General features: G+C 61.2%; 60 protein-coding genes, 2 tRNA genes and 2 riboswitches (1 of these 64 cut by a window edge). Of the genes, 36 read left to right on the top strand and 26 right to left on the bottom strand.

The window, feature by feature from the left end:
- A protein-coding gene (gene gcvT, locus G471_RS0113220) for a glycine cleavage system aminomethyltransferase GcvT (RefSeq protein ID WP_028995761.1) crosses the window boundary here: on the bottom strand, nt 1-339 show its 5' portion. It extends 753 nt beyond the left edge of the window; 339 of the gene's 1092 nt are visible here — the first part of the coding sequence; it begins with the start codon at nt 337-339; its stop codon lies off the left edge, out of view.
- A 77-nt stretch (nt 340-416) separates the two neighbouring features.
- Nucleotides 417-496, bottom strand: a riboswitch (glycine riboswitch).
- 108 nt (nt 497-604) lie between these two features.
- Nucleotides 605-693, bottom strand: a riboswitch (glycine riboswitch).
- A 74-nt stretch (nt 694-767) separates the two neighbouring features.
- Here gcvT and G471_RS0113215 point away from each other — a divergent pair.
- The 14 genes from G471_RS0113215 (at nt 768) to pnp (ending at nt 15356) form a co-directional block, all read left to right on the top strand.
- Nucleotides 768-1643, top strand: coding sequence for a 3',5'-nucleoside bisphosphate phosphatase (locus tag G471_RS0113215; RefSeq protein ID WP_342664011.1), 876 nt, complete (start codon nt 768-770; stop codon nt 1641-1643).
- A 4-nt stretch (nt 1644-1647) separates the two neighbouring features.
- On the top strand, nt 1648-2274 hold the full coding sequence (locus tag G471_RS0113210; protein WP_028995759.1) for an L-threonylcarbamoyladenylate synthase: 627 nt from the start codon (nt 1648-1650) through the stop codon (nt 2272-2274).
- 11 nt (nt 2275-2285) lie between these two features.
- Nucleotides 2286-2936, top strand: coding sequence for a site-2 protease family protein (locus G471_RS0113205; protein WP_028995758.1), 651 nt, complete (start codon nt 2286-2288; stop codon nt 2934-2936).
- Nucleotides 2937-2949: 13 nt separating this feature from the next.
- Nucleotides 2950-4152 carry a tryptophan--tRNA ligase gene (locus tag G471_RS0113200; protein ID WP_028995757.1) on the top strand — a complete coding sequence of 401 codons (1203 nt, stop codon included), beginning with the start codon at nt 2950-2952 and terminating at the stop codon, nt 4150-4152.
- A 43-nt stretch (nt 4153-4195) separates the two neighbouring features.
- Nucleotides 4196-5062 (top strand): segregation and condensation protein A, encoded by an 867-nt coding sequence (locus G471_RS17680; RefSeq protein WP_051295483.1) that lies wholly within the window; start codon nt 4196-4198, stop codon nt 5060-5062.
- A complete protein-coding gene (gene scpB / locus G471_RS0113190; RefSeq protein ID WP_028995756.1) occupies nt 5031-5576 on the top strand; it encodes an SMC-Scp complex subunit ScpB in 546 nt (181 codons plus the stop codon). Before G471_RS17680 ends, scpB begins: the two co-directional genes overlap by 32 nt.
- Nucleotides 5563-6573: a 23S rRNA pseudouridine(2605) synthase RluB gene (rluB, locus tag G471_RS17675; RefSeq protein ID WP_043421619.1), complete on the top strand. Its 1011-nt coding sequence runs from the start codon at nt 5563-5565 to the stop codon at nt 6571-6573. Before scpB ends, rluB begins: the two co-directional genes overlap by 14 nt.
- Before the next feature lie 139 nt (nt 6574-6712).
- Nucleotides 6713-7153 (top strand): ribosome maturation factor RimP, encoded by a 441-nt coding sequence (rimP, locus tag G471_RS0113180; RefSeq protein WP_028995755.1) that lies wholly within the window; start codon nt 6713-6715, stop codon nt 7151-7153.
- Between the two features lie 21 nt (nt 7154-7174).
- On the top strand, nt 7175-8647 hold the full coding sequence (gene nusA / locus G471_RS0113175; protein ID WP_028995754.1) for a transcription termination factor NusA: 1473 nt from the start codon (nt 7175-7177) through the stop codon (nt 8645-8647).
- A gap of 17 nt (nt 8648-8664) precedes the next feature.
- Nucleotides 8665-11424: a translation initiation factor IF-2 gene (gene infB, locus G471_RS0113170; protein WP_028995753.1), complete on the top strand. Its 2760-nt coding sequence runs from the start codon at nt 8665-8667 to the stop codon at nt 11422-11424.
- Nucleotides 11424-11801, top strand: a complete 378-nt coding sequence (gene rbfA, locus G471_RS0113165) for a 30S ribosome-binding factor RbfA (RefSeq protein WP_028995752.1) — start codon at nt 11424-11426, stop codon at nt 11799-11801. Before infB ends, rbfA begins: the two co-directional genes overlap by 1 nt.
- Before the next feature lie 7 nt (nt 11802-11808).
- The gene (truB, locus tag G471_RS0113160) at nt 11809-12714 is read left to right on the top strand and encodes a tRNA pseudouridine(55) synthase TruB (protein ID WP_028995751.1); all 906 of its coding nucleotides are present in this window, start codon (nt 11809-11811) and stop codon (nt 12712-12714) included.
- Between the two features lie 105 nt (nt 12715-12819).
- On the top strand, nt 12820-13089 hold the full coding sequence (gene rpsO / locus G471_RS0113155; protein ID WP_028995750.1) for a 30S ribosomal protein S15: 270 nt from the start codon (nt 12820-12822) through the stop codon (nt 13087-13089).
- Nucleotides 13090-13229: 140 nt separating this feature from the next.
- Nucleotides 13230-15356, top strand: a complete 2127-nt coding sequence (pnp, locus tag G471_RS0113150) for a polyribonucleotide nucleotidyltransferase (RefSeq protein WP_028995749.1) — start codon at nt 13230-13232, stop codon at nt 15354-15356.
- A gap of 136 nt (nt 15357-15492) precedes the next feature.
- Here the strand turns inward: pnp and dksA are convergent, their stop codons facing one another.
- Entirely contained in the window at nt 15493-15918 is a 426-nt protein-coding gene (gene dksA, locus G471_RS0113145) for an RNA polymerase-binding protein DksA (protein WP_028995748.1), read from the bottom strand.
- A 165-nt stretch (nt 15919-16083) separates the two neighbouring features.
- Here dksA and G471_RS0113140 point away from each other — a divergent pair.
- The 5 genes from G471_RS0113140 to G471_RS0113120 all read left to right on the top strand — a co-directional run bounded on the left by G471_RS0113140 (nt 16084) and on the right by G471_RS0113120 (nt 19479).
- Nucleotides 16084-16160: transfer RNA gene (locus G471_RS0113140), tRNA-Pro, on the top strand.
- Nucleotides 16161-16181: 21 nt separating this feature from the next.
- Nucleotides 16182-16258: transfer RNA gene (locus G471_RS0113135), tRNA-Arg, on the top strand.
- A 12-nt stretch (nt 16259-16270) separates the two neighbouring features.
- The gene (locus G471_RS0113130; RefSeq protein WP_028995747.1) at nt 16271-17452 is read left to right on the top strand and encodes a nucleotide sugar dehydrogenase; all 1182 of its coding nucleotides are present in this window, start codon (nt 16271-16273) and stop codon (nt 17450-17452) included.
- A 3-nt stretch (nt 17453-17455) separates the two neighbouring features.
- Nucleotides 17456-18463 carry an NAD-dependent epimerase gene (locus G471_RS0113125; protein WP_028995746.1) on the top strand — a complete coding sequence of 336 codons (1008 nt, stop codon included), beginning with the start codon at nt 17456-17458 and terminating at the stop codon, nt 18461-18463.
- A gap of 77 nt (nt 18464-18540) precedes the next feature.
- On the top strand, nt 18541-19479 hold the full coding sequence (locus tag G471_RS0113120) for a GGDEF domain-containing response regulator (protein ID WP_028995745.1): 939 nt from the start codon (nt 18541-18543) through the stop codon (nt 19477-19479).
- A gap of 9 nt (nt 19480-19488) precedes the next feature.
- On the opposite strand, the gene G471_RS0113115 is transcribed toward G471_RS0113120, so the two are convergent.
- Nucleotides 19489-20451: a hypothetical protein gene (locus G471_RS0113115; RefSeq protein WP_028995744.1), complete on the bottom strand. Its 963-nt coding sequence runs from the start codon at nt 20449-20451 to the stop codon at nt 19489-19491.
- Between the two features lie 151 nt (nt 20452-20602).
- Here G471_RS0113115 and G471_RS0113110 point away from each other — a divergent pair, with 151 nt between their 5' ends.
- Nucleotides 20603-21274: an SIMPL domain-containing protein gene (locus G471_RS0113110; RefSeq protein ID WP_043421618.1), complete on the top strand. Its 672-nt coding sequence runs from the start codon at nt 20603-20605 to the stop codon at nt 21272-21274.
- A 3-nt stretch (nt 21275-21277) separates the two neighbouring features.
- On the opposite strand, the gene G471_RS0113105 is transcribed toward G471_RS0113110, so the two are convergent.
- Nucleotides 21278-21670 (bottom strand): NifB/NifX family molybdenum-iron cluster-binding protein, encoded by a 393-nt coding sequence (locus G471_RS0113105; protein WP_028995742.1) that lies wholly within the window; start codon nt 21668-21670, stop codon nt 21278-21280.
- Nucleotides 21671-21732: 62 nt separating this feature from the next.
- Nucleotides 21733-22590 (bottom strand): SDR family oxidoreductase, encoded by an 858-nt coding sequence (locus G471_RS0113100; protein WP_028995741.1) that lies wholly within the window; start codon nt 22588-22590, stop codon nt 21733-21735.
- Nucleotides 22591-22680: 90 nt separating this feature from the next.
- On the opposite strand from G471_RS0113100, the gene G471_RS0113095 reads away from it, so the two are divergent.
- On the top strand, nt 22681-23091 hold the full coding sequence (locus tag G471_RS0113095; RefSeq protein WP_028995740.1) for a winged helix-turn-helix transcriptional regulator: 411 nt from the start codon (nt 22681-22683) through the stop codon (nt 23089-23091).
- Here the strand turns inward: G471_RS0113095 and modD are convergent.
- From modD to G471_RS0113065, 6 genes are read right to left on the bottom strand one after another with little or no spacing between them, the layout of a single operon-like run.
- Complete coding sequence (modD, locus tag G471_RS0113090) at nt 23088-23918, bottom strand: ModD protein (protein ID WP_028995739.1); 831 nt, start codon at nt 23916-23918, stop codon at nt 23088-23090. The two genes, G471_RS0113095 and modD, sit on opposite strands and share 4 nt — an antisense overlap.
- A 2-nt stretch (nt 23919-23920) precedes the next feature.
- On the bottom strand, nt 23921-24991 hold the full coding sequence (gene modC, locus G471_RS0113085; protein WP_028995738.1) for a molybdenum ABC transporter ATP-binding protein: 1071 nt from the start codon (nt 24989-24991) through the stop codon (nt 23921-23923).
- A gap of 1 nt (nt 24992) precedes the next feature.
- Nucleotides 24993-25670: a molybdate ABC transporter permease subunit gene (gene modB / locus G471_RS0113080; protein ID WP_028995737.1), complete on the bottom strand. Its 678-nt coding sequence runs from the start codon at nt 25668-25670 to the stop codon at nt 24993-24995.
- Nucleotides 25664-26479: a sulfite exporter TauE/SafE family protein gene (locus G471_RS0113075; protein ID WP_028995736.1), complete on the bottom strand. Its 816-nt coding sequence runs from the start codon at nt 26477-26479 to the stop codon at nt 25664-25666. The genes modB (G471_RS0113080) and G471_RS0113075 overlap by 7 nt, the downstream gene beginning before the upstream one ends.
- Before the next feature lie 17 nt (nt 26480-26496).
- Complete coding sequence (gene modA, locus G471_RS0113070) at nt 26497-27243, bottom strand: molybdate ABC transporter substrate-binding protein (protein WP_028995735.1); 747 nt, start codon at nt 27241-27243, stop codon at nt 26497-26499.
- 35 nt (nt 27244-27278) lie between these two features.
- Nucleotides 27279-28097, bottom strand: a complete 819-nt coding sequence (locus G471_RS0113065) for a TOBE domain-containing protein (protein ID WP_028995734.1) — start codon at nt 28095-28097, stop codon at nt 27279-27281.
- Between the two features lie 177 nt (nt 28098-28274).
- Here G471_RS0113065 and G471_RS0113060 point away from each other — a divergent pair, with 177 nt between their 5' ends.
- A complete protein-coding gene (locus G471_RS0113060) occupies nt 28275-28703 on the top strand; it encodes a TOBE domain-containing protein (RefSeq protein WP_028995733.1) in 429 nt (142 codons plus the stop codon).
- A gap of 21 nt (nt 28704-28724) precedes the next feature.
- On the opposite strand, the gene G471_RS0113055 is transcribed toward G471_RS0113060, so the two are convergent.
- The 12 genes from G471_RS0113055 to G471_RS17655 all read right to left on the bottom strand — a co-directional run bounded on the left by G471_RS0113055 (nt 28725) and on the right by G471_RS17655 (nt 37708).
- Nucleotides 28725-29060, bottom strand: coding sequence for a HepT-like ribonuclease domain-containing protein (locus G471_RS0113055; RefSeq protein WP_028995732.1), 336 nt, complete (start codon nt 29058-29060; stop codon nt 28725-28727).
- Nucleotides 29057-29347, bottom strand: a complete 291-nt coding sequence (locus tag G471_RS0113050; protein WP_028995731.1) for a nucleotidyltransferase family protein — start codon at nt 29345-29347, stop codon at nt 29057-29059. The genes G471_RS0113055 and G471_RS0113050 overlap by 4 nt, the downstream gene beginning before the upstream one ends.
- 76 nt (nt 29348-29423) lie before the next feature.
- Nucleotides 29424-30119, bottom strand: coding sequence for a molybdate ABC transporter permease subunit (gene modB, locus G471_RS0113045; RefSeq protein WP_043421616.1), 696 nt, complete (start codon nt 30117-30119; stop codon nt 29424-29426).
- 3 nt (nt 30120-30122) lie between these two features.
- Complete coding sequence (modA, locus tag G471_RS0113040; RefSeq protein WP_028995729.1) at nt 30123-30848, bottom strand: molybdate ABC transporter substrate-binding protein; 726 nt, start codon at nt 30846-30848, stop codon at nt 30123-30125.
- Nucleotides 30821-31582 (bottom strand): ATP-binding cassette domain-containing protein, encoded by a 762-nt coding sequence (locus G471_RS17670; RefSeq protein ID WP_051295482.1) that lies wholly within the window; start codon nt 31580-31582, stop codon nt 30821-30823. The genes modA (G471_RS0113040) and G471_RS17670 overlap by 28 nt, the downstream gene beginning before the upstream one ends.
- Nucleotides 31563-31754 (bottom strand): hypothetical protein, encoded by a 192-nt coding sequence (locus tag G471_RS0113030; protein ID WP_028995728.1) that lies wholly within the window; start codon nt 31752-31754, stop codon nt 31563-31565. The genes G471_RS17670 and G471_RS0113030 overlap by 20 nt, the downstream gene beginning before the upstream one ends.
- A 20-nt stretch (nt 31755-31774) precedes the next feature.
- Entirely contained in the window at nt 31775-33064 is a 1290-nt protein-coding gene (locus G471_RS0113025) for a di-heme oxidoreductase family protein (protein WP_028995727.1), read from the bottom strand.
- Nucleotides 33061-34356 carry an ABC transporter substrate-binding protein gene (locus tag G471_RS0113020; protein WP_081700269.1) on the bottom strand — a complete coding sequence of 432 codons (1296 nt, stop codon included), beginning with the start codon at nt 34354-34356 and terminating at the stop codon, nt 33061-33063. Before G471_RS0113020 ends, G471_RS0113025 begins: the two co-directional genes overlap by 4 nt.
- Before the next feature lie 11 nt (nt 34357-34367).
- Nucleotides 34368-36359, bottom strand: a complete 1992-nt coding sequence (locus G471_RS0113015) for a TonB-dependent receptor plug domain-containing protein (RefSeq protein WP_028995725.1) — start codon at nt 36357-36359, stop codon at nt 34368-34370.
- Entirely contained in the window at nt 36326-36661 is a 336-nt protein-coding gene (locus G471_RS18880) for a helix-turn-helix domain-containing protein (protein WP_043421613.1), read from the bottom strand. The genes G471_RS0113015 and G471_RS18880 overlap by 34 nt, the downstream gene beginning before the upstream one ends.
- Nucleotides 36633-36944 carry a hypothetical protein gene (locus tag G471_RS19185; protein ID WP_051295480.1) on the bottom strand — a complete coding sequence of 104 codons (312 nt, stop codon included), beginning with the start codon at nt 36942-36944 and terminating at the stop codon, nt 36633-36635. The genes G471_RS18880 and G471_RS19185 overlap by 29 nt, the downstream gene beginning before the upstream one ends.
- Before the next feature lie 245 nt (nt 36945-37189).
- Nucleotides 37190-37708: a DUF2478 domain-containing protein gene (locus G471_RS17655; protein WP_043421611.1), complete on the bottom strand. Its 519-nt coding sequence runs from the start codon at nt 37706-37708 to the stop codon at nt 37190-37192.
- A gap of 137 nt (nt 37709-37845) precedes the next feature.
- On the opposite strand from G471_RS17655, the gene rimO reads away from it, so the two are divergent.
- Together rimO and G471_RS0112990 are read left to right on the top strand one after the other, a co-directional pair.
- Nucleotides 37846-39168 (top strand): 30S ribosomal protein S12 methylthiotransferase RimO, encoded by a 1323-nt coding sequence (gene rimO / locus G471_RS0112995; RefSeq protein ID WP_028995724.1) that lies wholly within the window; start codon nt 37846-37848, stop codon nt 39166-39168.
- Nucleotides 39143-40558, top strand: coding sequence for an FAD-binding oxidoreductase (locus G471_RS0112990; protein ID WP_425387157.1), 1416 nt, complete (start codon nt 39143-39145; stop codon nt 40556-40558). The genes rimO and G471_RS0112990 overlap by 26 nt, the downstream gene beginning before the upstream one ends.
- On the opposite strand, the gene G471_RS17650 is transcribed toward G471_RS0112990, so the two are convergent.
- Nucleotides 40497-41297: a 4-hydroxy-tetrahydrodipicolinate reductase gene (locus tag G471_RS17650; protein ID WP_081700267.1), complete on the bottom strand. Its 801-nt coding sequence runs from the start codon at nt 41295-41297 to the stop codon at nt 40497-40499. The two genes, G471_RS0112990 and G471_RS17650, sit on opposite strands and share 62 nt — an antisense overlap.
- Nucleotides 41298-41597: 300 nt before the next feature.
- Between G471_RS17650 and G471_RS0112980 the strand changes: the two genes are divergently transcribed.
- Complete coding sequence (locus G471_RS0112980; protein ID WP_028995722.1) at nt 41598-42104, top strand: MarR family winged helix-turn-helix transcriptional regulator; 507 nt, start codon at nt 41598-41600, stop codon at nt 42102-42104.
- A 1-nt stretch (nt 42105) separates the two neighbouring features.
- The gene (locus G471_RS18420; RefSeq protein ID WP_051295479.1) at nt 42106-42603 is read left to right on the top strand and encodes an OmpA family protein; all 498 of its coding nucleotides are present in this window, start codon (nt 42106-42108) and stop codon (nt 42601-42603) included.
- Nucleotides 42604-42609: 6 nt separating this feature from the next.
- On the opposite strand, the gene hslO is transcribed toward G471_RS18420, so the two are convergent.
- Together hslO and G471_RS0112965 are read right to left on the bottom strand one after the other, a co-directional pair.
- Complete coding sequence (gene hslO / locus G471_RS0112970) at nt 42610-43482, bottom strand: Hsp33 family molecular chaperone HslO (protein ID WP_028995721.1); 873 nt, start codon at nt 43480-43482, stop codon at nt 42610-42612.
- The gene (locus G471_RS0112965) at nt 43479-43877 is read right to left on the bottom strand and encodes an arsenate reductase (protein WP_081700265.1); all 399 of its coding nucleotides are present in this window, start codon (nt 43875-43877) and stop codon (nt 43479-43481) included. Before G471_RS0112965 ends, hslO begins: the two co-directional genes overlap by 4 nt.
- A 712-nt stretch (nt 43878-44589) precedes the next feature.
- On the opposite strand from G471_RS0112965, the gene G471_RS0112960 reads away from it, so the two are divergent.
- Genes G471_RS0112960 through cas2e form a run of 10 tightly spaced genes read left to right on the top strand, consistent with a single transcriptional unit; the run spans nt 44590 to nt 54874 of the window.
- Complete coding sequence (locus G471_RS0112960; protein WP_028995719.1) at nt 44590-45198, top strand: M15 family metallopeptidase; 609 nt, start codon at nt 44590-44592, stop codon at nt 45196-45198.
- Between the two features lie 22 nt (nt 45199-45220).
- Nucleotides 45221-46216: a helix-turn-helix transcriptional regulator gene (locus G471_RS0112955; protein ID WP_028995718.1), complete on the top strand. Its 996-nt coding sequence runs from the start codon at nt 45221-45223 to the stop codon at nt 46214-46216.
- Between the two features lie 36 nt (nt 46217-46252).
- Nucleotides 46253-48850: a CRISPR-associated helicase/endonuclease Cas3 gene (locus tag G471_RS0112950; protein WP_028995717.1), complete on the top strand. Its 2598-nt coding sequence runs from the start codon at nt 46253-46255 to the stop codon at nt 48848-48850.
- 20 nt (nt 48851-48870) lie between these two features.
- The gene (locus G471_RS17640; protein WP_043421762.1) at nt 48871-50469 is read left to right on the top strand and encodes a CRISPR-associated protein Cse1; all 1599 of its coding nucleotides are present in this window, start codon (nt 48871-48873) and stop codon (nt 50467-50469) included.
- Nucleotides 50456-51040 (top strand): type I-E CRISPR-associated protein Cse2/CasB, encoded by a 585-nt coding sequence (casB, locus tag G471_RS0112935; RefSeq protein WP_028995715.1) that lies wholly within the window; start codon nt 50456-50458, stop codon nt 51038-51040. The genes G471_RS17640 and casB overlap by 14 nt, the downstream gene beginning before the upstream one ends.
- Nucleotides 51041-51061: 21 nt before the next feature.
- Entirely contained in the window at nt 51062-52270 is a 1209-nt protein-coding gene (gene cas7e / locus G471_RS0112930) for a type I-E CRISPR-associated protein Cas7/Cse4/CasC (protein ID WP_028995714.1), read from the top strand.
- A gap of 1 nt (nt 52271) precedes the next feature.
- Nucleotides 52272-52985 carry a type I-E CRISPR-associated protein Cas5/CasD gene (gene cas5e / locus G471_RS18875; protein WP_081700264.1) on the top strand — a complete coding sequence of 238 codons (714 nt, stop codon included), beginning with the start codon at nt 52272-52274 and terminating at the stop codon, nt 52983-52985.
- Nucleotides 52982-53719, top strand: coding sequence for a type I-E CRISPR-associated protein Cas6/Cse3/CasE (cas6e, locus tag G471_RS0112920; RefSeq protein ID WP_028995713.1), 738 nt, complete (start codon nt 52982-52984; stop codon nt 53717-53719). Before cas5e ends, cas6e begins: the two co-directional genes overlap by 4 nt.
- The gene (gene cas1e, locus G471_RS0112915; RefSeq protein WP_028995712.1) at nt 53713-54606 is read left to right on the top strand and encodes a type I-E CRISPR-associated endonuclease Cas1e; all 894 of its coding nucleotides are present in this window, start codon (nt 53713-53715) and stop codon (nt 54604-54606) included. Before cas6e ends, cas1e begins: the two co-directional genes overlap by 7 nt.
- Nucleotides 54578-54874: a type I-E CRISPR-associated endoribonuclease Cas2e gene (gene cas2e, locus G471_RS0112910; RefSeq protein WP_028995711.1), complete on the top strand. Its 297-nt coding sequence runs from the start codon at nt 54578-54580 to the stop codon at nt 54872-54874. The genes cas1e and cas2e overlap by 29 nt, the downstream gene beginning before the upstream one ends.
- Nucleotides 54875-54981: the final 107 nt, after the last annotated feature.

The following is a 54981-nucleotide window of genomic DNA, read 5'->3' as shown; positions in this document are numbered from 1 at the left end:
GACCACCAGGCGGAACTTGGTGTCGGTGAGGAAATAGATGATCAGGTCATCGATGACGCCGCCGGCCTCGTTGAGCATGGCGGCGTAGAGCGCCTTGCCGGAAACGGTCAGCTTGGCGACGTCGTTGGCGACCAGGCGCGAGAGGAAGGGGCGGCAATCGGCGCCGACCAGATCGACCGGGCACATGTGCGAGACGTCGAACATGCCGCAATCCTTGCGCACCGCGTGGTGCTCCTCGATCTGCGAACCGTAGTTGACCGGCATGTCCCAGCCGCCGAAATCGACCATTCGGGCGCCAAGTGCGCGATGGGCGGCATTCAAGACCGTTTGCTTCAGCATATCAATCCTTTACTGACGTTTGTTAACGTCGATTCTGGAAACAGAAAAGGGGTGAAACGTAAAACTCGCGTTTTGCGTTTCACCCCTCTGTCCTCGATACCTGAGAGATTTGCCCCATCGGTGGGCGCTGTCTACGCCGCTCTCCAGAGTTTCAGGGGGCGACATGCGCATTGCCAGCGATACGGTGTCGACTGCGCCTCGTCGTGCTATTCGCACTGTCTTCGGCTTGTCTTCGTGTCTCGCAGCCAATGCGCATGCCGCCTGGCCTCATCTTGTGGTCCTTTTGCCTGAGCGTTTTCGGGTGAAATTGCGCCTTCGGCGGCAGACGGATCTGCGCTCTCCCACAGGATGGCTCGCACTATATCCGGTCGTGGCTGTCCAATCAATATGTTGCGCCGCACAAGGCGTCTCGGTGAGGGGCGGCCTTCGTGCTAAACTCCGCGTTTGCCCGTGTCTTGCCATCCGTGAACCCAGCCAATTTCGATTTTCATTGCCATTCGTCCGTGTCCGACGGTTTGTTGCCGCCGGCGGTGGTGGCGCGCCGGGCGGCGGATAACGGTGTCGATTTCTGGGCCTTGACCGATCACGACGATATCGGCGGCTTGGCGCCAGCGGCGGAAGCCGCGGCAGAAGCAGGGATGCGCTTCGTTCCCGGGGTGGAGATTTCCATCGAGTGGCGGGAAACGCCGATCCATATCGTCGGTCTCGGCTTCGATCCGGCCAATCCGGTGCTGGTCGGCGGCCTCGAAGCGCTGCGCAGCGGTCGTCTCGAGCGCGCCCGGCGGATGGGCGAGGCGCTTGACGCCATCGGCATTCATGGCGTCTTCGAAGGGGCCATGGGCTACGTGACCAATCCGAACCTGATTTCGCGCGCCCATTTTGCCCGCTATCTCGTCTCCATCGGCATCGCCCGGGATATTTCCGGGGTGTTCCAGTATTACCTGGCACCCGGCAAGCCTGGCTATGTCGACCACCGTTGGGCTTCCCTGGCCGATGCGCTGGGCTGGATTCACGCGGCCGGCGGTGTCGCCGTGGTGGCCCATCCCGGGCGCTACAGAATGTCCGGTGGTGACATGCGCAAGTTCCTCGACGAGTTCAAGGATCTGGGCGGGCAGGCGATCGAGGTGGCCAGTGGCAGCCATTCGCCCGACCACCTGCTGCATTTTGCCCGGCTGGCACGCCATTACGCTTTTCATGCCTCGCGCGGCTCGGATTTTCACGGGCCGGACGAGAGTTACGTCGACCTCGGTCGGGCGGCACCGCTGCCGCCGGACCTCAAGCCGGTCTGGCGCCTGATCGATTGAAACCATGGCCCGCGTCGTCAATATCCATCCCGATTCCCCGCAGCAGCGCCTGCTTGCCCAGGCGGCCGACTTCATCCGCAAGGGCGCCATCGTCGCCTTGCCGACGGACTCCTGTTACGCACTGGCTTGTCATCTGGGTGACAAGGAAGCGCTCGACCGCATCCGCCTGATCCGCCAGATGGACGAGCGTCACCACCTCACGCTGATGGTTCGCGACCTCTCCGAGATCGCCCATTTCGCGCGTGTCGACAACGCCCAGTACCGCTTGCTCAAGGCGGCAACGCCGGGCAGCTACACCTTCATCCTCGAAGGCAGCAAGGAGTTGCCGCGCCGGGTCATGCACCCCAAGCGCAAGACCATCGGTGTGCGCGTGCCGGATCACCCGGTCGCCCTGGCCTTGCTGGAAGAGTTGCAGGAACCCCTGCTGACGACGACGCTGCAGTTGCCGGGTGAGGACAGTCCGCTGACCGAGGGCTGGGAAATTCTCGACCGTCTCGACGACCAGCTTGAACTAATCCTCGATGCCGGCACCTGCGGTATCGAACCGACCACCGTCATCGACCTGACCGGTTCGGCGCCCGAACTGGTTCGCGCCGGTCGCGGCCCGCTCGCCCCGTTCGGATTCGACTGAACATGCTCGACATCAACGCCCTGATCCAGACCATCGCCATCGCTGCATTGCCGGTGATCTTCGCGATCACCCTGCACGAAGCGGCGCACGGTTACGCGGCCCGCCATTTCGGCGATCCGACCGCCTGGCAGCTGGGGCGGATCAGCCTGAATCCGCTGCGCCACATCGATCCGATCGGTACCATCCTGATTCCGGTCGCCATTCTCGTCTTCTCGGCGGGCAGCTTCCTGTTCGGTTACGCCAAGCCGGTACCGGTCGATTTCACCCGCCTGCGCAATCCCAAGCGCGACATGCTCTGGGTAGCTGCCGCCGGGCCGGCTGCCAACCTGTTCATGGCATTGTGCTGGGCCTTCATGCTCAAGCTGGCCTGGGAAATGCCCAGCACCGATTTCACCGTGCCGCTGTCCGAGATGAGCAAGATCGGCATCGTCATCAATTGCGTGCTCATGGTGCTCAACCTTTTACCCTTGCCGCCGCTTGACGGCGGGCGCATCGCCGTCAGCCTGTTGCCGCACCGCCTGGCCTGGCAGTTCTCGCGCATCGAGCCGTGGGGCTTCCCGATTTTGCTGGTCCTGCTGTTCACCGGTATCCTCAGCGACATCATGAGCCCGCTGGTGCTTTTCTCGGCGCGCGCCATCGAAACAATTTTCGGTCTTTACTAAACGACAAACAGCTATGTACGCAGAACGTGTCCTTTCCGGCATGCGTCCCACCGGGGCGCTGCATCTCGGCCATTACCACGGCGTCCTCAAGAACTGGGTTGAACTGCAGCAGGAATATCCCTGTCTGTTCTTCGTTGCCGACTGGCACGCCCTGACGACCCAGTACGACAATCCCCAGAACATCGAGAAGGCAACCTGGGACATGGTTATCGACTGGCTGGCGGCCGGTGTGGACCCGAACCAGGCGACCCTGTTCATCCAGTCGCGCGTGCCCGAGCATGCCGAACTGCACCTGTTGCTGTCGATGATGACGCCGCTCGGCTGGCTGGAGCGCGTGCCGACCTACAAGGATCAACAGGAAAAGCTGTCGAACAAGGATCTGTCGACCTACGGCTTCCTCGGTTACCCGCTGCTGCAGGCGGCCGATATCCTCATCTACCGCGCCGACAAGGTGCCGGTCGGCGAGGACCAGGTGCCGCACATCGAGTTCTCGCGCGAAATTGCCCGCCGCTTCAACCACCTCTACGGCCGCGAACCCGGATTCGAGGACAAGGCCCGCGAGGCGGTCAAGAAGCTCGGCAGCAAGCGCGCCCGCCTGTATGAAGAACTGCGCACCCGCTACCAGCAGGAAGGTCAGCGCGAAGCGCTCGAACAGGCGCATGCCGTGCTCGACGAAATCCAGCACCTGTCGGTGGCCGACCGCGAACGCCTGTTCGGCTACCTCGAAGGGACCGGTAAAATGATCCTCGCCGAGCCCGGGGCATTGCTCACCGAAGCTTCGCGCATGCCGGGCCTGGACGGGCAGAAAATGTCCAAGTCCTACGCCAACACCATCACCATGCGCGAATCGGAAGACTCGGTCGCCAAGAAGGTTAAGAGCATGCCGACCGACACCAATCGTGTGCGCCGCACCGATCCGGGCGATCCGGCACGCTGCCCGGTGTGGCAACTGCACCAGGTGTATACCGACGAAGCCACGCGGGCGACGCTGGAGCAGGGTTGCCGCACTGCCGGTATCGGCTGCATCGACTGCAAGCAGCCGGTGATCGAAGGCATCCTCAAGGAACAGGCGCCGATGCGCGAGCGTGCCCAGCTGTATCTCGACGATCCGGTGCTGGTCAAGAACATCATTGCCGACGGTTGCGAGAAGGCGCGCGAACTGGCACGCGAGACGATGCGCGACGTGCGCGAGTCGATGGGTCTGGAATACCACTGATGTCCGCTGCGTCGTTCCGCTTCCGCCGTCCGGCGGTCGACGCATGAATCTTGCGGTCGATCTGCCGCCGCCGCTGTTCGAGCCGGTGGCGCGCATCTACGGCGAGCCGATGGAGGCCATGCCGCAGGATCTGTACATCCCGCCGGATGCGCTGGCGATCATGCTCGACGCCTTCGAAGGCCCGCTCGACCTGCTGCTCTACCTGATCCGCAAGGCCAACGTCGATATCCTCGATATTCCGATGGCGCCGCTGACCCGCCAGTATCTCGACTACATCGAGAACATGCGGGCGCAGAACCTGGAGCTGGCGGCCGAGTACCTGGTGATGGCGGCGATGCTGATCGAGATCAAGTCGCGCATGCTGCTGCCGCGGCCGAAGATTGGCGACGATGGCGAGGTCGAGGATCCGCGCGCCGAACTGGTTCGTCGGCTGATGGAATACGAGCAGATGAAGCTTGCCGGCCAGAAGCTCAACGAAATGCCGCAGGCCGAGCGCGAGTTCTTCTGGGTCGAGACTCTGGTCGAGAAGTCACTGCTCATCCGGCAGCCGGAAGTTTCGGTCGAGGACATCAAGGAAGCCTGGATGAACGTGGTGCGCCAGGCGGTGCTGAAACGCAACCACAAGATCAGCCGCGAAGAGTTGTCGGTGCGCGAACACATGGGCATCATTCTTCGCCATCTGCAGGAAAAGGGCGGTTTCGTCCAGTTCGAGACCCTGTTCGATCCGGCCATGGGGCCGCCCGGACTGGTCGTGCATTTCATTGCCATGCTCGAACTGGGCCGCGAAAAGCTGATCCGCATCACGCAGACCGAAGCCTTTGCGCCGATTTACGTCAATCTGCGCGACGGCGAGCCGGAACCGGTCATGGAAGAGGAAGATGGAACCGAGTCAGGTCAAGAAGATTCTTGAGGCGGCATTGCTCGCGACGCACGAGCCGATGTCCACGCACGACATGAAGAAGATGTTCGACGAAGAACTGTCTTCCGATACGCTGCGCAAGTTGCTCGACCAGATCCGTGAAGACTGGGCCGAGCGGCCGGCCGAACTGATCCAGCTCGCCTCGGGCTGGCGTTTCCGTACGCGGGCCGAATATCTGCCTTACCTGGAGCGGCTGAATCCGGAAAAGCCGCCCCGTTATTCCCGTGCGGTGCTGGAAACCCTGGCCATCATCGCCTATCGTCAACCGGTAACCCGTGGCGACATCGAAGAAATCCGCGGCGTCGCGGTCAATTCGAATGTCGTCAAAACCCTTGAAGAACGTGGCTGGATCGACGTCGTCGGCCACCGCGACACCCCCGGTCGGCCGGCGCTGTTTGCCACGACCAAGCAATTTCTCGATGATCTGGGCCTGCGCAGCGTCAGCGAACTGCCGCCGCTTGAACAAATCAGCCAGACACTGGAGCTGAATCATGAAAACCAATAAACGCACGCCTTTCCGTGCCCCGGTCGAGGCCGCCGCCGTTGGCCAGCGCCCGCGTCGCGGCGCCGGTCGCAGCACGCCACCACCCCGGGAATTCGTCGAAGCGCCGCCTGGCGAAGTCGATCAACAGCAGGAGGTGTCAGCCAAACCGGCACCGCGGCGCAAGCCGGCACCGAACACCGGTGGGCGGGCCAACCGTGGCGCCATCGCGCGTGACGGGCGGCCGCTTGCGGCGGCCAAGCCCGAGCGTCTGCAGAAGATCCTGGCCCAGGCCGGCGTCGGTTCGCGGCGTGAGATGGAAGAGTGGATCGCCGCCGGCAAGGTCAGCGTCAATGGCGTCGTCGCCACCATTGGCCAGTCGGTGATTCCGACCGACAAGGTCAAGATCGGCGGGCGCCTGATCAACATCCGTTTCACCGGCAGCAGTTCGCGTCCGCCGCGCGTGCTGATGTACCACAAGCCGGAAGGCGAGATCGTCTCGCGCGACGATCCCGATGGCCGCCCGTCGGTCTTCGCCGCACTGCCGCGCATGCGCGGCGGTCGCTGGATCAACGTCGGCCGTCTCGATTTCAATACCTCGGGCCTGTTGCTGTTCACCACTTCCGGCGAACTGGCCAACAAGCTGATGCACCCGAGTTCGGAGCTGGTTCGTGAATACGCCGTCCGCGTGCTCGGCGAACTGACCATGGAAGCCCAGCAGCAATTGCTCGACGGCGTCCAGCTTGAGGACGGGCCGGCCAGTTTCTCCAGTCTGGTCGATGCCGGCGGCGAGGGCGCCAACAAGTGGTACCGGGTCAGCCTGTTCGAAGGGCGCAACCGTGAAGTCCGGCGCATGTTCGAAGCTGTCGGCTGTACCGTCAGCCGCCTGATCCGTGTTCGCTACGGTCCGTTCACGCTGCCGCCGCAACTCAAGCGCGGTCGCTGTCGCGAACTCGACGAGACCGAAGTCAAGTTGCTGATGCGTGAGCTGGCGCGCTCGGAAAAGCCGAAACAGGCCTGATCGAGCGTCTTGCCAACGTGCTGGCGATTGTGAGGAAGGAATAAACTCGTTATAATTCACGGGTTTGTTCCTCCCGCTGTTTTTGGCGGGCATCTTATTTTTCTGAGGTGGGCGTTTCGCCCATTTTTTATTTGTGCCTATGGATTTGAATTCGCTGCTTGAAACGACGGTAACCGGTCTGGGTTATGAACTTGTCGACATCGAAATGTCGCCGCGCGGCAGGACCATCCGCGTCTTCATCGATGCCCCGGAAAAAGAAAAGGGCGTCGACGTCGAGGATTGCGCCAAGGTTTCCAACCAGTTGACGCGCCTGTTCGAAGTCGAAAACATCGATTTCGACCGCCTCGAAATCTCGTCGCCCGGTATGGATCGTGTCGTCAAGAAGGAAGCTGATTTCGCGCGTTTCGCCGGTCAGGACATCCAGATCAAGCTGCGCATTCCGCACAACAACCGCCGCAACTTCCAGGGGCAACTGCTCGGCTGTGAAGCCGGCAAGGTCGGTCTTCGCCTGGACAAGGAAGACGTGGAACTCGAATTCAACAATATCGAAAAGGCACGTCTGGTGCCGAAATTCGACTGAAGTACCTGGAGGTTTTAGCCCATGAGCCGTGAACTGTTGCTGCTGGTCGATGCATTGGCCCGCGAAAAGAACGTCAACAAGGAAATCGTCTTCGGTGCCCTTGAACTGGCGCTCGCATCTGCGACCAAGAAGCGTATCCACGACGAAGCCGAGGTCCGTGTCGTCATCGACCGTGCCACCGGTAGTTACGATACCTTCCGTCGCTGGCTGGTCGTTGCCGACAGCGAGTACGTCAACGAATACCACCAGATTCCGATGTCGGAAGCCTGCAAGGACGATCCGGAAATCGAACCCGGCGATTACCTCGAAGAACCGCTGGAGCCGATCGACTTCGGCCGCATCGGCGCCCAGGCTGCCAAGCAGGTCATTCTGCAGAAGATCCGCGACGCCGAGCGCGAGCAGATCCTGTCCGACTTCCTGGATCGCAAGGAACACGTCGTTTTCGGTACGATCAAGCGCATGGAACGTGGCAACGCGATCATCGAAGCCGGCAAGATCGAAGCCGTGCTGCCGCGCGACCAGATGATCCCCAAGGAGAACCTGCGCATCGGCGACCGCGTTCGCGCCTACCTGCTGCGTATCGATCGCGGTGCCCGTGGCCCGCAGATCATCCTGTCGCGTACCGCACCCGAATTCGTGATCAAGCTGTTCGAACTCGAAGTCCCGGAAATCGAAGACGGCCTGATGGAGTTGAAGGCCTGTGCCCGTGACCCCGGTATGCGTGCCAAGATTGCCGTCAAGTCGAACGATCCGCGTATCGATCCGATCGGTACCTGCGTCGGTTTGCGCGGCTCGCGCGTTACCGCCGTGCGCAACGAGATCGGCGGCGAGAACATCGACATCGTCCTGTGGTCGGCCGATCCGGCGCAGTTCGTGATCGGCGCGCTGTCGCCGGCCGAAGTGACCTCGATCGTCGTCGACGAGGAAAAGCATGCCATGGACGTCGTCGTCGACGAGGACAACCTGGCCATCGCCATCGGCCGTAGCGGTCAGAACGTCCGTCTGGCCTCCGAGCTGACCGGCTGGACCATCAACCTGATGACCCAGGACGAGTCGGCCAAGAAGGCTGAAGCCGAATACGCCGTTACCCGCGTCATGTTCATGGAAAAGCTGGACATCGACGAGGAACTGGCCGACCTGCTGATCGAGGAAGGTTTCTCGACGCTGGAAGAAGTCGCCTACGTACCGCTCGCCGAAATGCTGGAAATCGACGGGCTGGATGAAGATATCGTCAACGAGCTGCGCAATCGTGCGCGCAATGTGCTCCTGACGGAAGCCATCGCCACCGAGGAAAAGTTGGAAAACGTTGCCGAAGACCTGATCGGTCTGGAAGGCATGACCAAGGAACTGGCGGCAAAACTCGCCGAACATGACGTCAGGACGCGCGATGATCTCGCCGAACTGGCAGTTGATGAACTGACGGAAATGACCGGCATTGAAGAAGAGCGTGCCAAGGAAATCATTCTCAAGGCACGCGCTCACTGGTTCGAGTGAGCAGGGAGGTAGTAAGTATGTCCGCAACAACCGTTTCACAATTTGCCGTTGAACTCAAAATGCCGGTCGAGTCGCTGCTCGAGCAGCTTGGCCGCGCCGGTGTCGGCAAGTCCGGGGGCAGCGATACGCTGACCGACCAGGACAAAACCAGCCTGCTCGACTATCTGCGCCGTTCGCACGGCGAGGCCGAGCCCAAGAACAAGATCACCCTGACGCGCAAACAGACCTCGGAGATCAAGGCCACCGATTCCCATGGTCGCGCCCGTACCGTTCAGGTCGAAGTGCGCAAGAAGCGCGTGCTGGTCAAGCGCGATGTCCATGAGCTGCATCCGGATGCAGCCGAAGCTTCGGAAGAGGCAGAAGTGATCGAGGCACTGGCGGAAGTCCAGCCAGAAGCCATTCCCGAGCCGGTGGTCGAGGCCATTCCGGAGCCGGTCGTTGAAGTTCAGCCCGAACCGGAACCCGAGCCGATGCCGGAACCAGAGCCCGAGCCGGAACCTGAAGTCGCCGAAACGCCTGCGGTTGTCGAAGCCGCCCCCGTCGAAACGACCGAAGCCGCACCGGTTCGCCGCACCATCGACCGCGCCAGCATCATTGGCGAGAAGGAACTCAAGGCCCGCGAAGAGGAAGCACGGCGCTTCAATCGCCTGCGCGAAATCCAGGAGCGCGAGCTCAAGGAGAAACAGGCTCGCGAAGCCAATCTGGTTGCGATGCGCCAGCAGGCCGAAGCGGCCGCTGCTGCCGCCAAGGCTGCCGAGCAGGCCAAGCAGCAGGCTGCTGCCCAGGCGCGCAGCGGTGAAGGCGAGAAGGGTACGCTGCACAAGAAGCCGGATGCCCCGGGCGCTGCCAAGAAGGGCGAGAAGGGCGGCCGTGCTGCCGATGATGGCAAGAAGAAGGGCGGTCTCAAGACCCGCGGCGCCGATGTCGGTAGCGGCTGGAAAGATGGTCGCCACGGTCACAAGAAATCGCACGGCAAGTCCGACGACGGTCAGGGTAGCTTCCAGGCGCCGACCGAGCCGATTTCCCGTGAAGTACATATCCCCGAAACCATTTCCGTTTCCGACCTGGCCCACAAGATGGCCGTGAAGGCCACCGAAGTCATCAAGACGATGATGAAGATGGGTTCCATGGTCACCATCAACCAGGTGCTCGACCAGGAGACGGCGATGATCGTCGTCGAGGAAATGGGCCACAAGGCGGTTGCCGCCAAGCTCGACGATCCCGATGCCTTCCTCGAGGAAAGCGCGGAGCACAAGGACGTGCCGCTGGTGCCGCGCGCCCCGGTGGTAACCGTCATGGGCCACGTCGACCACGGCAAGACCTCGCTGCTCGACTACATCCGTCGCGCCAAGGTGGCGGCTGGTGAAGCGGGTGGCATTACCCAGCACATCGGTGCCTACCACGTCGAAACCGATCGCGGCATGATCACCTTCCTCGACACCCCGGGTCACGAAGCCTTCACGGCGATGCGTGCGCGTGGTGCCAAGGCGACCGACATCGTCGTTCTGGTCGTCGCTGCCGACGATGGCGTGATGCCGCAGACCAAGGAAGCGATCCACCACGCCAAGGCGGCTGGTGTGCCGCTGGTGGTCGCGGTGAACAAGATCGACAAGCCGGATTCCAATCCGGATCGCGTCAAGCAGGAACTGGTTGCCGAAGGCGTCATTCCGGAAGAGTACGGTGGCGATTCGCCGTTCTGTCCGGTGTCGGCCAAGAAGGGTATCGGTATCGACGAACTGCTCGAACAGATCCTGCTGCAGGCTGAAGTGCTTGAACTGACCGCACAGAAGGAAGCGCCGGCCAAGGGCCTGATCATCGAAGCCCGTCTCGACAAGGGGCGCGGCGCGGTGGCCACCATGCTGGTTCAGTCCGGCACCCTCAAGCGCGGCGACATCGTGCTCGCCGGTCAGGTCTTCGGTCGTGTCCGTGCCATGCTCGACGAGAACGGCAAGCCGATCAACGAAGCCGGTCCGTCGATTCCGGTCGAAATCCTCGGTCTGTCGGACGTCCCGGCCGCTGGCGAAGAAGCCATCGTGCTGGCCGACGAAAAGAAGGCACGCGAAATCGCCCTGTTCCGTCAAGGCAAGTTCCGCGACGTCAAGCTGGCCAAGCAACAGGCGGCCAAGCTGGAGAACATGTTCCAGCAGATGGAAGAAGGCCAGGTCAAGACCCTGCCGTTGATCGTCAAGGCCGACGTGCAAGGTTCCCAGGAAGCCCTGGTGCAGACCCTGTCCAAGCTGTCCAACGAGGAAGTCCGCGTCCAGATCATCCACGGCGCGGTCGGTGCGATCAGCGAATCCGACGTCAACCTGGCGCAAGCCTCGGGTGCCGTCATCATCGGCTTCAACATCCGTGCCGATGCCGGTTCGCGCAAGCTGGCCGAGAACTTCGGCGTCGATATCCGTTACTACAACGTGATCTACGACGCGGTCGACGAGGTCAAGGCGGCACTGTCCGGCATGCTGTCGCCGGAGAAGCGCGAGCAGATCACCGGCATGGTCGAAATCCGCCAGGTCTTCCACGTCTCCAAGGTCGGCGCCATTGCCGGTTGTTACGTGCTCGAAGGCATCGTCAAGCGCAATTCGCGCGTCCGCCTGCTGCGCAACCATGTGGTTCAGTGGGACGGCGAGCTGGATTCGCTCAAGCGCTTCAAGGATGACGTCAAGGAAGTGCGTTCCAACTTCGAATGCGGTCTGTCGCTGCGTGGTAACAACGACATTCAGGAAGGCGATCAGCTCGAAGTGTACGAAATCCAGGAAGTGGCGCGCTCGCTGTAATGAAGAAGCAGGCAAGAGGCTTTCAACGGGGAGACCGGGTCGCGGAGCAGGTGCGCCGCGATCTGGCCGACCTGATCCGCAGCGAACTGAAGGATCCGCGCGTCGGCATGATCAGTCTGACCGCCGTCGAACTGACGCCGGATTATGCGCACGCCAAGGTGTTCTTTACCACGCTCAACGCCGAGCACCTGCCCGAGATCGAGCAGGGCTTGAAACGTGCCGCCGGTTTCCTGCGGCGTGAGCTGGGGCGGCGTATCCATATTCACACTTTGCCGGAACTGCATTTCATCTACGACAGTTCCCTGGAATACGGTGCCAGCATGACGGCACTGATCCAGCAGGCCAACGCGCTCAGCGACCAGACGCCGGAAGACTAGGCCCAGCATGGAGCCGAGGGTCAAGAAAACCTGGAAGCAGGTCGATGGCGTATTGCTGCTCGACAAGGCGCAGGGCATGAGTTCCAACGACGCCCTGCAAAAGGCCCGGCGCCTGTTCTCCGCCGCCAAAGGCGGGCACACCGGTACGCTCGACCCGCTGGCCACCGGCCTGTTGCCCTTGTGCTTTGGCGAGGCGACCAAGTTTTCCGCCGATCTGCTCGATGCCGACAAGACTTACGAAGCCGAGCTCCAACTCGGAGTCAGTACCGATTCCGGTGACGCCGAAGGCGTGGTCACGGCGACTGCCGAGGTCAATGTCACGCCCGCCGATATCGCCCGCGTGCTGCCGCAATTCACCGGCGACATCCTGCAGGTGCCGCCCATGCATTCGGCCCTGAAGCGCGACGGCCGGCCGCTTTACGAACTTGCCCGGCAGGGCATCACCGTCGACCGCGAGGCCCGGCCGGTGACCATTCACGCCATCGAACTGCTGGAATTTACCGGTACCCGCCTGCGCCTGTCGGTTAGTTGCAGCAAGGGGACCTATATCCGCGTACTCGCTCAGGACATTGGCGCCGCGCTGGGTTGCGGCGCGCATCTGACCGCCTTGCGGCGGACCCGGGTTGGTGACTTGGTACTCGATGGTGCCATGACGCTGGCGCAGATCGACAGCATCGAGGAGGGCGCACGCGTCGCTTGTCTGCGTCCGGTCGATGCGCTGCTGCAGAGCCTGCCCCGCGTCGATCTCAGCGGTGAAGCCGAACAGCGCTTCAGCCACGGTAATCCGGTCGATCTGCCGGACGGCTTGAGTGGCAAGATCCGGGTCTATGCCGAGGACCGGCTGATCGGCGTCGGCGAGCCCGGGCCGGGTCAGCGCCTGTGGCCGAAAAGACTGGTGCAACTGGCGCTGTAAGCTGGTACAATCCGCCGCTTTCCGAAACCGTCGGGAAAAATTTTCCAATTGGCGTTCGCTCTATCAAACCGGGGCTGCGTCGTTTTAATGAAAGAGGGTTTTGAAATGGCCGTTACCACCGAACAAAAGGCGAGCATCGTCGCCGAATACGCACAGTCCAAGGGCGACACCGGTTCTCCGGAAGTCCAGGTCGCTCTGCTGACCGCCCGCATCAACGACCTGCAGCCGCACTTCAAGGAGCACAGCAAGGATCACCACTCGCGTCGTGGCCTGCTGCACCTCGTCTCGCAGCGCCGCAAGCTGCTGGACTACCTGAAGGGCAAGGATGTCGAGCGTTATCGCACGCTGATCACCAAGCTGGGCCTGCGCAAGTAAGCAGCACGGCGTAGCCACGAAAAGCGGCCCGGAAAATTCCCGGCCGCTTTTTTGTTTTTAGTTGTCTCATTGTTCTTTGTTGTTAGTTAAGTCGTTGTTATTGTTGCGTTGTTTAATGTGATGAGAGTGAAAGGAAGTCAATGTTTAATGTCGTGAAAAAGACCTTCGCCTACGGCGAACACCAGGTCACCCTGGAAACCGGCGAAATCGCCCGTCAGGCTGGCGGCGCTGTTGTCGTCTCGATGGAAGAGACCGTCGTCCTGGTGACCGTTGTCGGTGCCAAGAATGCCAAGCCCGGTCAGGATTTCTTCCCGCTGACCGTCGATTATCAGGAAAAAGTTTACGCTGCCGGCCGTATCCCCGGTGGCTTCTTCAAGCGCGAAGGCCGTCCTTCGGAAAAGGAAACCCTGACCTGCCGCCTGATCGACCGTCCGATCCGTCCGCTGTTCCCGGAAGGTTTCTACAATGAAGTCCAGGTGGTCGCCACCGTCATCTCGCTGAATCCGGAAGTCGATTCCGACATCCCGGCGATGATCGGTGCTTCCGCCGCCCTGGCCATCTCCGGTATCCCGTTCGCCGGCCCGATCGGCGCTGCCCGCGTCGGTTACATCAACGGCCAGTACGTGCTTTGCCCGACGCTGTCCCAGCTCAAGGACAGCCAGCTTGACCTGGTCGTTGCCGGTACCGAATCCGCCGTGCTGATGGTCGAATCCGAAGCCGATCAGCTGTCGGAAGAAGTCATGCTCGGCGCCGTCGTGTTCGGCCACAACGAAATGCAGAAGGCGATCAACGCCATCAACGAACTGGTCGAGGAAGCCGGCAAGCCGGAATGGGACTGGCAAGCGCCGGCCAAGGACGAAGCCCTGGTTGCCCGCCTGAAGGATCTGGTCGGTGCCAAGCTGGAAGAAGCCTACAGCATCACCTCCAAGCAGGCCCGCAGCCAGCGTGTCAAGGAAATCTCCGCCGAAGCCGTTGCCACCTTGTGCACCGGCGAAGAAGGTGCACCGGATGCCAACACCGTCGGCAACCTGTTCTTCGAACTCGAAGCCGGCATCGTCCGTGGTCGCATCCTCTCCGGTCAACCGCGTATCGACGGTCGCAATACCCGTACCGTGCGCCCGATCACCATGCGTTCCGGCGTCCTGCCGCGCACCCACGGTTCGGCCCTGTTCACCCGTGGTGAAACCCAGGCGCTGGCTGTGGCCACGCTCGGTACCAACCGCGACGAGCAGATCATCGACGCGCTGTCCGGCGAATACCGCGACCGCTTCATGCTGCACTACAACATGCCTCCGTACGCCACCGGCGAATGCGGTCGCGTCGGTACGCCGAAGCGTCGTGAAATCGGTCACGGCCGTCTGGCCAAGCGCGCTCTGCTGGCCGTGCTGCCGAAGCCGGAAGACTTCTCGTACTCGATGCGCGTGGTTTCCGAAATCACTGAATCGAACGGCTCCTCGTCGATGGCTTCGGTCTGCGGCGGCTGCCTGGCACTGATGGACGCCGGCGTGCCCCTGAAGGCGCACGTCGCCGGTATCGCCATGGGCCTGATCAAGGAAGGCAACCGCTTTGCCGTCCTCACCGACATCCTCGGCGACGAAGATCACCTCGGCGACATGGACTTCAAGGTGGCCGGTACCACCGCTGGCATCACCGCGCTGCAGATGGACATCAAGATCCAGGGCATCACCAAGGAAATCATGCAGGTTGCCTTGGCGCAAGCCCAGGAAGCCCGTCTGCACATCCTCAACCTGATGCAGGAAGCCGCTGCCGGCCCGCGTGAAGAGATGTCGGCCTACGCCCCGCGTCTGTACACCTTCAAGATCAATCCGGAAAAGATCCGTGACGTGATCGGCAAGGGCGGCGCCGTCATCCGTGCGCTGACCGAAGAAACCGGCACCACCATCGACATCCAGGACGACGGCACGATCACCATCGCCGCCACCTCGGGCGAAGCTGCTGCCCTGGCGCGTGCCAAGATCGATGCGATCACCGCCGAAGTCGAAATCGGCAAGATCTACGAAGGCACCGTGCTCAAGATCCTCGACTTCGGTGCGATCGTTTCGGTCCTGCCGGGCAAGGACGGCCTGCTGCACATCTCGCAGATCGCCAAGGAGCGCGTCAACAAGGTCGAAGACTACGTCAAGGAAGGCCAGGTTGTACGCGTCAAGGTTCTCGAAACCGACGACCGCGGCCGCGTCAAGCTGTCGATGAAGGCAGTTGCTGAGGAAGAGGGCGCTGCCCAGCAGGAACAGCAGCAACAGCAGTAATTCGGCGATTACGCAAAAGCAGAAAGGGCACCGTGAGGTGCCCTTTTTTTTATCAGCCTGCGCTGGCGATTACTTCGCCATTTGCTTTTAGCTGCGACTAACCTGAAGGTAAGTCTGCGCTGAAAGCAATGGGCGATTACTTCGCCATTTGCTTTTCCTTGAGTTCGTCCAGCGTCTTGCAGTCGATGCACAGTGTCGCCGTCGGGCGGGCTTCCAGGCGCTTGATGCCGATTTCCACGCCGCACTTGTCGCAGAAGCCATAGTCGCCGGCTTCGATGCGGCCCAGAGTTTCGTCGATCTTCTTGATCAGCTTGCGTTCGCGGTCACGGTTGCGCAGTTCGATGGCGATGTCCGTTTCCTGGCTGGCCCGGTCGTTCGGGTCGGCAAACACGGTCGCCTCGTCCTGCATGGTATGCACCGTGCGGTCGATATCCTCACTCAGTTCCTGCTTGAGCGTTTCCAGAATCTTCCGGAAATGGGCGAGCTGCTTGTTGCTCATGTACTCCTCGTCAGCCTTCGGCTGGTAAGGAGCGAAATGTTTGTGGAGCAAGTCTTCTGCCATTTTGTGGACGCTTCCATAGACCAAAAAAGCGATTAAATATCAGAAAGCCAGCACCCAGGCAAGGAAAAGACATGCTGCAGCGCAATGTGACAATGTTCTAAACCGCCGTAATGCGCCATGGTGCTGGCGTGCCGCGATTGGCACTGATACAATGCGCACCTTCGTCGGGGCGTAGCGCAGTCTGGTAGCGCATCTGCTTTGGGAGCAGAGGGTCGTGAGTTCGAATCCCACCGCCCCGACCATTTTCCTTTGCGCCACATCCAGCGCCCGTAGCTCAACTGGATAGAGCAGCCGCCTTCTAAGCGGCAGGTCGGGGGTTCGAGTCCCTCCGGGCGCGCCACTGACTTGACCTATGAAAATCGCCATTGCCGGAACCGGCTACGTCGGACTCTCCAACGCCATCCTCCTGGCGCAGCATAACGAAGTGATTGCGCTCGACATCCTTCCCGAGAAGGTCGAGATGCTCAATCGCCGGCAATCGCCGATTGTCGATGTCGAGATCGAGGACTACCTGGCGAACAAGTCGCTGAATCTGAAAGCCACGCTGGACAAGAACGAAGCCTTTGCCGGTGCCGACTTCGTCATCATCGCCACGCCGACGGACTACGACCCGGAAACCAACTACTTCAACACCGCTTCGGTTGAAGCCGTCATCCGCGATGTGCTGGCGATCAATCCGGAAGCGACGATGGTCATCAAATCGACGGTTCCGGTGGGCTACACCGCCAAGGTGCGCGAAGCCTTCGGGATTGCCACCGGCAAGCCGGTGAATCTGATCTTCTCGCCGGAATTCCTGCGCGAGGGCCGGGCGCTGTACGACAACCTGCACCCGTCGCGCATCATCGTCGGCGACAAGAGCGAACGCGCCCGGACCTTTGCCGGCTTGCTCCAGCAAGGCGCGATCAAGCAGGACATCCCGGTGCTTTACACCGACAGCACCGAAGCCGAAGCGGTGAAGCTGTTCTCCAATACCTACCTGGCGATGCGCGTGGCCTACTTCAACGAGCTCGACACCTACGCCGCCACGCACGGGCTGGACACCCGGCAGATCATCGAAGGCGTCTGCCTCGATCCGCGCATCGGCAGCCACTACAACAACCCCAGCTTCGGTTACGGCGGCTACTGCCTGCCCAAGGACACCAAGCAACTGCTGGCCAACTACCGCGAAGTGCCGCAGAACCTGATCCACGCGATTGTCGAATCGAACACGACGCGCAAGGACTTCATCGCCAGCGACATCATCCGCAAGAACCCCAAGGTGGTCGGCGTCTATCGACTGGTGATGAAAGCCGGCTCGGACAACTTCCGGGCGTCGAGCATCCAGGGGATCATGAAGCGGCTCAAGGCCAAGGGCATCGAAGTCATCATCTACGAACCGAATCTTGTCGAGAGCGAGTTCTTCCGTTCGCGGGTGGTCAAGGACATTGCCGCCTTCAAGCAGGAAGCCGATATCATCATTGCCAACCGCAACACCGATGACCTAGCCGATGTGGCGGCCAAGGTCTACACCCGTGACCTGTTCGGCGGAGACTGAACCATGAAAATCCTCGTCACCGGCGCTGCCGGTTTCATCGGCATGCACACCGCGTTGCGCCTTCTGGAACGCGGAGACGAGGTGGTCGGCATCGACAACCTCAACGACTACTACGAAGTCAGCCTCAAGGAAGCGCGGCTGGCTCAGCTCGCTGACAAGCCGGGTTTCCGCTTCGTCAGGATGGATATCGCCGACCGTCCGGTCATTGCCCAACTCTTCGCCGATGAAAAGTTCGACAAGGTCATTCACCTGGCCGCCCAGGCCGGTGTGCGCTACTCCATTACCAACCCGCACGCCTACGCCGACAGCAATCTGGTCGGCTTCGTGAATATCCTGGAAGGCTGCCGCCACAACGCCGTGCAGCACCTGGTCTATGCCTCGAGTTCCAGCGTGTACGGCGGCAACGCCAAAATGCCGTTCTCGGAACACGACAGCGTTGACCACCCGGTCAGCCTGTATGCAGCGACCAAGAAGGCCAACGAGTTGATGGCGCACACCTACAGCCACCTCTACCGGCTGCCGACGACGGGCCTGCGCTTCTTCACCGTCTATGGTCCGTGGGGCCGGCCGGACATGGCGCCTTTCCTGTTTGCCGGTGCCATTCTCAAGGGGGAGCCGATCAAGGTCTTCAACCATGGCGACATGAAGCGGGACTTCACCTATATCGACGACATCGTCGAAGGGGTGATCCGGGCCATGGACCGCAATGCCGAAGTCAATGCGGGCTACGATCCGCTGACCGCCGATCCGGCGACCAGCAATGCCCCGTACCGCGTATTCAACATCGGCAATAGCGATCCAGTGCCGCTGATGGATTTCATCGGCGCGCTGGAAAGCGCCATCGGCAAGCCGGCCGAGAAGATCTATCTGCCGATGCAGCCCGGCGACGTGCCGGCAACCTATGCGGATACCGCTTTGCTCGACAACTGGGTTGGATTTGCACCGGCAACCGCCATCAAGGACGGCGTAAATACCTTTGTTAATTGGTACCGAAAGTATTACTCAATCTAACAGGTATGACTTTCGTGCTATCCATGCTTCACTTGAAGAGGTATCCTGTCACCTGTAATCCGTAGCAGGCTCAATCAATGAAAATACTTCTGGTCGACGATTCGCGCGCCATTGCGATGGTCACGACCGCTCGCCTCGAATCCTTCGGGCACGAGGTCAAGCATGCCATCAATGGTCAAACGGCCATTGACCTGTTCCAGGCCGAGCGTTTCGATCTGATCCTGATGGATATCGAGATGCCGGGCATGAACGGTTTCGAGACCACCACCCGCATCCGCTCGCTGGAAGGGCATGAGCCCTGGGCCTGGACGCCGATCATCTTCGTTACCGCCACCGACAGCGACACCAATCTGGTGACCGCCATCGAGGCGGGTGGCGATGACTTCATTTCCAAGAGTTCGCCGGAAAGCGTGCTCCAGGCCAAGATGAAGGCGATGTCCCGGATTGCCGCGCTGCGCTCGCGTCTGGCGCTGGCCAACGGGAAATTGCAGGATCAGGCCAATCGCGACGGTCTGACCGGCCTGCTCAACCGACGGGCGATGGACATGCGCGTCGATCACCTGTGGGAAATGGCTGTTCAGCAGGGCAAGCCGTTCAGCCTGCTGATGGTCGATGTCGACAATTTCAAGAGTTTCAACGATCACTACGGCCATCAGGCCGGCGACGAATGTCTGTGTGCGGTTGCCGCCTGCCTCGAAAAGGTTGCCGAGCAGGCCAACCAGGACCAGATGGCCCCCGGATTGTTTGCCGCGCGCTACGGCGGCGAAGAATTTTCGCTGATCATTCCCGATGCGGCACCCGGGGTGCATGTGGGCATCGCGCTTGCGGTCGTCGAGGCGATTGCCGCATTGAGCATCCGCCACGAGTGGAATGCCGAATGGGGCAAGGTGACGGTATCGGTCGGTGCCACCTGCATGGCGCCCGCCAGCGGCCCCGTGCATCAGGTGTTCCGCATGGCCGACGACCTGCTCTACAAGGCCAAGGAATCCGGTCGCAACCGGCACGAGGCCAACTGAGGCGGGATTTCAGTCCTGGCGGAAGAAGGCCAGGGGGGCATGGCCGGTCGCCCGGTAGGCCTCGCAACGCGAGATGAATTCGCGGGTGCTCTTGGGCATCGGCGTGCGCGCGCGGGTGATGTAGAAAATCAGGTCGCGCCCCTGGCGGAACAGTTGCAGGCCTTCCGCCGTATCGTGGTGGACGGTTTCGCTGCCGGTGGCTACCGGTAGCGGCGTCAGGTTGTCCAGGCGCTCGCCGGCGGTGACCATGATGGCCCAGACGTCGAAAATGTCCGGATCGGTACGCAGCGTTTCGGTCTTGATCTTGGCGGCATTGGCCAGATCGACGATGGCCGACTCGGCGCCGGCGAACGCCGGCAACTGAGCCAGGTTGGTGATCATGCAGCGGGCGATCAGGTCGATGTCGCGCATCGTCTGACCGATCTTGATGTAGCGGCTCTCGTAGAAATCTTCCAGCGGAATCGAGAAGGCGCGGAACGGCTCGCCCCACAGTTCGTCGATGCCTTCCTCGCCGCTGCGGTGCAGCACGTTGCGACCGAGTTCCATGGCTTCGAGCAGGCACCGGCCGCATTCGCGCATCAGCGGGTTGTCGCTGAGGATCTCGATGCCGCAGGCCTGGAGTTCGACCAGCTTGCGGAAGATGTCGGCGGCGCGGTTGAACAGTGCGCCGGCCAGCATGGCGCCCTTGACGCGCCGGCGAGCCGGGTCGGTTTCCGCTTCAAACGCGCTTCTTGCCTCGGCCAGTCGGGTGCCGGGAATGTTCAGGCCGTGTTCGGTATGGTTGAACAGGCGGCGGGTCAGCGCGTCGATCAGGCGCTTCTTGGCTTCCAGCGTATCCGCCGGCACCTTGTACGCCTTGATCCAGTAACCGTCGTAATAGACACGCTCTTCGCCGTTGATGACGCGGCGAGCTCCTTCCACCGGAGTATCTTCCTGGTTTGGCACGCGGTTGAGTTGAAGCACGTTGATCATGGGAGGCAAAGTATTACAAAAGGCGAAGTCCGATACAAGCAAAAATCAGCTATCCAGTTTCTCCCGGGGAAACATATTTTTACTGATTTCCCGTGGCGACGCCCTCCGGCGGCAGATAAGATTCCCCTGTCAATAATTGGAGCAACGACTCATGAAGGCAATCAAGGCAGTGGTTTTCCTCGGCGGGCTGCTGGCGCTCGGTGTCCAGGCGGCTACGACGGTCGATCTGGCCGCCGAAGCGGCGCGGCCGGCCGTCAACGACCAGGTCCGCGCGGTCGTCTACAGCGAGGTCCAGGGCAGCAATCCGGCCGATCTGGCGCGTCGCGTCAATCAGGAGATCGCCGGCGGGCTGCAACTGATTCGCGGCAAGGCCGGGGTGACGGTCAAATCCGGCAACCAGTCGACCTACCCGGTCTATGGTCGCGATCAGAAAATCGAAAGCTGGCGCATGCGCAGCGAGCTGGTCATCGAATCGCGCGACCTGGGTGCCGTCTCCGAACTGCTCGGCGAACTGCAGCAACGCCGGCTGGCGGTGGCTCAGGTCAGCCAGATGCCGTCGCCGGAAACCCGTCGCCAGGTCGAGGACGAAGCAACACGCGATGCGATCAAGGCTTTCCAGAGCCGTGCCGAGGTCATTGCCGGCGCGCTGGGCAAGAAATGGAAGATCAAGCAGTTGTCGGTTTCGCAACAGGGCGGTGCCATGCCCATGCCGGTGTTCCGCGCCGCCAAGGTGATGATGGCCGAAGCCATGCCGGCCCCGCTGGAAGCCGGCGAAAGCCTGCTGACGACCAACGTCAGCGGCCAGATCGAACTGATCGACTGAGTTTCAGAAGCGCGAGAAGAGGTCGCGCAACTTGCACAGCGAGGTGCTGATGTCGAAGCGCGGATCGGACAGCGCTTCGCCGGCCAGGATGCGGGTGATGGCCACCGCCGGGTCGGTTTCGCCGGTGACCAGTACCTCGCAGCCGCGCAGCTTCATGTGGCGGATGAAACCGTCGCCGGCGCTGGCGACCACGGCGATGTCGATGCCGTCCAGCGGGTGCGGCCGGTCGTCGGTGAACACGTGCAGCACTTCGTCCTTGGCCAGGTCGACCAGGCCCGGGGCAGGCAGCAACTGGCTGGAGCGGTGCTGCGACAGGTCGTAGAGCAGCCACTGCCGGCACTGGCCGGCGTGGCCGCTGACTTCATTGAAATTCCGGGTGGCGATGGCGATTTTCATGAGTGTCGTGAACCAGACAGGAAATCACATACGCATGCAAGTTTCGCACCCGGAATCGCCGCTCAGCTTTTGCCCAGCGCGCTGCGCACCGAGTCGGCCAGCGGGGTGGTCGGCCGGTCGATCAGCTTGCCCAGTTGCCGGCTGTCGTCGAACAAGCCGTCCTGAGCGGCGCCGGTGTCGGATTCGGCGAGCAGGTCGGCCAGGCCTTCGGGCAGGCCGGCCTGGACCAGCACTGACCGGTATTCGGCTTGCGGCAGGTTGTGGAAGGCAATCGGCCGACCCGCCTGGGCGGCGATTTCGCCGGCCAGACCGGCGAGCGTGTAAGCCTGGTCGCCAGCCAGTTCGTAGATCTTGCCGGCGTGACCGCTGCCGCTCATCACCACGGCTGCGGCTTCGGCGTAGTCGTTGCGCGCGGCCGAGGCGATGCGGCCGTCGCTGGCACAACCGAGCACGGCGCCGTGGGCGAGGATGGCGTCGATGCCGGCCAGATAATTCTCGGTATACCAGCCGTTGCGCAAGATCGTGACCGGCAGGCCGGAAGCCTGCAGCGCGGCCTCGGTCGCCTTGTGTTCGGCGGCCAGGGGCAGCGGTGAAGTATCGGCGTGGAGCAGGCTGGTGTAGGCGAGCAGACCGACATTGGCGCGGCGGGCGGCGTCGATGACCGCCTGGTGCTGGGGCAGGCGGCGGCCGATTTCGCTGGATGAGATCAGCAACACCTTGTCGCCGGCGGCGAAGCTGCGGGCCAGCGTTTCTGGCCGGTCGTAATCGGCCTCGCGCACAGTGATGCCGCGCGCCGCCAGAGTGCCGGCCTTGTCCGGATTGCGCACCGCAGCGGCGATTTCGCTGGCGGGAACGCGCTTGAGCAGGTGCTCGATGACGAGTTGGCCGAGTTGGCCGGTAGCGCCGGTGACGACGATCATGGGACTTCCTTTCTTGATTTCGTGATGGGGAAGCGCAGGATAATGTTTATACTTACGAATAGTAAGTACGCACGAAAAGGTAAGTGTTAAATGAACGATCGGATTTCCCCCGAACCGCCTGCCACGCTGGCCGAATTGATGCGGCGCGGCAACGTTTTCGCCGAACAGTGTCCGTCACGCGAAGTGCTCAAGCACGTCACCAGCCGCTGGGGTGTCCTGCTGCTGGTGGCCTTGCGCGACGGCACGCAGCGTTTCAGCGATCTGCGCCGCAAGGTCGGCGGGATCAGCGAGAAGATGCTGGCGCAAACCCTGCAGTGGCTGGAAGCCGACGGTTTCGTCGCGCGCATCGCGCATCCGGTGGTGCCGCCGCACGTCGAGTACAGTCTGACGCCGCTGGGCGAGGAACTGGCGCAGAAGGTCGAGGCGCTGGCCGACTGGATCGAATTCAAGCTGCCGGAAATCATGGCGGCGCGCGCCAGCCGGGAAAACGGCGCCGGCTAGTCGGCGCTGATGCTCACTGCCACGTCGCGCGGGCCGGCGAAGTAGGGCGCGCTGGTGACCAGGATGGCGGCGCCGGCACGCGCATAGGCGGCAGCGTTGCCGGCGTTGACGCCGCCGGCCGCAGCCAGGCGGGTTTCCGGAAGGCGGGCATGGAGGTCGGCGACGGCGTCGACCGGCCATTTCTCCAGTTGCAGGATGTCGGCGCCGGCCCAGGCCAGCGCCTCGTTTTCGTCGGCGACCTCGACCACGATGCTGCGTTCCGGCCAGCGGCGGCGCAGGCGGGCGAGCGTGGTGGCAGGACTTTCGTCGAGGAAGGCGCGATGTTCGGCGAAAACCAGCAGGGTTTCCGACAGGCTCAGGCGGTGCGGGCTGGCGCCGCCGGCGAGGACGGCCTTGACGGTGGCGGCCTTGGTGCCCGGGAAATTCTTGCGCGTGCACACCACCGCGCAGTCTGAATGGCCCGAGCGGGCGGCGGCGACGATGTCGGCGGTGGCAGAGGCGATTCCGGAGAGATACTCCATCAGCGTTTGCGCGGTCTTCCATACCGCGTGCAGGGCGGCGGCCTCGCCGGCCAGGGAAAGTATCGTCTCGCCCGGCTGCAGTGCGGTGCCGCTCGCCGTCAATTCGCCGATCCGGGAGAGGCCGCGCAATTCGCCCAGGCGCAGCGCTTCCTCGCTGCCACAAACAGTCATCGTGTGGCGGGCGCGGAAGACGATCCGTCCCGGTCGTTGGCCGATGTCGAGGGCGAAGGTGGTGGCGTCGCCGGCCGGCACATCCTCGCCGAGCAGGCGTTCGAGTTCGTGGTCGGGCAGGGTGTAGGGATTCATCGTCACTCCATCAGGGCCACGGATTTGACTTGCACGCGTACCGGCAGCCCGGGGACGATGCCCAGTTGTTCGACCGCGCGCCGCGTCAGGCGCGACAGCAGGCGGGTTTCGCCGAGGGTGACGCGGACCAGCCGGTTGGCTGGGTGATCGTCGTCGGCAACGGCCTCGACCACCGCCGGATGGACGTTCTGGATGCTGCTGCGGCCGGGGTCGTCGAGGGTCAGGCTGACATCGCGGGCAAGCACGCGCACGCGCACCTTGCGGCCGACCGGCAGGTCGTGGTCGCGGGTCCACAGGTTGCCGCCGGGAAAGTCGACACGGGCCAGATGCCATTGCGCATCGATCTCGCCGATCGTCGCGTCGAGCACCACGCCGGCGTCCTCGCCGAGGCGGATGGGCAGGTCGAGGCGGGCCAGGGTTTCGCCGAGCGGTCCGTGGGCGACCACGCGCCCGCCGTCCATGGCGACGATGTGGTCGGCCAGGCGGGCGACTTCGTCGGGAGAATGGCTGACGTAAATGACCGGAATGTCGAGTTCGTCGTGCAGGCGTTCGAGGTAGGGCAGAATTTCCTTTTTGCGCTTCAGATCGAGCGCTGCCAGCGGCTCGTCCATCAGCAGGATCTCCGGGCCGACGGCCAGCGCCCGGGCCATGCCGACGCGCTGGCGTTCGCCGCCGGAGAGGCTGTCCGGTTTGCGGCCTAGCAGGTGGCCGATGCCGAGCAGTTCGATGGCCGTGTCCAGGCTCACCCGGCTGGCGCTGCCGCTGCGTTTCTGGCCGTAGTGCAGGTTGCCGAGCACCGAGAGGTGTGGAAACAGGCTGGCTTCCTGGAAGACGTAGCCAATTGGCCGGTGGTGTGTGGGCAGCCAGGTGTTATCGTCCTGCCAGATTTTGCCCTTGAACACGAGTCGACCGCAGGAGGGGTTTTCCAGGCCGGCAAGACAACGCAGCAAGGTTGTCTTGCCCGAGCCGGAGTGACCGAACAGCGCGGTCACGCCGCGTCCCGGCAACCTGATATCGACATCCAGGGAAAATCCCGGCCAGTCCAGCTTGAAGCGTGCTTCTATGGATTCCATCTCAAGCCTCTTTGCGTGGGGTGTTGCGACGCATGTACATGCCTAGAAGCACCGCGAAGGAGAAGGCCAGCATGACGGCTGACAGACGGTGGGCATCGGCATATTCCATCGCTTCGACATGATCGTAAATCTGTACCGACGCAACCCGGGTCACGCCGGGGATGTTGCCGCCGATCATCAGTACGACGCCGAATTCGCCCACGGTATGGGCGAAACTCAGGATGCCGGCAGTGACAAAGCCCGGTCGTGCCAGTGGCAGCACGACTGAGAAGAAGGTGTCGAACGGCGAGGCGCGCAGGGTTGCGGCAACCTCCAGCGGTCGTTCTCCAATGGCCTCGAAGGCGTTCTGCAATGGCTGAACCATGAACGGCAGGGAGTAGAAGACCGAGGCAACGACCAAGCCCCAGAAGGTGAATGGCAGCGTTCCCCAGCCGAGCGACTGAGTGAATTGCCCTACCGGCCCGTTCGGTCCCATCGCCAGCAGCAGGTAGAAACCCAGTACCGATGGCGGCAATACCAGCGGCAAGGCGACAACGGCGCCGAAAGGCCCTTTCCACCAGGAACGCGTGCGCGCCAACCACCAGGCGATCGGCGTGCCGATGAAAAATAGTATGAAAGTGGTGAGTGCGGCCAGGCGGACAGTCAGCCAGATGGCCTGGAGGTCGGTATCGGTCAGCATGTTTGTGTGTTGCGTGCGTGGTGAAAGGTCTTCCAGGCGGAGAGCAATAACAGGGTGGCCAGGCCGAACATCAGCAAGCGTTCATCTATCCACCCCAAGATGAGTCCGCCCAGAATGGCGCCGAGAATTGATCCAGCGGTAAGAGAAAAGAATAAGTGTCTTTCATCCCGCAACACCGAAAAATCGCCAGAGCTGCGGTAACGAAGGAAGCCGGCAAGCATGGTCGGCAGGCTGACGAGCAGCGAAAGGCTGCCTGCCAGTTTGATATCCACGCCGTAGAGCAGGACGATTGTCGGAATCAGCAATTCCCCGCCAGCCACGCCGAGTAGCGCGGCAACCATGCCGATGACCAGGCCGGCGAGCACGCCAGCCATGGTTAGCCAGTAGCTGTTGGCAAACCAGTTTGCACCACCGCCATTTTCAAACGGGAAACTGGCCTCGGCGAGCATCACGCATCCTAGGCCGGCAAGAAGTACGAAAACCACTCGATTGAGTGTTGCTGGCGATAGTTTGATGGCCTTGCCCGCCGCCCACCAGGCGCCGACAAGGCTGCCGATGAGCAGATTGAGCACAATATGATTTTGGGGCCAGATTTGTGTCCAGGAAATGCTGGCCTGCCGGGAGAAAATGGCGACGGCAACGACAATCAGGCTACATGCTTTGTTCAGGATGATGGCCTGTAAAGTGGGAATCCTGAAGTAAGCGACCAGTAGCGGCAAGCGAAACTCGGCACCACCCAGGCCGATCATGCCGCCGAGTGAGCCGATGCCGGCACCTGCGGTAAAGCCTTTGAGGTGTTTGAATCTCATTGCCGTCGCCTATCGATTCAGCGGATACCGTAGCCGAAGCGCTGGATGATGGCGCGCGCCTTGTCACCCTTGAGGTAGGCATGCAGTGCGCTCACTGCCGGATTGTTCTCGCCCCGCTTCAAAATGACCACATCTTGAAGAATCGGATCATGCATTTCCGCAGGGACGATCCAGGCGGAACCGTTGGTGATCTTGCCATCCTGGAAAACCTGCGAAAGCGCGACAAAACCCAGGTCGGCGTTGCCGGTAGAGACGAATTGCAGCGTCTGCGAAATGTTTTCGCCCTGGACGAACTTGGGTTGCACTGCGTCGAGCAGATTCAGCTTCTTCAGCGTCTCGACCGCAGCGGCGCCGTAGGGTGCGGTTTTCGGATTGGCAATCGAGACCTTGTTGAATTGACCGGACTTCAGGACCTCTCCTTTAGCATCGACAAAATTGGGTTTCGATGACCACAAAACCAGCGTGCCGACGGCATAGGTGAAACGGCTGCCGGCGACCGCATGTCCCTCTTGCTCCAGTTTTGCGGGGGTGGCGTCATCGGCAGCAAGAAACAGCCCGAAGGGCGCGCCATTGGTGATCTGGGCGTAAAACTTGCCGGTGGCGCCAAAGGAAAGCTTGGCGACGTGCCCGGTCTCCTTTTCGAATTCGGCGGCAATCTGCTGCATCGGTGCGGTGAAGTTGGCGGCGACGGCAACCTGGACTTCGGCGGCGTGAAGGCCGGCGGCAACCAGCAAGGCGGTGAAGAGTACGGACAAGCGCTTCATGGGGGATCTCCTGGGTTGGATGAGATGAAAAGGGGTCAGGCGTACTTGCAGAGGATGACGGACGAGGCCTTGAACACGGCGCAGGCCTGTTCGCCGACGGCGAGGCCGAGCTTGTCGACGCTGTCGTGGGTGACCACGGCGCACACCGATTTGCCCGTCTTCATGGCCAGCGTGACTTCGGAATTCACCGGCCCTTCGTGGATGCGGGTGATCTCGCCCCACAGGTGATTGCGCGCCGTGGTTTTCACAGCCGGGTCGTTGAGCAGCAGCACCGACGAGGATTTGACCAGCGCGTTGATTTCCATGCCGATGCTCAGGCCCAGGTTCTCCGCCGATTCACCGGTGATAACCGCGACCAGTTCGTTTTCGTCGTCGAGCTTGATGCGCACCTCGTAATCGACATGGCCCTCGCGCAGGCCGACGATGCGCCCGGCAAACTGGTTGCGGGCGCTGGTCTTCATCGACATGCGTTTGAGCAACTGGCTGAACTGCTGGAAGTCGTTGGCCTGGCCGTCGTTCATGCTCGCCGTCAGGCGGTCGAGTGCCGCCTGGTATTCGGCCTCGAGCGCCCGGTAGAGGGCGATCACCTTGCGTCCATAATCAGTCAGCAGCGTGCCGCCACCGTGCTTGCCGCCGGTTGAGCGCAGCACCAGCGGCTGTTCGGCCAGATTGTTCATCGCATCGACGGCGTCCCAGGCGGCCTTGTAGGACAGCGGTACGGCTTTTGCTGCCTGCGAGATCGAGCCATGGCTATCGATGGCTTCGAGCAGGCGGATGCGCGTGTCGCCGAGGAAGGTGCCGAAAGGGCCGTCGAATTCAAGTTTGCTGCGCAGGCGGGGCATGGCTTGATTCATTCGGTTGTTTCCTTGTTTATATAACGAGTTCGAGTTTACCGGAAAATTTCATTGGCGCTATGGTTGATGCTATACGCTGTTAGCGATTAAATTGTCGGCAAGCCGTCAATCGCTCGTTGATTGTTTTTGTATATAGCGAAAAGCGGGCCAGTTGAACCCAATTGTCAGGAGAACGCCATGAATGTCAGCGCACGTAATGTTTTCAAAGGAAAAATCACCGCCCTTACCGACGGTGCTGTCAATGCCGAGGTCGAGCTCACCCTGTCGGGGGGCGACAAAATTGTCGCAATCGTGACAGAAGCCAGCGTCAAATCGCTGGGCCTGGCGGTCGGTGGGGAAGCCGTTGCCTACGTCAAGGCGCCGTGGGTGATGTTGCTGTCCGGTCAGCCCGATGTCCACTTCTCGGCGCGTAACCAGTTGGCCGGCAAGGTCAGCGCGCTGACCAAGGGGGCGGTGAATACCGAAGTCGCGATCACCCTGGCCGGTGGAACCGTGGTCCATTCGGTGGTCACCAACGAAGCCGTGCTCGAACTTGGGCTCAAGGTCGGTGAGCCTGCCACTGCCCTGATCAAAGCCAGCCACGTCATTCTTGGCGTGCCGGCCTGATCAAGCAGATTCAGTACCTGCTCAGCCGTCGTTCGCAAGCATCGCCCGAATGCTGGTTTCCAGCATTTCAAGGTGCCGATCAATGACGGCGGCGACGGTTATTGGGTCGATTTCGCCGAGATAGTTGTGCACCAGGATGTTGCGGAAGCCGCTGATGTCACGCCAGGGAATGTCCGGCCAGGCGGCTTTGAGTTGATCGGGCAGGTGCTGGGTGGATTCGGAGAGTGTCTGCAGATTGCGCAGAGCGGCATCGTAGAGGATGTCGTCCTGAGTCAGATCGCCGCGCACCTGAATGCGGCGAATCTTGGCGATGGCGTCGAGGATGTGGTGGGCGTGAGGTTGCCACGGCCTGTTCATAGCTCGACGGCTTCCTTGAGGATGTCCTCGCGCAGGTGGCGGCTCAGTTCGTGTTCCGGTAACAGGTCGACTGGTCTTCCCAGAAGCTCCGACAGTTCTCTGGTCAAGGGGAGACGCTGGGCGAAGAGGTCGTAGCCCGGATCAAACTCGACTAGAAAATCGACGTCGCTGTCGGGGCCTTCTTCGCCGCGTGCTACCGATCCGAACACGCGAATGTGCCTGGCACCGTACTGGCGACCCAGGGCAGTAATGAGGTTTTTTTGGGCATGTAACTCGTGCAACAGCATGGTTCATGGCTCCCGAGTGGTTTGGTGCGTGCAACCATTATACCGTCCCAGATAGCTTCATTCTGCGGGTGCGTGATCACCAGCCCAGCGGCGCCCGGCTTTGCCGGCGCAGGATCACGAACAGCGCGGTGGTGACCATCCCGAGCAGTAGTGAGACCGCGCCGGCCCGTTCGAAATCGCCGGTGATCACCGCGTTGTAGATGTCGAGCGAGGCGGTCACCGTGCGGCCCTCGATGTTGCCGCCGAGCATCAGGGTGATGCCGACCTCGCCGAGCGAGCGGCCGAGGGCGAGGACCAGACCGCCGATGAGGGCGTTGCGGATGTTGGGCAGGAGGATGTGCCAGAAAATCTGCCACTCGTTTTTGCCCAGTGTGCGCGCCGCCTCGGCCAGGATTTTCGGCAGGTTCTCGAAGGCCGACTGAATCGGTTTCACTGCCAGCGGTAGGCCGGCAATGAAGGCGGCGAGGACCAGGCCGGGGAAGGAAAACACCAGTTCGATCCCGAAACTTTCGCGCAGCGGCTGGCCCAGCGGCCCGTGACGCCCGAACAGCAAGAGCAGGAGAAAGCCGGTGGCCATCGGTGGAAAGACCAGCGGCAGGGTGACGGCGATGTCGACCAGGGCGCGCCCGCGCCAGCTAGGGCGAGACAAAGCGTAGCCGATGGCCAGTCCGAACAGGGCGTGCAGCAGGCTGCTGGCGAGTGCGACCTGGGCGGTCAGCCAGAGCATTTGCCGGGCGTCGGCGCTGGCCAGCAGGGCGCTCAGTGCGGACAAGGTTCAGAGTCCGTGCTTGTCGAGAATGGCGCGTGCTTCCGGGCTGGCGATGAAACGGCTGAGCGCCTGCGCCGCCGGCGACTGCGCGTGTGCCTGGACGATGCCGCCAACGATGCGGATCGGCGTGTACAGGCTGGCGTCGATTTCCCGGTAACCGCCGATCTTCGGCGCGATGGCCAGGGCTTCGGTGAGGTTGGTGAAACCGGCGTCGATCTCGCCGCTGATCAGGTAGGCGGAAACCTGCGGCACGGTGGCGACCACCTGCAGCCGATCCTTGAGTGCATCGGCGAGTTTGCTGCGTTCAAGGAATTCGCTGGCGGCGATGCCGTAGATGGCGGCTTTCGGATTGGGCAGGGCGATCCGGGCAAAGCGTGCCTCGGCCAGCGCATCCGGCTTGTCCAGCTTGCCGCTGGTCGGCCAGGCGACTACCAGACGACCGGCGCCGAGCGGCAGGTAATTGGCGAAATCGACGTTGTCGACCTTGCTCAGATAGGCGTGGTCGCCGAAAACGATGGCGATTTCCCCGCTCTGTCTGACCTGGGCGACGATGTTGCCCATGTTGCCGTACATCTGCTCGACGCGGATGCCGGACTTTTTTTCGAAGGCCGCGCACAGTTCGGCGACCGGGCGTTTGTAGCCGGCCCCGGCGGCGATCAGCAGGGTGTCGGCGAAGGCCGGTAGCGCGGCGAGCAGGCCGAGAATCAGAAACAGGCGGCGGGCAAGATGCATGGTGACTCCTGGTGGAATGGCAAGGGTGGATGAATGCTGGGATGGTTCAGACGGTCGCCGTGGATGCGCCCGTTATGCACGCGCACGATGCGGTCGGCCAGATGGCGGGCCTCGCCAAGATCGTGGGTGACCAGGATGGCGCAGTCGACCAGACGACTGTCCCGGATCTGCTGCAGCAAGGCCTGCATTGAGCGGCGCAGTGCCGGGTCGAGCGCCGACAGGGGTTCGTCAAGCAGCAGCACGCGTGGTGCTGAAGCCAGGGTGCGGGCTAGCGCCAGCCGTTGCTTCTGTCCTCCCGACAGGGCTGCCGGGTAGCGCTCGGCCAGTTGGTTGAGCCCAACCAGCGCCAGTAGCTCGTCGGTCGACGGTGCGGCTTGGCCGGGGCGGCGGGCAAAATCGAGTTGGCGGCGGGCGCTCATGTGCGGAAACAGGGCGTGTTCCTGGAACACCAGGCCGATCTGACGCTGGCAAGTCGGCAAGCTCAAGCCGCGCTCGCTGTCCAGCCAGATCGCATCGCCCAGGCGGATATGGCCAGCGCTTGGCGTTTCCAGCCCGGCCAGCAGACGCAGCAAGCTGGTCTTGCCCGCCCCGGACGCACCTTGCAGCGCCAGCCACTGGCCGGCGGGCAGGTCGAGCCGGATGTTGAGCATGGATTCGCCGCCGGCAAAAGCCAGCGGCTTGCGCAGGGAGAACGCGAATAGCGGCGTCGGGGTTTCAGTCCGGTTGTCGCTCACTGCCGTCCTCTTTCTTACAATCGCCCCGGCAGTCGTGGCGCAGCGTTTCGATGGGGATCACCGTCGCCATCTGTTGCGGCGGCCGGAAGCCGCCACAACAGCCATGGGCCATGGCGGCGCCGCGGGAGATTTCGAGGGGCGGGGCTTCGCGTTGCGGGTCTTGCTTGCACATGGCAGGTCCTTTCTTGTGGTTCAAAGGGAATTCAGGAACTCGATCAGGTCGCGGCGGCTGGCAGCATCTGCCTGGCCGTAACGCCGGCGGGCTGCTTCAGCTTCGCCGCCGTGCCAGAGAATGGCTTCCTCCAGCGTCCGCGCCCGGCCGTCGTGCAGGAAACCGACCTTTTCGTTGATCGCGGCAAGGGCGCCGATACCCCACAGCGGCGCCGTCCGCCATTCGCTGCCGGTGGCCGCGTGGTCGGGGCGATGGTCTGCGAGGCCGGGGCCCATGTCGTGCACCAGCAGGTCGGTGTAGGGCGAAAAGCTGCGCTTGCGGAGTAGGCGGTGCGGGCTGTTGCCAGTCTGCAATGTCGGCTGGTGGCAGACGGCGCAGCCGAAGCCGGCGAACAGAAGCTCGCCGCGCTTCACCGCTGGGGCCTCGCTGTTGCGTCGGGGCGGCGGCGCCAGATGGGCGACATAGAAAGTGATGTCGTCAAGCTGGCGTGCGCTCAGTTCCGGTTTGCCGCCATTGGGTGCCTGCTTGCAGGCGCTTTGTGCGGGCGTGCAGTTTTCGTCCGGGAACAGCGGTGAGGTGATGCTCATGTCGCCGTGAAAGGCGCCGGCAATCTGGCCGCGCAGGTCGGCGGTATTGGCCTTGAGGCCGAAGCGCCCGGCCTGTCGGCCGATCCGGTTCATCTTGCCGGTCACGCCGTCGGGTTTGGCCGCGCGAGCCATTGCTGTCAGCGTCCGGGCATCGACTGCGTCGAGCAGGCCGAGCCCGGCGACATGCGGGCCAACCCGGGGCGACACCAGAACCGGGCCGATTTCCCCGTAGGCCAGTTCGACGAAGCGGATTTCGGGAAAGCGCAGGCGGACGAGGTGACCGTCGGCCAGGCGAACCTCCTTCTCCTGCCAATGGACCTCGGCCCGGCCTTCGCCGGGAACGCCGGGGATGCCTTCCTCGTTCAACTGGTCGCCATAGACCGGGTGCGGACGCGGCGGCGTGCCCGGTACCGAGAGGCGGACCAGCATCGACTGCATCTTCTCGTGCGGGCCGCTCGGGGCGCCGCCGCGACCGTTCTTCGGGTGGCAGGAAATGCAGGCCAGGCGGTTGTACAGGGGGCCCAGGCCGTCCACCGTAGTGTCGCTGGCGGGGGCGATTACCCAGCTTTGGCGGAACAGGCTGCGGCCTAGCATGAAGCGTTCAAGCTCCTTGGCATTCAATCCGGGCAAGGGGCGGGTAAGCAGGTCGCGGTCGGGTACCGGCTCTTGTGCCAAGGCGGGCAGGGTGAACATGGCGCCGGCAAGCAGCAGGGAAATTCTCATGCCTTGATCGCCTCCAGGGCTTGCCGGGCGTGCCGTCGGTTTTTTGTGCATTGCTTCTGCCAGACAATTTCTGTTGCGCTCGGCGCTGCTTCTGGGCCACCTTCGATGCGTAGCCCGATCTGTCGCTGCAATTCTGCTGTGTTCGCCTCGGCTTCGCTCAGCGGTGGCCGGCAAAGCAGCGCGCGGATCGGCGTCGTCGCCTTGCCGGCCGCCTCCGCGCGGCGCAGGCGGCGCCACAGTTCACCGAGTTCGGCATGCGGTTCGATCAGCATCTGCTGGAAGGCGGCGGCCAGCGTTGCCAGGCGCGGTCGGGCGGCGTCGCTGTCGAACTGCAAGCCACCGGCCGCTGCGGCGGCAAAGGGGTTGTAGTAAGTCGCCGGCAGTTCGGCGTAGACATCCGGGCGTACCGGTAGCCGGCGGATGTCCGGGTGGGCGAGCAGGCGCTGGCCGGCCGGCGAAAGAATGAAATTGACGAAGGCGGCTGCGCCATCCGGGTTGGTGCTGTCGCGGGTGACAGCGATATGGGCCGGGTTGAGGCCGGTGTGGGCCGGGTAGATGAAATCCAGCTTGGCGCCGTTGGCGATGGCGGCATTGACGAAGAAGTCGATGGAGACGCCGACCGTGCTTCGGCCGGCGACGATTTCGTCGGTGACGAAGGTCGAGCCACGGTCGATCAGCACGGCGTTGGCGGTGATCTCGCTCCACAGTGCCCAGCCGGCATCCCAACCCCAGCCCTGGAGGACGATGTCGATCAGCGGTGGGGCGAAGCCGACCCGCGCTGGTACCGGCAGGGCAATCAGACCAGCCAGCCGGGGATCGGCCAGGTCCGGCCAGTCGCGGGGCGGGGCAATGCCACGTTTGGCCAGCGCATCCGGCGAGACGGCGAAACCGAAGCCGGCCACTTCGGTGGCTGTGTAGTAGCCAGCGGTGTCGCCCAGAGCCACTTTGCCGATATGGGGCGGCAGGTGGCGGCGGTCTGCCGGCAGCTTGCGCCAGATGCCTTCGCTGGCCAGGCGGGCGAAGGTGCGCGGCGAAGCCGACCAGTAAACATCGGCGCCGCCGTGCCCGGGTTGCCGCAGGTAGGGCGCGGCGTCGGCCGGCATACGCCAGATGACGCGCAGGCGGTATTCCGGGTGGGCCTTCTCGAAGGCGGCTTCGACCCGGGAGACGAATTCGTCGGGATAGCCGGTGACCACATTGACCGTCTGCGGCGCGGACCAGGCTGGCTTGCCGCTGATCGCGGCGACGGTCAGGGCAAGGCCGGATTTCAGAAAGGCGCGGCGTTTATTCATGACGTTTTCCCTCAGAACCGGTAGCTGGCGTTGGCGAACCAGCTTCGTCCCGGGCTCGGATAACCATCGGATAGCGAATAATTCTTGTCGCCGAGATTGTTGACGCCGGCCTCTACGGTCAGCGCCTTGGTTGGGTGGTAGGCTGCCTTCAGGTTGAACGTCGTATGTCTGCCAATGCGGACTGTGTTGGATGCCCAGCGATTGCTCTCCGATTCGACGAAGGGAATGATTTCCAGTTTGTCGAAAGGGCGGATGACGGCGTAAGCATTGGTCTTGCGGTGGGGAACATTCGTCAGTTTGCTGGCTGGATCGCTGAGGTTCTTCATCTCGATCCAGGTGATGTTGCCGCCAAGTTCGAGCCAGCGCGTGACCGGTGAACGCAGGCCGAGTTCGATGCCGGTTGAACGTACCTCGCCGACGTTTTGCATCTGGCAGCGATTGCCAGCCGTGCAGGTTGTGGCTCCCGGTTGATAAACGGTCTGGATCTTGTCGTCGATCTGGCTGTGGAAAACCGCCGCTTCCGCCTTGGCGCCCGGCCATGGGCTGCCTTGGTAGCCGATTTCGTAATTCACCGATTCCTCGGGTTGCAGGTTGGGGTTTTCGATGTAGGTGGTGAAGCGCAGCGAGAATCGATCTTTCAACGTTGGCAGACGGGTTTTCTGGGCGACGGTGGCGTAAAGGCGGGTGTTTTCGCTGTAGTCGTAGAAGATGCCGGCCTGGCCGTTGGTTGCCGACATCCTGTCCGGCTTGGTCAGGGTGGCACCGCTCTTGTAAACCTTGTTGGCGGTCAGGCTGTGCTGGGATACGCCCAGCGAAAGCATCAAGTCACTGCGCAGCCAGTAGTTGTTTTCAAGTGCCAGCGACAGCAGGCTGTCGCGGAAACTTTCGTCCACCGTGCCGACCGCGTTGCTGCCCTCGTGCTTGTCTACCTTGTAATGGGTGACGAACTTGATTTCGTTGTTCTCCAGGCGGCTGGAGGACAGTTCGAACGAGCCGCCCCAGGTCTTGTCCTTGTACACGCTGACGCCGCTCAGCGGGTTGGTCAGGGTCGTGTAGGTGCCGTTGGTAAACATGTTCAACTCGTTGTCGAACTCGTCCTGAAACAGGCGGAATTTGACGGTTTCGTACCCGGTTACGGCGGTACGTGAGACAAAATACAGACTTTCCTTGTCCCAATAGGGCCATTGCCAGAAACGGTTGACCGTCGGATCGGTGGAGGGAGGTTGTCCTTTTTCGCCTTCCTGTTTGTAGTAACTGAGCGCGTATTCGTCGGTGGTGTTGGGGGTGAGTCCGAGTTTCAGAGAGAGTTTCCGGTCCTTGCGGTAGGCGTTTTCACGATGTCCGCCGTCTTCACGGATGGTCGGCTGATAATCCGAGGACATCCGGAAATAATCGCTGTCAAGATAGGAAACGCCGGCCTGTACGTACCAGAGGCCCTGGTTCGAGCCGACGTTGATTGCGGCCTGGCGTTCATTGCCTTCGGCCAGCCCCAGTTTGATATCGCCTTCAAAGCGATCGCGCGGCTTGCGCGAGATCAGGTTGATTGCGCCGCCCATGGCGTTGGGGCCATACGATACCGAACTGAAGCCCTTGGCAACCTGGATTGCAGCCAGGTCGGCGGTGGTGAAGCGGCTGATATCGACGTTTCCGTCGTAGGGGACGTAAACCGGGATGCCGTCGATGAAGAGTGGCGTCTGGCGGGAATCGAAGCCCCGGATATTGATGGTCTTTTCATTGCGGGCGCCGCTGAAGGCAATGCTGACGCCGGACAGAAGATTGACCGCTTCGCCGACGTCCTGCCGGTTGAAGCGCGAAATCTCTTCTTGGGTGAGCAGTGATGAAGTTTGCTCCTCGCCGATTTCCCCGAGTTGCGTCTTGCGTGCGCTGACCTGAATGGCGCCCAGTTCGAACGCTGTCGAGTCGGCGATCGATGGCGCGGCGGCGGTAAGCAGGGCGGCGCTGATGGCGGTCAGGCGAAGGGTGGAAGGTAGGCTGGTGGGCATGACATTTCCCTGTTGTGTTGGTTGAAATTGGTTTTCGTGGCGTGGCTTGTTTCGGGGAGCGCAATTTCGTGCAACTTTCCCGATTTCTCGACAAACAGCCTGAGTTGGCCGCCTGCGCCTTCCAGGTAGCGGCGCAGGGTTGATAGGTGCATGTCTTCTTGTTGTTCGAGCTTGGCAATGTGCGGCTGGCTGATGCCCATGCGTGCGGCCAATTCAACCTGTGATATTCCAAGACTGCGACGCAATTCGCCCAGGCGTAGCGTGGGCTCGCGCTCAGCGCGGCATGTCCTGATGGATCGCATAGAAGACTCCGTTGCGGGTGCAGGGTGTGGGTTGCGTGCTGCGCAAGACCAGCCAGCGGTCGTCGTGCAGGCGCCAAGCATTCATGCTTTCGGCGTAGCTGACGGTTTCGTAGAACTCCTCATCGTCATCGCTGCTCAGGCGGGTCAGGATCACTTCGTGGGCGATGAAGCAGGGGCGGTCGTCTTCGTCGTAGCCCACGGTTCGTTGGGCATCAATCTCGTATTCGCGGTAGTGGTGGAAATACAGCGGTGCGTCGACGGCGTCCTGCCATTTGCGTGGCAAGCGGAAGCGCCAGTTGATTTCGTCGCTCGTGCTGTTTGGCTGTCGTGTCGTGAGTAACGGTGAGTGCATGGTGCTTTAAAATATATGCATGTATATAACGGTATGTTTTCCGATAGCAACATTGGTGCCATCGTTTGTCGGGTTATTACTGGGTTTTCGTCGCGTCAGCTTGTTGTGTTTGCTACGCTATGTTGTCGACTATACAACGCAATGTTGCATCGCGTACAAAGTGCAGTCGTGGGGACTCAGCGGGCGCCGAGTCGGGAGAACCAGCGCTCGAACTCGTCGATTGTCGCGCCGAGTTCGCACGCCATGCCGCCGGTGAAGTGGCGCCAGGCGGGCAGGTTGGCGGCCTGGACGATGGTGATGACCGGGATGCCCTGGCTCATCACCTGCAGCATTTCGTCGGCGAAGCCTTCGCCGTCCGCCTCCAGCCCGGAAAAACGGTTGAAGACGGCGAGGTCGGCGCCTTCGGCGGCGATCCGGCGCATCACCTGGGTCGCGTCGGCGATGCCGGCGGCGTCGAGGGAGCAGGCGGTGGACTGGCTGCCGAGGTTCTGCGAGATCGGGTAGCGCTGGCCGGTTTCGATGTCGCTCAGGCTGAACTTGCAGCCCCAGGATTCCGGGCAGGCTTCCTGGACCAGGCCGCGCACGCGCAGGCCGCGTGCCTGCAGGTCGGCGATGAACGCGCGCAGCAGCGGGTCGATGCGGGTGCCGGGCGGCGGGACGATGGCGGCGATGGCCGGGGCTGGAGTCAGGGGCATGGAGCGGATTTTAGGCGGTTTGTGGCGGATTGCACAAAGCCGGCCGGGCACTTTTCGCGAATTCGGCAGTCTGTGCGCTTCCCCGCGTAAAATACGCGCTTTGCTCGCCGGCCGCGCCGGAAATCCTGGAAAACCGCATGACCTCATCACCGAAAGTGCCCACCGTTGGCTTTGTCAGCCTGGGCTGCCCGAAAGCCGGCTCCGACGCCGAACTCATCCTCACCCGCCTGCGCGCCGAAGGCTACGAGATTTCGCCTTCCTACGACGACTCCGATCTGGTCATCGTCAACACCTGCGGCTTCATCGACGCCGCCGTCGAGGAATCGCTCGACGCCATCGGCGAGGCCTTGAACGAGAACGGCAAGGTCATCGTCACCGGTTGCCTTGGCGCCAAGGGCGACATCGTCCAGACGACGCACCCATCGGTGCTCGCCGTCACCGGCCCGCACGCGATGGAAGAAGTGATGGGCCACGTGCACCAGCACCTGCCCAAGCCGCACGACCCGTATTCCGACCTGGTGCCGCCGCAGGGCATCCGCCTGACGCCGGAACACTACGCCTACCTGAAGATTTCCGAAGGCTGCAACCACAGCTGCACCTTCTGCATCATTCCCTCGCTGCGCGGCCCGCTGGTCTCGCGCCCGGTCGGCGACGTACTCGCCGAAGCCGAGAACCTGGCCCGGGCCGGTGTGAAAGAGATTCTGGTCATCTCGCAGGACACCAGCGCCTACGGCGTCGACCTCAAGTACCGCACCAGTTTCTGGGGCGGCAAGCCGGTGAAGAGCCGCTTGAAGGAACTGTGCGACGCGTTGTCGTCCTTCGGCATCTGGGTCCGCCTGCACTACGTCTACCCGTACCCGTCGGTCGACGACGTCATCCCGCTGATGGCCGAGGGCAAAATCCTGCCTTATCTCGACGTGCCCTTCCAGCACGCCAGCCCGAAGATTCTCAAGGCGATGAAGCGTCCGGCCTCGGCCGAGAACACGCTGGAGCGCATCGCCAAGTGGCGCGAAATCTGTCCGGAAATCGTCATCCGCTCGACTTTCATCACCGGCTTCCCGGGCGAGACCGACGAAGACTTCGACCAGTTGATCCAGTTCCTCGAAGACGCCAAGCTCGACCGCGTCGGCTGCTTTGCCTACTCGCCGGTCGAGGGCGCCACCGCCAACGAGATTCCCGGGCTGCCGCCGGAAAGCGTGCGCGAAGACCGCCGCAGCTGGCTGATGCGCGTGCAGGAAGACATCTCCGCCGACAAGCTGGCGGCGAAGATCGATACGGTGATCGAGGTGCTGGTCGACGAAGTCGATGAAGAAGGCACCATCGCCCGCTCCAAGGCCGACGCGCCGGAAATCGACGGGGTGGTTTACCTTGACGGCCATTTCGACGCCCAGCCCGGCGATTTCCTCAAGGTCCGCGTCATCGACGCCGACCACCATGACCTCTACGCCGAAGTTGTCTGACCTGGTCGGGCAACTGGCCGACATCGTCGGGGCGACCAACGTCCTCGTCGATGCGGCCGACACCGCGCCCTTCCTGACCGACTGGCGCGGCCGTTATCGTGGGGCGGCGCAATGCGTCGTTCGCCCCGGCAATACCGGCGAAGTGGCTGCCGTCGTTCGCGCCTGCGTCGAGGCCGGCGTGCCGATTGTGCCGCAGGGCGGCAATACCAGCCTGTGCGGCGCGGCGACGCCGGATGCGACGGGCAGGGCGGTGGTCGTCAGCCTCGGGCGCATGAACCGCATCCTGGCGCTCGATGCGCAGAACAACACGATCACCGTCGAGGCGGGTTGTCCGCTGGCGGCCATCCAGGAAGCCGCGCAGGCGGCCGACCGGCTGTTTCCGCTGGCGCTGGCGTCCGAAGGGACTTGCCAGATCGGCGGCAACCTGTCGACCAACGCCGGCGGCGTCCAGGTGCTGCGCTACGGCAACACGCGCGAACTGACGCTCGGCCTGCAGGTCGTGCTGCCCGGCGGCGAGGTCTGGGACGGCCTGCGCGGACTGCGCAAGGACAACACCGGCTACGACCTCAAGCACCTGTTCATCGGCGCCGAAGGCACGCTGGGCATCATCACCGCCGCCGTGCTGACGCTCTACCCGCTGCCGAAAACGCTGACCACCTGCTGGCTGAACATCGCCTCGCCGGCGGCGGCGGTCGAACTCCTGAATCAGGCCAAAAGCACGTTCGATGCGCAGCTGACGGCTTTCGAGCTGGTCTCGGAGGCCTCGCTGGCGCTGGTGCAGCAACACATTCCCGGGGCCAGTCGGCCGACGGCATCCAGCCCGTGGTATCTGCTGGCCGAGTTTGCCGATGCCGAGCCGGCGGCGGTCGAACGCTGGCTGGGCGAGCGTCTGGCCGATGGCTCGGTCAGCGACGGCGTGCTCGCCGCCAGCGCGGCCCAGGCGAAAAAGCTGTGGGCGCTGCGCGAGAACATTTCCGAAGCGCAGAAGATCGAAGGCGTCAGCATCAAGCACGACATCGCCGTGCCGGTGTCACGCATTCCCGAATTCCTGGCCCGCGCCGATGCCGCGCTGGCCGCGGCGTTTCCCGGCATCCGCGTGGTCGCCTTCGGCCATGTCGGCGACGGCAACCTGCATTACAACCTGTCCAAGCCGGATGCCCAGGACAACGCGCTGTTCCTCGCCTGCCAGGCCGAGGTCAATCGCATCGTCCACGACACGGTCCATGCCCTGAACGGCTCGATCTCCGCCGAGCACGGCATCGGCCAGTTGAAGCGCGAGGAAATCCTGCGCTACAAGTCGGCGACGGAAATTGATCTGATGCGGACGATCAGGACAGCACTCGATCCGCGCGGCTTGATGAATCCCGGGAAGCTGCCAGGGCCGCGTTGAGCGTTTCCTCGTTCTGCAGTTCGTCGCGGATCAGGCGCAGCAGCAGATTGTCCAGCGTGTAGAAACCCTTGTCACACTGCGCCAGTTGTTCGATGGCAAACGCCGCGCCGGTGCCGAAGGCCTCCCGCCGGATCGAATCGTGGATCAGCCGCACCGTCTGGTAGGGGAAACCGAAAATGACCTCGTGCCGGCCGACGATGCCGCCCAGTCGCAGGGAAGTGATATGGTCGCTCTCGACATCCAGCACCTCGGCGATGCGCCGTGCCGTGCCGGAAATTTCCGGCTTGTCGCGGAAATGCTGCTCGACGATCTCGACGTCGGCAAACGGCGCGATGCGGCGCAGGATTTTGGCCGCCAGCAGCAGGAAATTGATCCCCAGCGTGATGTTGGGCGACGACATCACGCGGATGTCGCGGCCCAGGCTGCGGATGTAATCCATCGTTTCCTCCGGGTAGCCGGAAATGGCGGTCACCACCATGATGCCGCGTTGGCGGACCGCTTCGCCGTAGAGGTGGATGGATGCGGCATCGGAAAAGTCGATGATGCCGTCGACCGGGTGCGTATCGAGCCAGCCGGGAAAGCTGTCCTTGTCCAGTCGGGTGACCGGGACATCGATATCCTCGGCCGGGGTGCCGGATCGCCGGGCGATCCAGCACAGTTCAAAACGCGGATCCTCGCGCAAGACGCTGGCCACTGCCTGGCCGGCTTTCCCATAACCAATGAGTCCGATTCTGGTCATATGTCCTCCCTAGTTGCTGTCGATGGGGCATCACCGCGACGGTATCGGCTGAAACCCTGGGGAACGCCAGTCACCAGCGGGTGCCGACGATTTATATATGCCCTGTCTGATTCGCCAGGCTGCCGCAGCATGGGTTGCCTGGTCTGGTGCGACGAGAAAGGAAAAAATGGGGGGATTTCCCCCCCTGAAATATCCTCGTCGAAAAGGAATGGGGTTATGACCTAAGTTACAACTCCATTGCTGGGCAATATAATTGAGCCTTGTGAATCGCGCAACATTATTTCGTCGGGAAGCAGAATATTGAAACAGCATGAACCCCCGCCAGGGCAGACGGCGCTTGATGTCCTGCAGCAATTTCGTCTGATTTACGGCTCCATGCGCCAGCACTTCCGGCTGGTCGAAGAGCGCTGCGGCATGTCCGGCTCGCAGATGTGGGTGCTGCAGGAAGTGCAGCGCACGCCTGAAATCGGTATCGGCGAACTGGCGGCGCGCCTGGGTATCCACCAATCGACCTGCAGTCTGCTGGTGGACAAGCTGGTCAGCAGCGAATGTCTGGAAAAGCGCAAACAGCAGCGCGATCAGCGACGGGTCGGCCTGGTCCTCGCCAAACGCGGGCGCGAAGCCCTGGCCGCCTTGCCGGGGCCGGCCGAAGGCATCCTGCCGGAGGCCTTGGCCGCCATTCCGCCGGTTGTCCTCAAAACATTGCAGATCAATCTGGATGAATTGTTGCGGCACCTGCCGGGCAAGGACGAGAACTACGCCAGCGTGCCGCTCGCCGACATGCTGGAAAAAACGGAGAAACCCTGAAATGCGGTATCTGGCAATTTCCCTGAGCCTCTTGCTGCTGGCCGGTTGTGCCAGCCAGGAGGTATTCGATGCACCTCAATCGGCGAAAGCCGAGCCCGCCAAACCGGCGCAGAGCAGCGAAAAGAAAGCGCGCGAGCCGAGCGAGGCCGAGATCATGGCCTCGATCAACACCGACAACAGCATCTTCTTCCCGCCGTCCGGCGTCACTGTCGATGAAGCCAGCAGGCAGCGCCTGCTCAGGCACGCCGCCCGTCTCAAGGAAACCCCCGGCCTCCAGGTGACCCTGGTCGGACATACCGATCATCTCGGCAGCCCATCCTACAACCTGGCAATTGCCGAGCAGCGCATCAACGCCGTGCAGGCGATCCTGCGCGCCCAGCGCATTCCGGTGACGCAGATCCGCCGTCAGGTCGTCGGCAGCGAGGAAGTTTCGATCAACTGCAAGTCGGCCGAATGCCGGCGCAAGATGCGCCGGGTCGAACTCGTCTTCAGCGAATAAAACCGCTCAGTGCAGCGACTGGCCGTCGAACAGGGCGGCCACGTCGGCCGGGCTGAAGCGGTAATCGCGATTGCAGATATCGTCGCGGATCAGGATTTCGCCATGCTCGGCCAGAATGGTCTCGGCGTCGGCGCGGCCCAGGCTGCGGATCATGTCGCGCACCTTGTCCCAATCCTCGGGGCAGTGATAAACCACGGTCTGCGGGTCGTAGAGGCGGATGCCGCGCGCCTCGATTTCGTCGTGGAACAGTCGGCCGAGCAGCGTTTCCGCATCCAGCTCCAGCAGTTCGCTGGTTTTCACCGTCGCCGCCAGTTGCGTGACGCGATCCCAGCCGTCGGCATCGTGCTGATCCGCCTGCGGCAGCTTCTGCAGGAACAGGCACACGGCCGCGCGCGGGCTGGCCGTGGTGAACAGGCGCGACGGCTGCTGCTCCGACTGCTCCAGGTAATGCTCGAAAATCTGCGCAATGCTGTCGCCGACCATCGGCACATAGCTCTGGTAGGGCTGGCGCGCCGTCGGCTGGTCCAGGCTCATCAGCAATTGCCCGCCCTGGTGGGCGCCGAGCAGTTCAGGCACCGGTGCCGGCAGCACCACCGGGTTGCTGCGTGCCATGCCGCGCATCTGCAATTGCTCGTTGCAATCCATCACCAGCAACTGGATCGGCCCGTTACCGCGCAACTGCAGCGTCAGCCGGCCCGGCTGCTTCAACTGCGCGGCGATCAGCGCCGTCACCGCCGCCGTCTCGCCCAGCAACTGCGCTACCGTCGGCTGGTAATCGCGGCCGGCCTGCATCTGCGTCCAGGCATCGCCCAGATGAACAATCGCCCCGCGAATGTCCAGCCCCTCGAAAATGAAGCGACGAACCGTACTCACGCTCATTTCAGCTTTTCCGCATAAATTTCCGGCGCAAAGCCGACCAGCAGGGCATTCCCGACATCCAGCACCGGCCGCTTGATCAGCGCCGGATACTGCGCCATCAAGGCCAGCGCCTTGGCCTCATCCACATCGGTCCGCTCGGCGTCGCTCAGCTTCTTCCACATCAGGCCGCGCTTGTTGAGCAAAACCTCCCAACCCGCCCGCGCCGCCCAATCCGGCAAATTCGCTGCGGCCACACCGGCCTTCTTGTAATCGATGAATTCGTAAGCGATCCCGTTCTCCGTCAGCCAGGTCATGGCTTTCTTCATGGTGTCGCAGTTCTTGATTCCCCACAGGGTTACACGATATGGGTTTTCTTTGGTGCTGGTGGAAGGGGAGTTTTGGGTGTCTTTTTCCATATTTGGTGCTTTAGGCTGTGGGGCGCCAATGATCTACGAGAGGAATTTGAGAGCCATGTTAGGCCTCATTCGAAGCAGTATTTTCCCTTCTGCAATGAAACCAAACCAAATATACGGCTAATAGGATGCAGGGGAGAGAAAATGGAACCGAAAAAATCCATGACACGGCCAAACTGGTGCCGAAGTCTTCAAGGCTTTTTACACTGACAGGTGACCAAGTCAGGCTGACTAAGCCTGCAACGGTTCCGAGAGCAGGCCAAAAGCGACTAACTTTTCGATCTTTGATCCATCCATAAGTCATTACAAAATGAGCTAGCCAAGCAAACATCATTATCGAAAAAAGATAACCGTGCTCGGTAGCAAGACCAAATGGGGCTATCAAAGAATAGCCTGAAAGGATGTAGCAGGCTATCGCGATCAATATGCGGTGCGGGAGATACATGATTCCCATATTTAATATCGTTACTCAGTTCTTGATGCCGTACATGACCGGCGGGCAGGGGGTTTTATCGTTCATCAGCACTTATCCGGAACCGCGGGCCAGGCCCGCAACAAGCCGCAATGATAGCAGCCCGGGCGGGCGAGCAATCCTCACGACAGCGCGCTAAATAGGCAGGAAATTTTCTCAGGCCGATGGCATCATGACAGACGATTTCGATCGCTTCTGAAGCGTTGCCGAGCAAGTCCATTTCACTGCGGGAGGCGCCGTAAAATGAAAATCGAGGAAATGATTCGCGAAGTCCAGCAGGCGCTCAAGGTGAGGGTGGACGGATCGGCCGGCCCGGAAACCTGGGGTGCCATCCACGCTTTTATCGTCAAGCCGCAGCTGGCAAAGCCTGCCGATGATGTGGCCGTCTCTCAGGTCGACCCGCGTAGCGAGAAATGCATCGCCACGCTCTTGCCCGAAGTCCAGCCCATGGCCCGAGCGCTGGTCCACAAAGCCGCCCAGCACGGCATCTGCATCAAGGTGATCAGCGGTACCCGCACTTACGCCGAGCAGGATGCTCTCTACGCCCAAGGGCGCACCGCGCCGGGTCCGAAAATCACCAATGCGCGCGCGGGCCAATCCAATCACAACTTCGGCATCGCTTTCGACATCGGCGTTTTCGAGGGCAACCGCTACCTCCCTGAATCACCGAAATACAAGGCCGTCGGCGCCCTGGGCATGGATATCGGCCTGGAGTGGGGCGGCAGTTGGAAAACCATTGTCGACCAGCCGCACTTCCAGTTGCGTCCGGATTGGGCGCTTGGTCTGCGCGAGCGCGAAATGCTCGCCGAACTCCGGCGCCGGCAAGCGGCGGGAATGGCATATTTTGCTTGAGTCATAAATAAAGGAAGCCAGTTTGGCGAGAACCGAGCGTTACCAACAAATCCGCAGTCTGCTCATGGCCCGTCGCAGCGTCAGCCTGCGCGAACTGATGGCGCACTTCGAAGTATCACGGTCAACCATTTTTCGGGATATGACCTTCCTTCGTGAACGCCTTGGCATGCCGGTCGAACTTGACCGAGAAATCGGCGCTTACCGTTTGCTCGCCGCCGACGACAGTGCAGAACTGCCCGGCATCTGGCTCAGCGCCGATGAAATCCATGCCTTGCTCAGCATGCAGTACCTGCTGGAAAACATCGACACCAGCGGCATTCTGAGCGGGCAACTACAACCCATGCGGCGGCGCCTGCTCGACATGCTCGGTGCCGGCAGCCACACCGCCGAGGAAATCGCCCGGCGCATCCGCATCATCGCCGCTACGCCGCGCCGTTGTCAGGCCGAAAATTTCCAGACCGTTGCCGATGCGCTGCTCGCCCGACGCCGCCTGGAAATCCGCTACCGCGCCCGCGCCAGTTCCGCCACGACAAGCCGCGAAATCTCTCCGCAACGTCTCACGCACTACCGCGACAACTGGTATCTCGACGCCTGGTGCCACACCCGACAAGCGCTGCGCAGCTTCGCCGTCGACGCCATCGAAAAGGCAAAGACCCTCGCCACCCCGGCCCAGGACATCGCCGACAGCGAACTCGACCGCCAGCTCGCCGCCGGCTACGGCATCTTCGCCGGCAGCGACGTGCGCTGGGCGCGCCTGCGCTTCTCCGCCATGCGCGCCCGCTGGGTCGCCGGCGAACAATGGCACCCGCAACAGCAAGGCCAACTCCTCCCCGATGGCCGCTACGAACTGCGCCTGCCCTACAGCGCCGACCCGGAACTGCTCATGGACATCCTCAAATACGGCCCGGATTGCGAGGTCCTCGAACCCGAAACCCTTCGCCAGCGGGTGATCGGGCTGCTGGAGGAGGCGAGGGCGAAATATCGGGGAGTCGCAGATGGTGAGACTGGGGGCGGGTAGGCTTTGGATTAGTGGCTGTCGTGAAAGCGGGTAATCATGTCAATGAATGAATTTCGGGCATTTGGAAAGCTGTCATTTGATGCCGATGGACAAATTGTTGCTTGGCATTTTCTTGTTGACCACATGATCGATGTGGCAGCTTGCTTTACCCGGCTAGCCCAGTGTAGATCAATACGCCGCGCCCTCGAACGATGCGCGGGCATAAAGCTGACCGAGCAGGATATTGCCCGCCTTGCCGTGCTGGCATTCCTGCACGACATCGGTAAGGCAAATAGCGGTTTTCAGGCCAAACGCTGGAAGACAAAAATTCCTCCAAGTTGGCCTGTGCAGATTACGGCAGGGCATGGCGTTGAGGCCGTCAAATTATTCCAGGTCGCGACATCGGCCGAGGCTATCGAGCCTTTGATTGAAAAAATCTGTACTTGGGGTGATGCGGTCGATTCATTGTTGACTGCGAGCATCAGCCATCACGGACGGCCGATCAAGGATAGCCCTGGTGTCAGTTCGAGCATCTGGAAATCCCATGAAGGGAAATACGACCCTGCTGTTGTACTGAAAGAAATTGCGTACCGCGCGCCAGAGCTTTACCCAAGCGCCTTTGATGTCGGCGGTCAGGCATTGCCGCACGCTCCAAGTTTCGGGCACCTGTTTGCTGGACTGGTTCAGTTGGCTGACTGGCTGGGATCGGATACACGCTTTTTCGAGTTTTCCGAAGCAGGCGAGAATCGCGCAGAAACCGCAGCATCCATGGCTGATAAGGCCATCACCAGCCTGGGACTGGATAGCGACAATTGGCGCGCCAAACTCGTTGCCTTAGCGCCAAGCTTTGCTGATGTTTTCGGCGGTTTCGATCCCCGTCCTGTCCAGGCAGCGATGAGCGATGATTCCCTCGGTCCTTTGGTCATCCTCGAATCAGAAACTGGCAGTGGCAAAACCGAAGCGGCGCTGTGGCGTTATGTTCATCTTTTCCGCTCTGGTTTGGTGGATAGCCTCTACTTCGCCTTGCCTACACGGGTAGCGGCGACCCAGCTTTATCAACGGGTGCAGGACACCCTGAAACGCTTGTGGCCGGAAAATCCACCCCTCGCTTTACGCGCGCTACCGGGCTACGTCGCTGCCGATGGCGAAGAGATAAAGGCCATGGCGAATTTCGAGGTTTTCTGGAACGACTCGCCCGACGATCAGAAGGCGCACCAACGCTGGGCCGCGGAAAACTCCAAGCGTTTCCTTGCCGCGCCGGTCGCGGTTGGCACCATTGACCAGGCGCTATTGGGCGCCCTGCAAGTTCGTCATGCGCATCTACGCCATGCAACACTTGCCCGCAGCCTGCTGGTCGTGGATGAGGTTCACGCTTCTGATGCCTACATGACGGTACTGCTGGAACGTTTGCTGAAAGCGCATCTGGGTTGTGGTGGGCATGCCTTGCTGTTGTCGGCCACGCTGGGTTCTAGCGCACGCAGTCGCTATTTGGCCTTGGCACCGACCGGGCGGTCAGGTTTGATCCCGAACATGTCGTTCGAGCAGGCTTGTGCCGTGCCGTATCCGGCAATTTCAGATCGTCATGGCATTCGGGCCATACCCGGAACAGGGCGCTCAAAGCGAGTGAATTGGAGCTCTCGTGACTGCATCGCAGCCCCTGAGAAAATCGCGCAATTGGCCATTGAGGCCGCTGCGCAAGGCGCCAAGGTGCTGATTATCCGCAACACGGTCCCGGCTGCTGTGGCCACGCTGAACGCACTGGAAAAGCAAGTTCCCGATCTGGCATGGCTGTTCAGCGTCAAAGGTGTGAGAACGCTGCACCACAGCCGTTTCAGCCGTCAGGATAGACCGGAACTTGATGCCGCCATCGAGCAGCAGCTAGGTAAAGCTCGGCCGGCAGGCCCCTTGATCGTTGTCGGTACCCAGACGCTGGAACAAAGCCTGGACATTGACGCCGATTTCCTTATCACCGATTTGTGCCCGATGGATGTGCTGTTGCAGCGGCTTGGGCGTTTGCACCGGCATGAAAACGAACGCCCGGAAGCTTTTCGCAAAGCCCAGGCCATTGTGCTGACGCCAGCAGGAAATGACCTCTCGCCCATGCTCGCCCGACCACAACATGGCTTGGGCCGTTTCCATAACGGTGGCGGGGTATATGCCGACCTGAGCATTCTTGAAGCAACGCGACGACTGCTGCTCGAAAAGCCGGAGGTTGTGATTCCTGAGGACAATCGCTATCTCGTTGAGGCGGCAACTCACCCGGACAAATTGCGCGCACTGGAAACGCAATTGGGTGAGGCTTGGCAAGGGCTGGCCCAGAAAATCGAGGGAGACACGGGGGCTCAGAAAGCCTTGGGCTATCTGCATTCACTGGACATCGAGCAGGCGTTTGGCGAAGTCGAGTTTCCTCACGATGTGCAAGTCGCAACGCGTCTGGGTGCGCAAGACAGAGTGGCACGCTTTTCTGACGTGATCGGCCCCTTTGGTTTTCCGCTCAAGGAACTGCCGATACGACATTACCTGTTGCCGAAGGATTTGCCGCTCGATGCCGAGCCAGATGCAGCGCCCGGCCAGGACGATTGCATTACATTTCGTTTGGGCTCTGCTTCTTTTCGCTATAGCCGCTTGGGGCTTGAACGCCTCAAGGATGAATGAAAACCGCCGGAGGATACGCCGTGACACTACGCTACAACCTGCTGGATGATCCATTGATCCGAGCTCGCCTGGTTGCCGATGGGCAGCCCAAGTCTTTCAGTCTGCCGGCTTTGTTTGTTGCCTTGGCAAACGATGAAGTACGCGACTTCCCCGCATTACGCCCACACCAGCGCCACCCATGGCACGCCTTTCTGGTTCAGCTCGCGGCGATGGCTATGCACCGGGCGGATCGAGAGGAGGTATTTGATACCGAGTCAGCTTGGAAAGAGGCATTGTTGGGACTGACGCCAGACGATCCGGACGGCGCTGCCTGGTGCCTGATTTCGCCACATGACCGGCCGGCTTTCATGCAGGCGCCGGTGCCGGGCGGGAGGGTTGATGGATGGACCGATGACAGTCCATCACCAGACAGTATTGATGTATTGGTTACATCAAAAAATCACGACTTGAAACAAGAGCGCATTCGTTTGTCGAAGGCGGATGACTGGATCTATGGCTTGGTTAGTCTCCAAACGCAAGCACCATTTCCGGGCGCGGGGAATTACGGGATAGCAAGGATGAATGGAGGCTCATCTAGCCGCCCAGGGCTTGGTGTTGTCTTATGTAAAGGGTTTGGAAACCGATGGAAACGAGATGTTGCGATTGCTGTGCAACATCGCCAAGAGCTTCTTAAGCTTGGCTACAAAGAGCGGGATGGAATCGAACTTCTCTGGTTAATTCCGTGGGATGGAGAAAAGGCTTTTTCATTTTCTCAACTCGACCCATTTTTTATCGAAATCTGCCGAAGAGTTCGCTTGATAGAGATTCCTGCTGGAATCCGGGCGCTAAGAACCACTACAAAAGGACCGCGAATTTCTAAAGATGAGGCCAAAGCTCGAAAAGGAAATACCGGCGATCTTTGGACTCCCGTTCATGCTGTAGAGGGGAAATCTCTAGGTGTATCTGCTTCTGGGTTTAACTATAAGCGACTGGCTGAATTGGCTTATGGTTCGGAGTTCAAGAAACCGCCTGCGCAGATAATCGGTACGACTGAAATTGCCGGACAAATCGAACTCGTGGCCCAATCGATTGCTGGCGGACAGAGTACAACCGATGGGTATCACGAGCGTCGCATTCCCATATCACCGACCGTACGAAGATTGCTCTTGGATAGGCAAACAAACCGCCTTGCTAGTGTTGCAAAAGAGCGAGTTTATGCTGTCGGACAATTGGCATTTTTGCTAAGAAATTCGATATTGGTCCTCCTTGATGGAGGGAAAACCAGAAATAATCCCCGGGATATACCGGAAAGCCTTAGCAAAAAGGCTGCTTACTTAGCGGCGGCTTTTGAAGAACTCGAAGATGCCCGTTTCTTCAGTGCGTTAAATAATGAAATCGAGTCAGATCAACCAGAAACCGAGCATTTGAACTGGTTGCTCTCCATGGTTTCTTCCGCCGAAACCATTTTGAAACGTGCCTTTGCCGCCGGACCACAGTGCGGTGAGCAACGCTATCGCGCCCAAGCGGCTGCGCTGTCCCGTTTTCATGCCGGTTTGCGCAGCACCAAAACCCTACCCGCACTTGCCGAGTACTACCGCCAACAATCCACCAACAAGGAGCTTGCCCATGAGCATCCATGATGCCGATTCATCGGAATTACCTTTGCCCGAGGTGAGTGCTGCCCCAAGGCAGGAAAGTCCGCTCGCGAAACTCGCTCAGATCATTACCCAGGCTGCACGTTTCAAAGGCGATGCGCATGGCCTGGATAACGGCGAACGGGCGGCGCTGGCCCGACTCGATCCGGACGCGGAGTTGCGCCCCCATCAGATTGCGGCGCTTTCGCGGGCTTTGGTGTATGCCGGTTTTTCACCCGAGACCTGGCAACCTGAGACCTGGCAACGCTGGGGAACGATTGCGCATGGCATGGCGCTGGCAGGCCACGATGCAAGCCAAAGGCTGGGAAAACAACTCAGTGACGCGGATGTTTCCGAATCGCGTGTTACCAAGCTGCTGACCGCCCGAGGCGATGCTTTCCGCCAGCTTCTTCCCCGCCTGCTTCGCCTGCTCGCAAGCAAGGGTAAAGCGCCGAACTGGTTCGATCTGGGCGATCTGGTGCTTCATCAGGGGCGCGATGAAGAGACCGCCGAAGCCACACGACTACGAATTGCTGGCAGTTACTTTTCTGCCGAAGCCAAGAAACCGAAGCACTAATTCACTTATTGGAGCCTGATCATGCAAATCCCGCGCTTTATTCAAATTCACACCCTGCACACTTACCCGGCCGCGCTGCTGAACCGTGACGATGCCGGTCTCGCCAAGCGCCTTCCCTTGGGGGATGCCGTTCGCACCCGGATTTCCTCGCAATGTTTGAAACGTCATTGGCGGCATACAGACGATCATTTTTCGCTTTCGAAATTGGGCTTCCCCCTAGAGGAACGGTCCGCATATTTTCTGCACACTATTCGGACAAGATTGGAACAAGAAGGGATTTCGACCGATTTAGCCGAAGCCGCCACCTCGGGCTTATGTGATGGATTAGGGCTGAATCGCGACAAAAAGAAAAAGGATAAATTCAAGACCAGTGAAGTGCTATTGCTCGGAGTGAGTGAATTCAATTACCTCCTGTCAATTTGTCTTGAGCTGGCCAGAAGCTGTGCAGATGAAAAGGAATTGAGCCAAGCGGTTAAGGAAAAAATCTCCGGGAAGGCGCCTAAGGGTGAAAAATCAGTAAAGGAGAATTTGGAAGTCATGATGAAGCAGAGCGGCTTGGTTTCAGCTTTGTTCGGCCGTATGGTGACATCCGATGTTCTTGCAGACCGTGATGCTGCAATCTATGTGGCACATTCTTTTACGGTGCATAAAGCGCAGGTCGAGAATGATTACTTCACTGTGGTTGACGATCTGATGCCTGGTCTTGAAGAGCAAGGATCGGGGGGTATCTTCGACACCGAACTCGCGTCAGGTCTTTACTATGGTTATGTCGTCGTGGATGTTCCTCAACTGATTGCAAATCTGGAGGGGATTGACATCAATCAATGCTTTGCCAGTGCTACTCCTTCTGAACGCCGAGAGTTGGCAGGGCGAGTCGTTCAGCATTTGCTTCACCTCATTGCCACGGTTAGTCCGGGCGCTAAACGCGGCTCGACAGCACCCTTCGATTGGGCGAAGTTCATGCTGGTGGAAGCAGGCGACTGGCAACCGCGCAGCTTGGCCGCAGCCTTTCACAACGCCTTGTCTCTGGACGACAACAGCGCGCCCATTCGGCAGCGGGCGGTGGGCAAGCTGACTGCGGAAATTGCCGCCATGGATGATGCCTACGGCGCACCGCTGGCTCGTCGTTTCCTGTCTGTTGATCCCGTCAGTGTGCCGGGCGCCGAGCGCCTGAACCTGAACCAATTGGCCGATTGGGCGAAGGGAATTATCGAGCAAGGGGCTTGCTGACATGCCACGCCATCTTTTGATGCGCCTGGAAGCTCCGTTGATCGCCTTCGGTGGGGAAACCATCGATAACTATGGCGTGATCCGGGATTTTCCTGCGCTTTCCATGGTGACGGGGTTGCTGGCAAATGCCTTGGGCTATCGGCGTGAAGAAAGCAAACTCCATGCTCGCTTGCAAAGCCGTTTGGTGGTTGGTGCCAGACTCGACAGCGAGATTCAGCGCCTCACGGATTTTCAGACGGCGCAGTTGGGGGCGGCTGACAAAGGGTGGACAACCTGGGGCGCGCCGGAAGAGCGACGTGGTGGGGCTGGATCATACAATTCACCGCACCTTCGTTACCGTGATTACCACGCCAGCCTGAACGTTCTTGTCGCACTACGTCTTGAGCCAGCGGCAGAGACCCCAACACTGGATGATCTTGCGCAAGCACTTGATCACCCGGCGCGCCCATTGTTCATCGGCCGGAAATCTTGCCTGCCCAGTCGGCGAGTGTTTGCCGGTTGGCAGGATGCAACGAATATTCTTGAAGCCCTAAAAGCCGTTCCATTTCCCGAGAGACCCATCGGTTTGCGCTTGCAATGGCCGGATGGCGAGGGCGTTCTGGCTGGTGATCGCGTTCTGGATTTGTGCGATGAGCGTAATTGGTCCTGCGGTGTTCACGGTGGGTGGCGGCCCGTACGGGAAGGGGTATTTGATGCGCCGGGAGTGACAACATGACTTTTCAGTTATTGCGTTTGCAACCGGACCCGGCAGCGTTGGCGCCGTGGGCCACGCGTCATGGTTTGCTGTCACCGGATGGTGATTTCGGCTATGCGCTGCACGCCCTGCTTTGTTCCGCATTCGGCGATCTGGCGCCGAAGCCTTTCCATTATCTGGGAGGGCGGCAGGGCTTGCTGGCTTACACCTCAGCCGACCTGGAAAGCTTGCGTTTGAACGCCGCACTGGCGACTCCGGATGTGGCCCGCGCCTTGGGGCTTGATGCGCTGGATGCGCGCCCATTCCCCAACGCTTGGAAAACGGGACAGCGCTTGGGCTTTGAGTTAAGGGTTCGTCCGGTCGTGCGTAGTAAGGAAGGCGGGGAGCGCGATGCCTTCCTGCACGCCATAAATCCTGCGGTCGACAGTGAAAAAGACGCAAAAAATGGAAGCTTGGCTGAGCGAACAGCGGTTTATACGGACTGGTTGGTCAAGCAACTAGCTGTCGATGGTGCTGCCGAAATTGTCGAGACCCGGATGGAATCGTTCAAGCTCACGCGTGTATTGCGCAAAACCGGGAACGGTGACAACGGCAAACGAAAAACTGCCAGCATTAGCGGGCCGGATGTTGTTTTCAAGGGGCAGTTGCTGGTCGGTGATCCCGAAGCATTCAACCGTCTGTTAGCCAGAGGAGTGGGGCGACATCGCGCTTTCGGTTTTGGCATGTTGTTGCTCAGGCCGGCCAGCGCATGCTGAAAGGGCGACTCGGGCTGGAAACGGCCCGCGTTCCCCATGCGGATCGACATGGGCTGATCTGGCTGGAACGCGGTGAACTTTGCGTGATTGATGGCTGCCTGCATTTCATGGCAGGCAAGGATTCGCTGACACCCCATGTGCTGCAGATACCGCATCAGGCTGTTTCGATGATCCTGCTCGGGCCGGGCAGTAGCGTGACGCATGACGCCCTGCGCCTGCTGGCAAGACACGGAACCCTGATGGCGGCTGTCGGGCAGGATGGGGTTCGCACTTACACGGCGCCGCCACTGCTGCCGGATCGCTCGGACGTGGCTCGTCGTCAGGCCGAGCTATGGGGGAGTCCTCGTCGCCGCGTCAGCGTTGCTCGGCACATGTATGCCTTGCGCTTGGGCGAAATCCTGCCGCATCGTGATCTGGATACACTGCGCGGCATCGAGGGCGCGCGGGTAAAGGCGATTTATCGTTTGATGGCGGATAAATACGGTATTCCCTGGGACGGGCGGCATTACGACAGAAATAATCCAGAGGCCACGGATATACCGAATCAGGCGATCAACCATGCGGCTACGGCGGTTCAGGGGGCCGCCGCTATCGCCGTTCAGTCGCTGGCAGCAATTCCACAGCTAGGCTTTATCCACGAGGATTCCGGGCAGGCGTTTGTGCTGGACATTGCCGATTTGTTTCGCGACACGATCACGCTGCAAATTGCTTTCTCGGTGGCAAAAAAGGCGATCAACGGCGACCAAACCAGTATCGACCGCCTGGTCAGACGCGAGGCGTCTACGGTGTTTCGGAAGCAGGATGTCATTGCCAGCATGATCGACAAGATCAAACAGGTATTGCGGACGGAGGAAAGCGATGGCGCTGGTAGTGATAGTGACGCGTGATGTGCCTTATCGGTTTCGTGGGTTTCTGGCATCGGTCATGTTGGAAATTGCGCCGACGGTCTACATCTCGCCCCGAATGAATCCTGGCGTGAGGTCGAGAGCCTGGGAGACCTTGGAGAGCTGGTTTTCGGCCGAGCCTCAAGGAAGCGTTGTCATGGTCTGGCGGGATATGAATGAAACCGGTGGGGTTGGCATCAAGACCTTGGGTGAGCCTCCAAGAGAACTCGTAGAGGTAGATGGCCTTTGGCTGGTTAAACGAATGTTGTAGAGTGCTCTTTAAAAATTCGAATCACTTTTGATGTTTTCTTTTGTAGATCATAGGGCTATCTACAAGAGGTTCCCCCGCGTTCGCGGGGATAGGCCAGTTTCAGAACT

This window comes from Azonexus hydrophilus DSM 23864 (genome assembly GCF_000429605.1).
Classification (GTDB): Bacteria; Pseudomonadota; Gammaproteobacteria; order Burkholderiales; family Rhodocyclaceae; genus Azonexus; species Azonexus hydrophilus.
The sequence above is the reverse complement of the archived record's forward strand: the minus strand, read 5'-3'. Positions and strand labels throughout refer to the sequence as shown.

Bases quoted from the DNA above. Each gene is read 5' to 3' on its own strand.
- G471_RS0113210 (WP_028995759.1), top strand. From the start codon at position 1,648: ATGGCCCGCGTCGTCAATATCCATCCCGATTCCCCGCAGCAGCGCCTG.
- G471_RS0113200 (WP_028995757.1), top strand. From the start codon at position 2,950: ATGTACGCAGAACGTGTCCTTTCCGGCATGCGTCCCACCGGGGCGCTG.
- G471_RS17680 (WP_051295483.1), top strand. From the start codon at position 4,196: ATGAATCTTGCGGTCGATCTGCCGCCGCCGCTGTTCGAGCCGGTGGCG.
- scpB (WP_028995756.1), top strand. From the start codon at position 5,031: ATGGAACCGAGTCAGGTCAAGAAGATTCTTGAGGCGGCATTGCTCGCG.
- rluB (WP_043421619.1), top strand. From the start codon at position 5,563: ATGAAAACCAATAAACGCACGCCTTTCCGTGCCCCGGTCGAGGCCGCC.
- rimP (WP_028995755.1), top strand. From the start codon at position 6,713: ATGGATTTGAATTCGCTGCTTGAAACGACGGTAACCGGTCTGGGTTAT.
- nusA (WP_028995754.1), top strand. From the start codon at position 7,175: ATGAGCCGTGAACTGTTGCTGCTGGTCGATGCATTGGCCCGCGAAAAG.
- infB (WP_028995753.1), top strand. From the start codon at position 8,665: ATGTCCGCAACAACCGTTTCACAATTTGCCGTTGAACTCAAAATGCCG.
- rbfA (WP_028995752.1), top strand. From the start codon at position 11,424: ATGAAGAAGCAGGCAAGAGGCTTTCAACGGGGAGACCGGGTCGCGGAG.
- truB (WP_028995751.1), top strand. From the start codon at position 11,809: ATGGAGCCGAGGGTCAAGAAAACCTGGAAGCAGGTCGATGGCGTATTG.
- rpsO (WP_028995750.1), top strand. From the start codon at position 12,820: ATGGCCGTTACCACCGAACAAAAGGCGAGCATCGTCGCCGAATACGCA.
- pnp (WP_028995749.1), top strand. From the start codon at position 13,230: ATGTTTAATGTCGTGAAAAAGACCTTCGCCTACGGCGAACACCAGGTC.
- dksA (WP_028995748.1), bottom strand. From the start codon at position 15,918: ATGGCAGAAGACTTGCTCCACAAACATTTCGCTCCTTACCAGCCGAAG.
- G471_RS0113130 (WP_028995747.1), top strand. From the start codon at position 16,271: ATGAAAATCGCCATTGCCGGAACCGGCTACGTCGGACTCTCCAACGCC.
- G471_RS0113125 (WP_028995746.1), top strand. From the start codon at position 17,456: ATGAAAATCCTCGTCACCGGCGCTGCCGGTTTCATCGGCATGCACACC.
- G471_RS0113120 (WP_028995745.1), top strand. From the start codon at position 18,541: ATGAAAATACTTCTGGTCGACGATTCGCGCGCCATTGCGATGGTCACG.
- G471_RS0113115 (WP_028995744.1), bottom strand. From the start codon at position 20,451: ATGATCAACGTGCTTCAACTCAACCGCGTGCCAAACCAGGAAGATACT.
- G471_RS0113110 (WP_043421618.1), top strand. From the start codon at position 20,603: ATGAAGGCAATCAAGGCAGTGGTTTTCCTCGGCGGGCTGCTGGCGCTC.
- G471_RS0113105 (WP_028995742.1), bottom strand. From the start codon at position 21,670: ATGAAAATCGCCATCGCCACCCGGAATTTCAATGAAGTCAGCGGCCAC.
- G471_RS0113100 (WP_028995741.1), bottom strand. From the start codon at position 22,590: ATGATCGTCGTCACCGGCGCTACCGGCCAACTCGGCCAACTCGTCATC.
- G471_RS0113095 (WP_028995740.1), top strand. From the start codon at position 22,681: ATGAACGATCGGATTTCCCCCGAACCGCCTGCCACGCTGGCCGAATTG.
- modD (WP_028995739.1), bottom strand. From the start codon at position 23,918: ATGAATCCCTACACCCTGCCCGACCACGAACTCGAACGCCTGCTCGGC.
- modC (WP_028995738.1), bottom strand. From the start codon at position 24,991: ATGGAATCCATAGAAGCACGCTTCAAGCTGGACTGGCCGGGATTTTCC.
- modB (WP_028995737.1), bottom strand. From the start codon at position 25,670: ATGCTGACCGATACCGACCTCCAGGCCATCTGGCTGACTGTCCGCCTG.
- G471_RS0113075 (WP_028995736.1), bottom strand. From the start codon at position 26,479: ATGAGATTCAAACACCTCAAAGGCTTTACCGCAGGTGCCGGCATCGGC.
- modA (WP_028995735.1), bottom strand. From the start codon at position 27,243: ATGAAGCGCTTGTCCGTACTCTTCACCGCCTTGCTGGTTGCCGCCGGC.
- G471_RS0113065 (WP_028995734.1), bottom strand. From the start codon at position 28,097: ATGAATCAAGCCATGCCCCGCCTGCGCAGCAAACTTGAATTCGACGGC.
- G471_RS0113060 (WP_028995733.1), top strand. From the start codon at position 28,275: ATGAATGTCAGCGCACGTAATGTTTTCAAAGGAAAAATCACCGCCCTT.
- G471_RS0113055 (WP_028995732.1), bottom strand. From the start codon at position 29,060: ATGAACAGGCCGTGGCAACCTCACGCCCACCACATCCTCGACGCCATC.
- G471_RS0113050 (WP_028995731.1), bottom strand. From the start codon at position 29,347: ATGCTGTTGCACGAGTTACATGCCCAAAAAAACCTCATTACTGCCCTG.
- modA (WP_028995729.1), bottom strand. From the start codon at position 30,848: ATGCATCTTGCCCGCCGCCTGTTTCTGATTCTCGGCCTGCTCGCCGCG.
- G471_RS0113030 (WP_028995728.1), bottom strand. From the start codon at position 31,754: ATGTGCAAGCAAGACCCGCAACGCGAAGCCCCGCCCCTCGAAATCTCC.
- G471_RS0113025 (WP_028995727.1), bottom strand. From the start codon at position 33,064: ATGAGAATTTCCCTGCTGCTTGCCGGCGCCATGTTCACCCTGCCCGCC.
- G471_RS0113020 (WP_081700269.1), bottom strand. From the start codon at position 34,356: ATGAATAAACGCCGCGCCTTTCTGAAATCCGGCCTTGCCCTGACCGTC.
- G471_RS0113015 (WP_028995725.1), bottom strand. From the start codon at position 36,359: ATGCCCACCAGCCTACCTTCCACCCTTCGCCTGACCGCCATCAGCGCC.
- G471_RS18880 (WP_043421613.1), bottom strand. From the start codon at position 36,661: ATGCGATCCATCAGGACATGCCGCGCTGAGCGCGAGCCCACGCTACGC.
- G471_RS17655 (WP_043421611.1), bottom strand. From the start codon at position 37,708: ATGCCCCTGACTCCAGCCCCGGCCATCGCCGCCATCGTCCCGCCGCCC.
- rimO (WP_028995724.1), top strand. From the start codon at position 37,846: ATGACCTCATCACCGAAAGTGCCCACCGTTGGCTTTGTCAGCCTGGGC.
- G471_RS0112990 (WP_425387157.1), top strand. From the start codon at position 39,143: ATGACCTCTACGCCGAAGTTGTCTGACCTGGTCGGGCAACTGGCCGAC.
- G471_RS17650 (WP_081700267.1), bottom strand. From the start codon at position 41,297: ATGACCAGAATCGGACTCATTGGTTATGGGAAAGCCGGCCAGGCAGTG.
- G471_RS18420 (WP_051295479.1), top strand. From the start codon at position 42,106: ATGCGGTATCTGGCAATTTCCCTGAGCCTCTTGCTGCTGGCCGGTTGT.
- hslO (WP_028995721.1), bottom strand. From the start codon at position 43,482: ATGAGCGTGAGTACGGTTCGTCGCTTCATTTTCGAGGGGCTGGACATT.
- G471_RS0112965 (WP_081700265.1), bottom strand. From the start codon at position 43,877: ATGGAAAAAGACACCCAAAACTCCCCTTCCACCAGCACCAAAGAAAAC.
- G471_RS0112960 (WP_028995719.1), top strand. From the start codon at position 44,590: ATGAAAATCGAGGAAATGATTCGCGAAGTCCAGCAGGCGCTCAAGGTG.
- G471_RS0112950 (WP_028995717.1), top strand. From the start codon at position 46,253: ATGTCAATGAATGAATTTCGGGCATTTGGAAAGCTGTCATTTGATGCC.
- casB (WP_028995715.1), top strand. From the start codon at position 50,456: ATGAGCATCCATGATGCCGATTCATCGGAATTACCTTTGCCCGAGGTG.
- cas7e (WP_028995714.1), top strand. From the start codon at position 51,062: ATGCAAATCCCGCGCTTTATTCAAATTCACACCCTGCACACTTACCCG.
- cas5e (WP_081700264.1), top strand. From the start codon at position 52,272: ATGCCACGCCATCTTTTGATGCGCCTGGAAGCTCCGTTGATCGCCTTC.
- cas6e (WP_028995713.1), top strand. From the start codon at position 52,982: ATGACTTTTCAGTTATTGCGTTTGCAACCGGACCCGGCAGCGTTGGCG.
- cas1e (WP_028995712.1), top strand. From the start codon at position 53,713: ATGCTGAAAGGGCGACTCGGGCTGGAAACGGCCCGCGTTCCCCATGCG.
- cas2e (WP_028995711.1), top strand. From the start codon at position 54,578: ATGGCGCTGGTAGTGATAGTGACGCGTGATGTGCCTTATCGGTTTCGT.